This window comes from Alistipes sp. cv1, assembly GCF_900240235.1.
Taxonomy (GTDB): domain Bacteria; phylum Bacteroidota; class Bacteroidia; order Bacteroidales; family Rikenellaceae; genus Alistipes_A; species Alistipes_A hominis.
Genome location: NZ_OEPW01000003.1, coordinates 57,672 through 115,342 on the forward strand (window position 1 = coordinate 57,672; position 57,671 = coordinate 115,342).

The following is a 57,671-nucleotide window of genomic DNA, read 5'->3' on the forward strand; positions in this document are numbered from 1 at the left end:
CGGGGCCGGTTCCGTCCTTTGGGCGGGGTGCGGGTTTTATAGGCTGCTCGTTTTCCCCGGCCGGTTCAGGCTGAAAATGATTTTGCGGTTCGCCTCGTCGATGACGGAGTCCTCCAACGAGGCCAGGTAGATCTGGGTCGTCGCCTGCGAACGGTGCCCCAGTCCGGCGCTGATCACCGACAGCGGAATGTCGCAGTTGCGGGCCGTCGTCGCCCAGGTGTGGCGCGAAACGTAGGACGAAAGAGGAGTGTCCGCCTGCAGCAGTTTCGACAGTTTTTTCAGCAGCTTGTTGTAATAGCTCAGTGCATTCTGATACTGCGCATAAGCCTCGTTCTCGTCGGTGGCGGCGATGATCGGGAAAACGTAAGGGGAGTTTTTCGTTTTACGGGCGTAGCGGCGGATAATTTCGGTGATGCAGGGCTCCAGCCGGATGCATAGGGACTGGCCCGTTTTGCGGCGGATGTACTGCGCGGTTTGATCCCGGACATCCGACTTGCGGAGGTAGGCCATGTCCACGAAGGCCATTCCGCGCATGTAGAAACTGAAGACGAACAGATCCCGGGCGTAGGCCAGAGACCGGGAACCGCGCAAATCCAGTTTTCTCAGGCTTTCGATCGTGGCCATGTCGACGGCCCTCTTGCGGGTTTTGTCTACGCCCGTATAGACTTTTTCGAAAGGGGCGCGCTGCGAGGCGATTCCTTCGCCGACCGCCTTGTTGTATACGGAACGCAGGATCCGCATGTAAAACGAAACCGTATTCCGCGTAACGCCCCGTCTTTTGAGCCATTGTTCGTAGTCGGCGACCAGTTCGGCGGTGCAACCGGCGAACGACAGGTCTTCCCCGTGCAGAAACTGCGAGAAACTTTGCCGGGTTCTCCGGTAATTCCGGGCCGTTCCCAATCGGCCGTGGGCGAGCAGTTGTTCGATCTGCCGTTCCATGAATCCGAAAAAAGTTTCGCCCGAGTGCGATTCCCGGAAAGCCTGCGCTACGTCGTGCGCCGTATAGTGTCCGGCGGCGCGTTCCAGCGCGCCGATCGCATTTTTCAGGACGGACAGGTCGGAGTCGATCGCGCGTTGTACTTTTCGCAGGTAATAGTCGCCCCCGGTCAGCAGGACGGGTGCGACGCATTGCCTGACGCCGTCCCATTCTGCCGGGAGCAGTTTGTATCCGGTCGTGATCTGAACGGATTTCTGACGGTGGGTGATTTGGTAGTAAACCGAGCCGGCGCGGCCCGGAACCGACGAATTGCGGAGTTTGATTCTCACTGTTGCCATAATTTTCCTGGATTGATGTTTTTCCGGGAAAAAGATAATGACGGCGGTGAAAAATCGTCATTTTCGCGGTAAAAATATCAGACGGCGCGGTAAAATGCCCGGTATCGGTTTACGGCCTCCTCCAGGATGTCCCGGTCGACGGCGGTATTCGTTTCGAAAAACGAAGTTTCGACGCAAGAGTCGTCCGGCCGTGCCGGGCGTTTCCAGTTTCCGGCGATCCGGCCGCCGTACAGGATGACCGGATAGAAAATACCGTAATTCGTGAAGGCCCTGGCGCGGTGCTCCGGACGCAGGACGTCCGTACGGTCTTTGTAACCGATCAGGTACTCGTCGTAGGCGGGCAGCAGGTACAGCGGGACGCCGGAGGTCTCCGCCGCACGGCAGGATTCGTGCACGAATAGTTCCCGCTGTCCGAAACGTTCGGCGGTCAGCGATCTTCCGATGAGGCCGACCGAATGCCGGGCTTCGGTGACGGACAGTCCCGACCACCAGACGAAATCCTGCAGACTGGCCGGTGAGTGGCTTCTGAAATAAGCGGTAGCCAGCTTTGCCAGGGCTTCGTCCGGATGCAGCTCCGGGACGGGCGGGACGCGTTCCTCGAGCAGGGCGTAGGTTTGCTTGCCGCCGCTGAACGGTCCGCTGCATACGACCGCTTCGGTTTCGGCGCGCATCAGCAGGCGGGTCAGCCGCGGCGTGTCTGCGGCGATCCCCTGCCGGTTCAGTTCCTCCCCGATCTGTTGTTTGGTCAGGTTTCTGTTGCCCTCCAGCATTTTTTCGAGCAGCCGGTCGCACCGGTAGTGCAATTGTTCCGTAAGCTCCAGTTGCCGGCCTTTTGCCAGCGATTCGTTGGCCGACCGGATGCGCCGGGCGGAGAGTTTCAGCATCCAGCGGATGTCTTCCGCGGCGACCAGATGCCAGGTCGGCCGCATCACATGCGTACGCAAGATTTCTCCCCGAGAGAAGGCTTCCCCGACCGATCGTGCCGTCGCCGATTTCAGCCGTATGCCGACGGCCCAGCGGGCCATGGCGTAATCCTGAGCCTGAATGGCTCCCATCCATGAAACCAGTTTTTTCGGCGTGTCGAAACGCGGGGCGGCCAGTTGTTGTCCGGCCAGGCGGATGTCGGTTATCATAGTCGTCGTTTTTGCAAAAATAGGTTAAATCGGGCCTTCCGAAGTATTATTCGCCGGATATTTATCCGATCGGCGGGAAACCTTTCGATCCGGTGTCCGCAGATTCGGTTTTGGCGCATTCCTTGCGGGAGGGTTTCGTATTCGATCCGTTAAACCGAAAAAATGACACGAATCAAGATCAAACGCGCTTATGAAAAACCGGAACCGGACGACGGTTTCCGGGTGTTCGTCGACCGGCTGTGGCCCCGCGGAATGCGGAAAGAGGATTTCCGCTACGACTTGTGGGCGAAGCAGATAGCCCCTTCGGCCGCTCTGCGAAGGTGGTATCACGAAGATATGCCGGGGCGTTGGGAAGAGTTCGGCCGCCGTTACGCCGCGGAATTGCGGCAGTCGCCAGCCGTGGCGGAATTCGTCCGTCAGATCACCGGAAACGACACCGTTACGTTGGTGTACGCCTCCCGGAACGCTTTGCAGAATCATGCCCTGATCCTGCAAGATTATCTGGTAAAAGTTATGAGTGTTATGACTGTATAGTAGTTATTCAAGTCGTCTATTTACGCGTGAATTGTTGTCGAGATTCAATAATCGGGGTATATCCATTTGTAAAATATCAATACGGGATTACTGTTTTCTTCAATGCATGTTCCTATTTCGTTCAGTAATGTGCGCTCCTTTCCGTTTTTTTTGTAATCGTCGATCCATGAAATTATTCGTGTAGAAGTAACGGGATTGATTATGTATCCTGTATTATCGGAATCGATGTACGGGTGTATATAGGACAATTTTATGCCGTTTTTATCCGCTCCTGTGGGTGCTGAATATAATATATGCCCTTCGGAAGAGGTTATGATGATATACGGTTTGTGTTCATAACGGTAAATAATCAGGTTTCCATTGTTGAAATGGTAAAAATTATGAGGAGTCGTAGGATTTTCTTCATTTAAAGAGTTCACATAATCCATAACGGTTTTCGGAGAGTCGTCCACCGCTGGTCTGCGTGTATTGAAGTCGAATGCCAGATAAGGCGATACGGCTCCCGTAGCTTGTGATACTTTGTAAATAGTATCGTTCAGGATGGAAGACATGTAAATGGTGTCGTCGTACTGGCAAAAAAACGAACGGCACGATCCGTAAAAAAATTTGTTACCCGTTAAAACTTTGTTGAACGGCAATCCTTTGTGTATTACTTTGCCGCTGTCAGAAATGCATACGTAGTTGTATTCTTCACGCTTACCGTCTTCATCGCCCGATCCATTCGCCATATTGTATGCTATACAACCATTGTCCAGAAGTTTAAACGACCATGTTTTACGCGCGTTTTTCATCTGGTATTTGAAATTGCCGGATTCGTCGTAAACATATATTTTCCCTTGTATGGGATCGTTCAGAAATATTGAACCGTCGGATGTTACTTCGAAATCAGAAAGATATAAATATTCGCCTCCTGCACGCCCTTTTTTGTCGATCTTTGAAACAAAAGATCCGTCGGCATTGAATATAAAGACCGCCCCTTGTTTCCAATCAAGAATATAAATTTTGTTATGTATGATTTGTATTTTATTGATCTCCCCGATCAAAATATCATTGCCGGTTTGAAGCGGCACAAAATGGGAAAATTCAAGGAACTCATTGATTTTTGAAGAGCCGTCATCTCTTTTTAGTTCGACTTTTACGGTATTGACTTTGACGAGACGATCCGATTTGTCAGAACAACTGATAAGGAGCAACAAGCAAACATGCAGAGTTAAAAACTTTTTTATCATATTTCATATTTGGGGATGGTGAAAAATATCTACCGGATAAATAAAGTCTATCCGGGTAGATGAATCGAAGTATTATGGGCATTTGACGCTCCCTGTCCCTATACATACGACACAATCGTATTTTTGGCCTTTTTCATTCTCGCAGGTTCCCGTTACCTTTACCTCGGATCCGTTTTTGTTTTCATCTTGTGCCAATACTTCGACATTTACAAGAAATAATCCGGAGTCGATATTCGTCGAACATGACGAACGGGCTGTGAAAAATGCCGCAATGCCAATGGCTGCAACGAAACAAATGATTGAACTTTTAATTTTTTCAAATAGATTGTAAGTTTAAACAAAATAATTGATATGTAAAAGTTTATAGTAAAATAATTTGGGATTCGGATGTTGTAAGGAATTAAACGGTCGGGTAAAGGTTTATATCCTTGTTGTCGCTTTAATCATAGTTGTTTTTAGCAGGAAGTTCCAATTTGTTTCATAATGACTCGGTATGATACGGATTTTCTGGCACCGAATTGGCAGGTATTCCGGTAAAACCAGAGCCTATGTGTTATCATATCTCATTGGCGGCCGGCCCGTCGGAACTCGCCGCGCGCTACGGTCGTAAAGCCGACCTGATCGAACGGTTCAAGCCCCTGTACCATGTGTCGGCATTCAGCTATCCGGAGTATCCGGTGGTGACGTCCGATCTGGAGATCGAACTGTTCCGCTGGGGACTGATCCCGTTCTGGGCCGACGAGTTGGAAGACGCTTTCGAACTGCGCTATCGGACGTTCAATGCCCGCGCCGAAACCGTTTTTACGAAACCCGCTTTCCGCAAGCCGATCCGCCGAACGCGCTGCCTGGTGCCCGTAACCGGTTTTTTCGAGTGGCGGCACGAGGACGACCGGCGGATTCCCTATTACGTCGCTCCGGCCGGGGGCGGTATCTGCTCGCTGGCCGGGGTGTACGACATGTGGCGGAACCCGGATACCGGCGAACAGGTCGAGACTTTTGCGATCATCACGACCGAGGCCGACGCACTGATGCGTTCGATCGATAATGTGAACGGGCGGATGCCGGTGATTCTGACCGGACGGCAGCAGCAGCGGTGGCTCGATCCGTCGCTGGACGAGGAGGCCGTCCGGTCGCTGCTGGAGCCGTTGACCGACGGCCTGCTGCGCGCGGAAACGATCGATAACGGTTTTCTGAAAAAGTCGCCGGACGATCCGACGATCCTGCAACCTCGGACGGAATCCGCACAGGCCTGATATGGGAGGGTTCGGAGAACTTCAACGACGTCTGCGCGCCGGCAGCGGCTACAAATGGTGGGTGCTGGGCCTGGTTATGCTCGGTACCTTCATGGCGGTACTCGACGTGACGGTCGTCAACGTCGGCATTCCGACCATCATGTCCGCATTTCATATCGGCATTTCGTCGGCCGAGTGGATCGTGACCGCGTATATGATTACGATGACCATCATGCTGCCTTCGTCGGGGTGGATTGCCGACCGGTTCGGCAACAAGCGTTTCTATATCGTCGGACTGGCGCTGTTCACGCTCGGTTCGGGATTGTGCGCGCAGGCCGACAGCGACGCTTTCCTGATCGGGGCTCGTGCGTTGCAGGGAGTCGGCAGCGGGATCATCCAGTCGCTCGGACTGGCTATCGTGACCCGCGAGTTTCCGCCGCAACAACGGGGATTGGCGCTCGGCCTGTGGGCCGTGGCCGCGGCCGCGTCCATTTCGTTCGGGCCGCTGATCGGCGGCTACCTGGTGGACGATTTCAGTTGGCACTTGATCTTCGACGTCAACGTCCCGATCGGCATCCTGGCGATCGCGCTGTCGGCGGTCGTTCAGAAAGAGTGGAAAAGCCCGGTGCGGGGACGGTTCGACTGGGCGGGCTTCGTCAGCATCGCGTTGTTCATGCCGCTTTCGGTCTACGGGCTCGCCAAAGGGAATTCCCCATCCAACCCGGACGGATGGGCTTCGCCGCAGGTGATCGGCTGTTTCGTCGCTGCGGCCGTCGCGCTGGCCGTATTTATCGCGGTGGAATTGCGGCATCCGCACCCGCTTCTGAATATCCGGCTGCTCGGCGACCGGCATTTCGGGGTCGCGATGACGGTGCTTTTCATCTTCGGCATCGGTATGCTGGGCGGCACTTACCTGTTGCCGTTGTACATGCAGAAGGGGTTGGGATATACGGCGATCATGGCCGGCAGCGTTTTCCTGCCGGTCGGGCTGATCCAGGGAATCCTGTCGACCCTGTCGGGATTTCTGACCCGCTACTTGAAAATCCTGCCGTTGGTTTTCGCCGGCGTGCTGGTCATGTCGCTCAGTTTCTACCTGGCCAGCCGTTTCACGATCCATACGACCCACGGAAGCATCATGTGGGTGCTTTATCTGCGCGGGTTCGGCATGGGACTGACCTTCGCGCCGCTGAACCTTTTTTCGCTGAAAAATCTGTCGCTGAAAGATATGGCCGCCGCATCCGGAATCGCCAACAGCGTCAAACAGCTTTCCGGGAGTATCGGGATCGCGATGCTGACGGCGATCATGACCTCCCGGACATCCTATCATGCCGCGCGGGAGTCGTTGTCGTCTGCCGAAACTTTCGTCGGGGGGATTACCGACGATTTCGGCGTCGTATGCCTGATTACGCTCGCATCGCTGCTGCCGTTCCTGCTGATGCTCGTAAAGCGGAGAACGGGCCGAACGGGGACGGACGTTTCGAAGTAGAGGCCGGTGGACGACGCCGGAAAAGAAAACCCTGCGAAAGCAGGGTTTTCGATGACGGGAAGGTTTTTAAACCGATTGTTTCTTCAGTATCTTATAACTCAGCGCGCCCGACGGGCATTTCCGGATTTGCTCCTTGAGCTGTTCCGTCGTGGCGTTCTCGGGTCTTATCCACGGCTTTTCTTGCGGGTGATAGACTTCCGGAAGCGTTTTTACGCAGATTCCGGCGTGCCGGCAGCGTGCCGGTTGCCAGAAAACGGTGATTTCACCGTTCGAATACTCGATCGTGTCTTTCATAGTCTGGTGTTTTATGCGATGTTGACTCCTTCCATGACGAGGCGTTTCCATTCCGGATGCTTCTGGACGTATCCCGCGACGAAGGGGCACAGCGGTACCAGGCGCAACTGCTGTCGCTCGATGTCTTCCAGCGCCAGCCTGACCAGGCTGCTGCCGACGCCCTTGCCTTCCAGTGCGGACGGGACTTCGGTGTGCGTCAGGTAAATTTCTCCGTTTTTCGTTTTGATGTATTCGATTCTCGGGATCAGGTCGCCGATGCGAAATTCGTACTGGTGCAGGGCGGCGTTGTCGATCAGTTTGTAATTTTCCATAATTTCTGTTTTTTTAAATCGCTTGTTCTGAATTACGGTTGACTCTGTTTGTCAGCGCAATTTGTTTGCCAAAAATTTTCCGATCGGTTTCCGGTTTTTGCGAAGGGGAAGCGGCGCGCTCCGAGAAAACGAAAAATCCCCGCGGAAGATTCGCCGCGGGGATTTTTCGGATATGAACGAATCTCTATTTCTGTCTTGCCAGGCGCCACAGCACGTTGCCGTCGCGGGAAAGCACAAGCGAATCGGCGTTTAGCTTGTCGATCCGGAGGGTGTCGGTTCCCTCGATCGTCTGTCCGTTGCCGATGCTCTGGCTTTTGAGCAGCAGTTCGCCGTTTTCCAGGTTCCATTGCTGGAAAGCGAGGGTCGCCATGTTGATCGACGAGGCCGTGCCGTCCTGTTTCAGTTCGAAGCCCTGCACCTCGTCGGCGTTGATCGGGTTGAGTTCGACCCATTTGCCTTGGATGTAGTAGTACGGCGAGTGAGCGGTTACGACAAGTTCCGTCGCTTTCAGGATCCGGTTGCCGCCGACTTTTTCTCCGATGCAGGTTACCGTGACCGAATCGTCGACCAGTACGCCCGGCACTTTCGCCGGATCGGCATCCATCGTGCTGATGGCTACCGTGTCGCCCTGATCGGTGACTACCAGGATATCGTTCATTGAAGCGTCCGTTACGATGCCGTGTATGGATTGCGGCGTTTCCGGTGCGCAGGCCGTTAGTCCGGCGGCGATTGCCGTCAGAGTGCCGACAAGCAGATTCGATTTTTTCATGAATTGATTTTTAGAATATTGAAAAACATACGTTTCGGTTGACCCGATAAATGTAAAAAATAAATTCCGAAAAACCGCGCCGTTTCTTTTGTTCTTGGCGGTTACGGTTTCCGTGTCCGCAACGGATTATCCGTTGCGAACGGTTTTTGCAGGCGCCGTCTCCGGTTATCTTTTTCCCGGATGCCGTGCGGCGAGTTCCTTGCGGGCCTGTTCGAGCGCCAGGTCGATGTGGCTGCAGATATTTTCTTTCCCGATCAGGTCGTAGAACCGGGCCTGTTCGAGCGTGCGGTGAACGGTCGGGTTTACGCCGGAGAGGATGATCTGTACGCCTTCCCGTTTCGACATCCGGCACAGGTTGGTCAGGTTATGAATCCCCGTCGAGTCGATGAACGGGACTTTCCGCATCCGGATAATGCGGATCTGCGGGTGGTTGCCGAGCGCGACCATCTGTTCTTCGAATTTGTTGGCGATTCCGAAAAAGAAGGGCCCGTCGATCTCGTAAACCTCGACTCCTTCCGGGATGACGAGGTGTTCCGCGCCCAGCGAGATGCCGGCGTCGGCGTTCGGATCGATCTCGTCTTTCAGTACGGAGATGTTCGTCGTTTCGGCCACGCGGCGCATGAACAGCAGGCAGGCGATCACCAGTCCGACCTCGATGGCGACGGTCAGGTCGAACAGGACGGTCAGCAGGAACGTGACCAGCAGCACGGCTACGTCCGCTTTCGGGTTCGACATCAGCGCCCTGAACGTTCGCCATTCGCTCATGTTGTAGGCGACGATCACCAGGACTCCGGCCAGGCAGGCCATCGGGATGTGCCGGGTCAGCGGGCCGAGACACAGCAAGATCAGCAGCAATACCGCGGCGTGGATCAGTCCCGCGACCGGCGTTTTTCCGCCGTTGTTGATGTTGGTCATCGTGCGGGCGATGGCTCCGGTTGCCGGAATACCGCCGAAAAGCGGCGTGACGATGTTGGCGGCGCCCTGTGCGATCAGCTCTTGATTCGAATCGTGTTTGTCTCCGGTTACGCCGTCGGCGACGGTGGCCGACAGCAGCGACTCGATCGCGCCGAGTACGGCGATGGTGACGGCCGCCGGGAACAGGCCTTTGATTACGTCCCAGCTCATGTCGGGTACGGCGACTCCCGGAAGCGATGCGCTGATCTGGAAACGGTCGCCGATCGTTTCGATCGAGGTGACTCCGGCGTACCGTCTGAGCAGGTAAGTGAGAAGCGTCATTGCGAAGATGGCGACCAGCGAACCGGGAATTTTTTTCGAGATGCGAGGCCATAGGGCGATGATGGCGATGCTGCCTATTCCGACGACGACCGAAAGCGGGTCGGCCGTGCCGATATTTTCGAAATAGCACTGCCATTTGGGTAGGAAATCGGCCGGGACGGAGTCCGCGCTCAGTCCGAGCAGGTCTTTGATCTGCGTGGTGAAGATCGTAACCGCGATGCCGCTGGTGAATCCGACGACGATCGGGTAGGGGATGAATTTGATGACCGTGCCCAGCTTGAAGACGCCGAGCATGACCAGGATCGCGCCGGCCATGATCGTCGCTACGATCAGTCCGGTTTCGCCGTAACGGGCGATGATACCGTAGACGATCACGATAAAGGCTCCGGTGGGGCCGCCGATCTGTACTTTGCTGCCGCCCAGCAGCGAGATGACGAACCCGGCGATGATGGCCGTGATAATCCCTTTTTCGGGAGAGACGCCCGACGCGATGCCGAATGCGATAGCCAGCGGCAGCGCGACGATGCCGACGATGATGCCGGCCATTAGGTCGGCGGTAAAAGTCTCTTTCGAGTAACCTTTCAGCGAACTGAAAAGTTTCGGACGGAACGTAAATGTTTTCATCGACCCGAATCGATTGATTGATTTTGGTTTGAAAAATGTGCAAAAGTAACTAAAATTAACCATTATTCCCGCGAATCTTATTATTTTGTGAAGAAGAAGACCGGCGTTGTGTCTGGCTTTCGGATAGGGAGGATGATTGTAAAAGGTTTGTTATGAGGCTTATATGTGTGTCCGGACGGTGTCGTTTCTTGTTCGCGGTTCTTTTGTGCCTGGCATTCGTCGGCCCGGTGCGATTGAAGCCCGGATACGAAAACGCCCGCGAAAATTCTGAGATTTTCGCGGGCGTTTTATTTCAGGGAGTTGCGCGTATACTAATATTCGGTCGTGTATCCGCCGTACGAGATCTTGATTTTCGGGAAGCAGGTGTTCAACTGGTCTCCTCCCATCACTTCGGCGGTCGTGTAGTTGCTCATCATTTCGTCGTCGTTGGCGAGGCTGATCGTCATCAGTCCGTTGCCTACCGGGGCCGAAGCCGAGCAAGCCGGATTGAATTGGAACGGCTTCGGCGTCGAAACGTTCAACTGATCGGCCGGCAGGTACATCGTTTTACCGTTCAATACGCTGGTCGATACGGTGAAAATCGAGTTCCGGACGTCCGTTAACTTCTGGGTTCCTGTCTCTTGTTTGATCGTGTAAGAAGCGGTCCAGTCGGATTCGAATTCGATTTCGGAACCGTCCGAACCCTCTACGATACCCGCGTCGGGCAGTACCGAGACGAGTTGCTGGATGCTTACCTGCCATGTATTATCGCCCGAGTTCGTGACCGAATAGGTGCCCGAAGAGGTGTAGATCGCTTTGCTGTCGCTGAACATGGCGTAAGAGTCCGAAAGGTAGATGTCCCAGCGCGCACCCGCTTCTGCCAGCGAGCCGTAACCGTTTGTCGAGATGGTGATCGTTCCTTTTCGGGGATAGTCGCCGGAGATCGAACCGCTGTTGAAAACCAGCTTGTAGTTGGCGCGGGTTTCGTCGTAAGAGATGACGGTTCCCGTGCTGAACATTTTTTGCCGGATCTCGCCCGGCGCGGCGTTGAAGTCCCCGTCTCCTTCGGCGATCAGGATGTTCAGCCTGAAAGCGACGTTGAACGGGTCGAGCGCTACGAGGGTTTGTTTGGCCGCCGACGAGTAGATGATGTAACCGGTGCTGGTCATGTCGCGTTCGAATTTATCGTTTTTCAGGCAGGAAGAGAATGCCGCGACGCATCCCAGGAGTAAAAGAAGTCTTTTCATGTGCTTTTAACGTAGTTTTATGTTCATTTTCAAAATTACATAACGTATTCTAACAAGATGTTATTGTTTCTCTAAAAGTTGCACGACGCGTTTGCGAATTTTATCCGGGTGCTATGCTGCGGCGGGGGTTCCGCAGGCGGACGAACAGGCGGATGATCCATACCGTGCAGATCGCCAGTATGATACGGGGCACAAGCAGCCAGAAAAGCCCTACCCCGATCGAGTAGAAGATAGCGGTATCTTCCAGCAGGCTGTGCGAGATGGCGACGTGCGCGTTCAGCAGCCGCGAATCTTCCCTGCTGATCGCGCCGCGCCGGATTTCGTCGACGAGAGCCGCGCCGCCGTAGGTCAGTCCCACGACGTTGCTGATGATCCACAGGAACGAAGTCGAGCGGGGCAGTCCGAACACGGCCATCAGCGGTTGCAGCGGGACGGTCAGTAGGTCGAGCAGCCGGAACTCCTGCAGGATGCGTTGGAGGATGTTCAGCGAGACGATGATGATCCCGATTTTCAGCGACAGCGGCAGGATGGTTTTCAGCCACAACAGTCCCGCTTCTGCCCAGGTTTCGGGAGATACTCCGGCCGGGGGCAGAAACAACCTGCCCGTCATGTGTTTGGGCAGAATCAGGTTCATCAGGGCCGCGGCGATGAAAGCCATGCCGATCCGCAGCAGGGTCATCTTCAATCCGGAGGCTCCCGTTTTGTGCTGGATGGCCGATTCGATGATCAGGCAGTGGCAGACCAATGCCATGACCGCCAGGATGACTACGCTCCGGTAATCGAAGCCGAGCGTGGCGATGACGGCCACCGCGGCGTAGTTGTTCGACAGTGCGGCGGTCAGGAATACGAGTCCGCTGTCGCCGGGCAGTCCGACCAGTCCGAACAGCGGGGCGATCCATTCCGAGATCCGGCCGATTACGCCGAGGTGCTCCAGTATCGAGATGGCCAGCGTGATCGGGACGACCATTTTGATTACCCATACGGCTGTCCGCCAGGCGGGTCGCATGGCTTCGCTTACGGCGCGCAGCAGGCGGATTCGGAATGAGTTTTGTTCCATGACTTTGGGGGGCGGCCATTCGCCGGCCAGCAGACAAAGCTACGACATAATTTGTGAATAATAAAAAGGATTGCGTACTTTTGGAGCGGTTCCGTCCGTTCTGGTAAATGTCGGGCATTTGTCCGGTTCGAATGATAAAGCATACGAGATTGCATGGAAGGTAAATCCTATCGGAAATTGACGGAGGCCGAAATCTCCGTTTTGTCGGCCCAGGGGTGTACGTCGGAGAGTTGGGAGCTGGTCGAAGTGGCGGACGGGTTTCGGCCCGAATTCGTTCGTACAGTACATTTCAGCGGAAGCGTGCGGCTGGGAGGCAACGGTTCGGAGATCCCGTTGCCCGGCGGCGTGGTGCGCCGTTCCGGGGTTTACCGGGCCGCGTTGCACGACTGTACGGTCGGCGACGACGCGCTGATCTCCAATGTGGGCCGTTACGTCGCCAATTACGATATCGGCGACCGGGCGGTGATCGAGAATGTCGGCGAGATGATTTGCGACGGGGCAACGGCGTTCGGCAACGGCGTGGAAGTGGCGGCCGTCAACGAGGCGGGAGGGCGCGAAGTGCCGATATTCGACGGACTGACGGCGCAGATCGCCTATGTGATCGCGATGTACCGTCACCGTCCGCAGACGGTGCGGCGGATGAATGCGATGATCGCCGGTTATGCCGAACGGCGCGTTTCGCGGCGCGGGACGATCGGCGCGGACAGCCGGATCGTCAATACGCTGTCGCTGTTCAACGTAGCGGTCGGGGAGTCCGCCGTCGTGGACGGCGCGTCGTCCCTACGCAACGGGACGGTCAACAGCACGCCGCAGTCGCCGTCGACGGTGGGCGCTGGCGTGACGGCGTCCGATTTCATCCTGGCGTGTTCGGCGCGGGTCGATACGGGTTCGATGCTGCGCCGTTGTTTCGTCGGCGAAGGGGTTGTGATCGAGAACGGTTTTTCGGCCGAGAATTCGCTGTTTTTCGCCAACAGCCATTGTAATCACGGCGAAGCGTGCGCGGTGTTCGCCGGGCCTTATACGGTGTCGCATCACCGCGCGACGCTGCTGATCGCCGGGTATTTTTCGTTTTTCAACGCCGGCAGCGGGGCCAATCAGAGCAACCACATGTATAAGTCCGGGCCGGTGCATCAGGGCGTGCATCTGCGCGGGTGTAAGTTCGGCAGCGACGCCTATGTGCTGCTGCCGGCCAGCACCGGCGTTTTTACGATTGTGACCGGACGACACTACAATCATCACGATACCGAAAAAATGCCGTTTTCGTACCTGCTCGAAGAGGCGGACGACTCGATTCTGTTGCCGGGGGTCAATCTGCGCAGCTACGGTACTGCGCGGGATATCGGGAAATGGCCGTCGCGCGACCGGCGGCGGGGCGTGGCGCACGACATCATCCGTTACGAGCTGATGAATCCCTACACTGCGGGCCGGGTGCTCGACGCGATCGGCGAGTGCCGCGCGCTGATGGAGAGGTATCCGACCGCTGAAGTGGTGACGTGGAATCGGGTGAAGATCAAGATGCATTCGCTGAAGAAGGGACTGATGCTCTATACTCAAGCGTTGCGCGGCTATCTCGGCGAACTGTTTGCCGAAGGGGGCGACGTGCCGCCCGATCCGTCGATGCGGGAATGGATTGATTTGGCGGGGATGATTGCGCCGAAAAGCCGGATCGAAGCGCTGCTCGACCGGGTTGATGCCGGAGCGGTGGCCGATACGGACGCTTTCGTCGGGGAACTGGAAAGTATCGACCGGGATTACGGATCGAACGAGCGGCGGTGGGCGTTGTATGCGCTGGCCGTTTTCCTCGATAAGTCGGAAGACCGGATCACGCCGGACGACATCGCGTCGCTGGTCGAACAGGGCGCCAGGGACCGCGCTGCGCTCGCTGCGGCCATCGCACAGGATGCGGGTCGCGATTTCGCCCCGGCCATGTCGGTCGGCTACGGGATCGACGACGGGGAGCGCCGGGCCGAAGATTTCCGGGCCGTGCGCGGCGAACCGAAAGTATAGTTCCGAAAAAATACCTATCTTTGCCGGTAACGGGCTAAATCCGGAAATTTTTAACGAAGCATATGAGTATAGTAGCGATAGTAGGTCGTCCCAACGTCGGGAAGAGCACCCTTTTCAACCGTTTGGTCGGGATGCGCAAAGCGATCGTCAACGATTCGGCGGGCACCACGCGCGACCGGCATTACGGTACGACCGACTGGTGCGGCCGCGAGTTTTCCGTGATCGACACCGGCGGATACGCTATGGGGGGAGAGGATATTTTCGAGGCCGAGATCCGCAAGCAGGTGGTGTTGGCGATCGAGGAGGCTGACGTAATCCTGTTTCTCGTGGAGGTGTCTACCGGGATTACCGACCTGGATATGGTGATGGCCGACCTGCTTCGGCGCTCTTCGAAAAAAGTGATCCTCGTGGTCAACAAGATCGACAACAACGACCAGATATACTCCTCGCACGAGTTCTACGCGTTGGGACTCGGCGACCCGTACTGCATTTCGGCGATGAGCGGCAGCGGAACCGGCGAAGTGATGGATGCGGTGATCGCGGCGCTGCCCGAGGATGCCGGGGCGGAGCAGGCGGACGACCTGCCGAAGTTTGCCGTGATCGGGCGTCCGAACGTTGGCAAGTCGTCGCTGACGAATGCCCTGCTCGACACCGAGCGCAACATCGTGACGCCGGTCGCCGGGACGACCCGCGATTCGATCTTGTCGCGCTACAACAAGTTCGGTATGGATTTTTACCTGATCGACACGGCCGGGCTGCGCAAAAAGGCGAAGGTGACCGAAGATCTCGAATTCTACTCGGTGCTGCGTTCGATCCGTTCGATCGAATCGTCCGACGTCTGCATTTTGATGCTCGACGCGACGGCCGGTATCGAGGCGCAGGATCTGAATATTTTCAACCTGGTCGTCCGTAACAAGAAGGGGTGCGTGATCGTGGTCAACAAGTGGGACCTGATCGAGAAGGAGAGCAACACGATGAAGGAGTTCGCCGAAGCGATCCGCCGGCGGATCGCCCCGTTCAGCGACGTGCCGATCGTCTTCACGTCGGTGCCGAACAAACAGCGTATCCTCGACGTGCTGCAAACGGCCATGCGGGTTTACTATTCGCGGATACGCAAGATCCCGACCTCGGCGCTGAACGAATACCTGCTGCCGATTATCGAGGAGACGCCGCCGCCGTCTACCAAAGGGAAATATATCCGGATCAAATACGTTACGCAGTTGGCGTCGCCCACGCCGTCGTTTGCGTTTTTCGTCAACCTGCCTCAGTACATCAAAGAGGGGTACCGCCGTTTTCTGGAGAATAAGATCCGCGAACGATGGGACTTCGAGGGAGTGCCGATCCAGATCTTTTTCCGCCAGAAATAAAGCGGGCATTTTCACCAATGATACCGTTCGCATTCATGAAAAAATCAGTTTGCTTATTGGCAGTTTGCTGCGCGGCCTATTCGCTGGCCGCCCAGGTGCCTGTATGGAACAATCCGTCGGTCGGCGGCGAAGGCAAAGCCGATTCGCGCCCCGAGTTTATCAGCTATCCGACCCGTGAAGCGGGCGAGACCGGCGATCCGGCCAATGCGCCGCATTACGTGTCGCTCGCCGGCAAGTGGCGGGCGATTGTTTCGACTACGCGGCAGGGCGGCGAGCCCGGTTTCTACAAACCCGCCTTTACATCGACGGCCTGGCAGGAGGTCGACGTACCCAACACGTCGGTCGTGCAGGGGCTTTCCCCGCTGGAGGCGCTGACGCCGCCGCAACTGCCGGCCGAGATTCCGCTGGTGCAGTACCGGGCGGTAATCGACGTGCCGTACCTGTGGCTCGACCGGGATATGTTCATCCATGTGGAAGGGGTCGGCGGAGCCTATACGGTGTATGTCAACGACCGGCGCATCGGATACAGCGACGACAGCCGTACGCCGACCGAATTTCCGATCTCGGAAGCCGTTACCGACGGGGTGAACACGATCGGGATCGAAGTTTACGGTTATTCGACCGGCAACTGGATGGAGACGCTGCTGCCGCAGTTGCAACCCGGGAGTCTCGGCGGGGTGTACGTCTATTCGCAGCCCAAGCTGCGGATCGAGGATTTCGTGATCCGGACGCAGAGCGATACGACGAAAGTGCACGGCTGGGTCGATTTCGCCGTCGTGATGTCGAACTCGTACCGCAGCGCCGAGAAAATCACGTTCGGCTACGATATTTATTCGCCGACCGGCAAGCTGCTTACCTACAACCTGATCGATACGGAGATTCCCGGCAACAGCACCGATACGCTGGCCTGCCGCGAAGTGCTCGAAAATATCTGGAAAAGCACGGCCTGGTCGCCCGAACGGCCGAGCCTGTACAAGCTGATGCTCTACACCCGGCGGGACGGCCGGATCACCGAATACATTCCGTTGAAATTCGGGTTCAATCACGCGGAACTGCGCGACGGCGAACTGTGGATCAACGATAAGAAGGCCGAACTGTCGGCGGTCGATTACGATGCTGCGGCCGATGCCGCCGCGACCGAACGGCAGTTGAAGATACTGAAAAACCAGCGGGTAAATACGCTTTGCGTCAGCTACCCGCAGCCGCACTGGTTTTACGAATTGTGCGACCGGATCGGATTTTACGTGATCGACCAGGCCAACATCAACGCCGGGTTCAGGAAAGACGACCGGAACGTGGGCGGTTCGGTGGCTAACGATCCCGCTTTCCTGCCGCAGTTCATCGACCGGGTGGCGGGTATGCAGGGACGCAGTAAAAACTACACGTCGGTGATCGCCCTGTCGATGGGCGGAATGTCCGGCAACGGTTATAACATGTACAAGGCTTACCAGTGGCTCAAAGGGGCCGATTCGTTGCATCATGTCACCTACCGCGACGTGCAGGGCGAGTGGAACAGCGATTTTCCGTTCCCGCAAGTGCGGGATGCAAAAACCCTGCTGGATGCCGCACCGGCGCCGGCGGCCCGTTCCAAAACGGCCGTTAAACCCAAAAGCGCCGCTCGCCGATGAACATCGATTTGCTGGTGGTCGGCAAGACGGATTCCGCCGAAATACAGAGCCTTGTCGCGACGTACCTGAAACGGCTGAATTTTTATACCCGGGTGACGCTCGTCACGCTGCCCGACCTGAAAAATACGCGCAACATCTCGGCCGAAAGCCAGAAACGGCAGGAAGGCGAGCTGCTGATGCGGCAGTTCGCCGACGGCGATTACGTGGTGTTGCTGGACGAAAAGGGAGCCGAAATGCGATCGGTCGAGTTTTCGATGTGGTTGCAAAAGCGGATGAACAGCGGCGTCCGTCGGCTTTGTTTCGTGATCGGCGGCCCTTACGGTTTTTCGAAAACGGTCTACGACCGGGCCGACGAAAGCATATCGTTGTCGCGGATGACCTTTTCGCACCAGATCATCCGCGCGATTTTCGCCGAACAGCTTTACCGCGCTTTCACGATCATCCGCAACGAGCCTTATCATCACGAGTAGACGGGGATTCCGGAAGTGTCCGGACGGCGTGCCGGTTTCGACCGGGCTTATTTCTCCGCGGCTACGTACATTTGGCTGAAATTGATCGTCACTTTGCGGAATTGCCGGATAAAATCCATGCCGAGTACGCCGTCCCCGCTTTGTCCCGTACGGGAAGGGCCGTTTTCGGCTGTTTCCACAATCATGTTGTCGATTCCGATCTCCGAACCGCACGTCCGTAACGGAAATCCGGGCAGGCGGTAAACCGTTGCGGTGTACAGATCCATGCCGCCGACCAGCACGGTGTCCGGCGCGCCTTCTGTCTCTATCCTCTCTTTGTGTTTCCTATAATACGAAGGATACATGCCGCCCGTGGAGTTTCCCGTGTCGAAGAGCATCAGCAGCCGCTCGTCGCCCGACCAGGCTTCGAGGTAAGGGTCTCCTCCGTTCATCAATACGAGGTTCTTTTCCGGCAGAGGGGAGGGCGTGGGCGTGGCCGGGAAAACGGTTTTCTTCTTTTTCGGGTAGATCTGCACCTCTCCGACCGCTATCAGAAGGTCGCGTCCCAGGATCGCGTCTATGTATAGCAGCGTGTCTACTGCGGGATTCGGCGGAAGTACGGCGACCACGGGGTTTTTGTATACGATGTTCCCGACACAAAGGCTGTCGGCGATTGCGAGGCTCCCCAGGCGGGAGCCTATTCCGTCGATTCGGATCGAATCGCAGATCGTTCGCAGTCCGAGTTCGTCGGCCAGGCGTTGCGAAATTGCCGTCGTCCCGGTTCCTGTGTCGAGCGTGAACGGGTAAGTTTTGCCGTTGATTGCGACCGGAACGGACAAGTGGGCTCCTTCAGTACGGCCTTTGACGACGACGGGCCGAATCGCCAGCGGCAGCCGTACGTCGCGTTCGGGACGAACGATCTCCGGAGCCGGGGCGTCGCGCAGCCCGTTCAGGATTCTGGACATTTGCAGGTGCTCGGGGAATCGGGAGATATCCATCGTAGCCGACAGGTAGCGCAAAAAGCTGTCGAGATAGTCCGCCGCCGCCGCGTATTTCTTATTGAGCCGCATCGCTTCGCAGCGGAAAAGCACCATGTTCGGAATATTCGAGAAACTCATGTTTACCAGCAGGGGGCCCATCAGCGTGTCGAGTGCGCCCAGCGCCTGTCGGGGGCGGTTGAAAGAGCAGTCCAGTAAGGACTGCGTCATATACCGCAGACACGGATCCCGGATGCTGTCTTTTATTTCGGGAAATATTTTTTCGAGCGTAAGCCAATCCTGACGGTTGAACAGGTCGGCGACGTTCTCGTCCGGCGGTTGCGCCGAAACGAAAACGGACGAGGAAGCGATCGTCATCGCCAGGAGAAATTTCGGAAATTTCATGGTATTCGGCAGTTATTTACGGCAATTTAATGAATAAAACGGGAATAATCGTCCGGATGCCGAAATAAAAATCGCCGTCCGCTGGGACGGCGATTTTTGGGAAAACGGAATTTTTCGGTCGGATTACGCGGCAGCGCGGCCGATCGTCCGGAGACGGAAACGCGCTGCCGGCACGATCAAAAACGGTCGGTTATCGCAGCGTTTCGAGCGCTTTGTCGATACGGCGCAGGGTCTCTTCCTTGCCGATGATCTCGCAGATGTCGAGGATGCTCGGGCCGGAGCTCGTACCTACGATGGCCAGTCGGAACGAGTTCATCACCTGTCCCATCGGATATTCGTTTTGCGCGATCCATTCGAATACGATTTTTTCGGTGTTCTCTTTCGAGAAGTCGTCGATCCCTGCCAGCAGCGTCCGCAGCGCTGCGATCCGCGTCGGATTTTCGCCTTTCCAGAATTTGGCGGTCGATTTGGGGTCGTATTGCTCCGGCGCGACGAACATGAACGAGGTTAGATTCCAGAAATCGCTGACGAATGTCGCGCGCTGTTTGATCAGCGCGATCACCCGGGCCGTTTTGGCGGCCGGGGCGTCCACCCCTTTCGCCTTCAGGATCGGGGCGTACAGCGCGGCCAGTTCCGCATCGGATTTGGCGTGCAGGTACTGGGCGTTGAACCAGTGCGCTTTTTCCGGGTTGAACCGGGCGCCGCTCTTGCTGACGCGTTCGAGCGAGAAGGCGCCGATCAGTTCGTCCATCGAGAAGATCTCCTGGTCGGTTCCCGGATTCCAGCCCAGCAGTGCCAGCATGTTGACGAATGCTTCCGGAAAATACCCGTCTTCGCGGTAGCCGTGCGAGGTCTCGCCTTCGGGCGACGTCCATTGCAGCGGGAATACCGGGAATCCCATCTTGTCGCCGTCGCGCTTGCTCAGCTTGCCGCCGCCGGTAGGTTTCAGCAGCAGCGGCAGGTGGGCGAATTCGGGCTGCGTGTCGCTCCAGCCGAGCGCGCGGTACAGCAAGTAGTGCAACGGCAGCGACGGCAGCCACTCTTCGCCGCGAATCACATGCGAAATCTCCATCAGGTGATCGTCGACGATGTTGGCCAGGTGGTAGGTCGGCAGCGCATCGGCCGATTTGTAGAGCACCTTGTCGTCCAGCGTCGAAGTGTGTACCGTCACGTCGCCGCGAATCAGGTCGTGCATCCGCACCTCCTCGTTTTCGGGCATTTTGAAACGGATCACCCACTGGTCGCCCGCGGCGATGCGGCGTTTGACCTCTTCGTCCGACAGGGCCAGCGACGTGGCCAGCCGGGTGCGCACTTCGTAATTGTACGCGAACGTTTTGCCGGCTGTTTCGGCTTCCGCGCGGATCGCGTTCAGTTCGTCGGGCGTGTCGAAAGCGTAATAAGCGTCGCCCGATCCGACCAGTTGCAAGGCGTATTTCAGGTAGATCTCTTTGCGCTCGCTCTGGCGGTACGGGGCGTGAGGGCCTCCCTCGTTGATGCCTTCGTCGATCGTGATGCCGCACCATTTGAGCGACTCCATGATATAGCTCTCCGCTCCCGGTACGAATCGGTGCGAATCGGTGTCTTCGATGCGAAGGATAAAGTCGCCGCCGTGCTGGCGCGCGAAAAGGTAGTTGTACAGCGCCGTGCGGACGCCTCCCATATGCAGGGGGCCGGTAGGACTCGGCGCAAAACGGACTCTGACTTTTTTATTGCAAGACATATTTTTAGAAATTGTTTTTGCGGGATGACGATGTGGACGGCACATGCTGCGGTCTGTCGCGACGCGTGTCGCCGGCCGATTCCGGTTCGGCGTGGTTTACACGGTTTTACTCCGGATCGACCGCCTGCAAAGATAGGAAATCTATTCGAAAGAGTTTTGGATCGGGAGGGTTTTATTTGCTATGTCGTTGCAGGGAGGCCGGTTCGCCGGGGGGGCGTTTCCGGGAAACGTACTTTTATCCCGGATGGCATAACTTTTATTTTTGTAAACTCTGAAAGTTTATTTTATACAACACATGTTTTCGTAGCGGATGCCGGGTATCGAGCAGCGGATGGTCGAATATTCCGATCCGTTGCATACCTGTCTTCTGCATGACTCGCTCCGACCGGCGGTTCTGGAGGGTCGTGAAAGCGTATATTTCCCGGAGACCGAGTCGTTTGTCCGCATATTCCAGGCAGGCGGCGGCCGCTTCGGTCGCATATCCGTTGCCCCATGCTTCGCGGATCAGCCTCCAGGCGATCTCGATTCCCGGAGTGAAGTCCGCTTCGAACGGAATCCGGTGGAGGCCGGTAAAGCCAAGGAACTTTCCGTCCGTTTTCCGTTCGACGGCATATGCTCCGTAACCGAAATCGGCGAGTTCGTTCCGGATGCGGAGGAAAAAAGCGGAAGATTCCTCGGCGGTCAGCGGTTTTACGAAATATTCCATGACTTTCGGGTCGGCGTTCATTTCGGTGAACGGGAGCAGATCGCTGTCCTGCCAGTCGCGCAGGATCAGCCGGGGCGTTTCGAGGTATCGGGTTGTCATCGGGCGATGGACTTGCGGCCGGTTATCGGTCCCAGCTATGCTTTTTCGCGCCGCCGGTACGGACGGCGACTTTTTTTGCCGGTTTTTTGTCGATAACGGGCAGAACGATCGCTTCCATGATTTTGTAGCACTCCGGATTGGGGTGTACGCCGTCGCCGCTGTATTTCTCCGGCAGGCCGTTCCGTCCGTCCTTCAGGGCGGAGTGGTAGTCTACATAAGAGATGCCGTTTTCCCGGGCGTACCGCTCGATCATTCCGTTCAACTCGATGATCCGGTCGGCCGCCGGAACTTCCTGTCGCCAGCCGAACCGGTAAGCGGGCAGTACGGAACAGAGGATCGGCCGGATTTTGTGGAGCTTGGCCAGTTCGCACATCGAGGCGATGTTGCCCAAGATATTTTCCAATGCGATGTAACCGTTGTTCTGGGCCAGGTCGTTCGTGCCCGCCATGATGACGACGGCTTCGGGCGACAGTCCGATGACGTCCTGCCGGAAGCGCACCAGCATTTCGGCGGAAGTCTGTCCGCTGATGCCGCGGCCGACGAAACGGTGTTCGGCGAAAAATACGGAATCCATCAGCGCCCAGTTGTCGGTAATCGAATTGCCCATGAAGACGGCTTTGACCGGATAGTCGATCCGCCGGTTCGCCGCTTCGTATTTTGCGAATTGCGCCCAGTCCCGTTGGGCGGAGACTCCCGACAGACATAGGCCCGTCAGAAGACAAAGGAAGATTTTTTTCACGGATGAAAAGGTTTTATTTTCGAATAAAGATAATGGTTTTATCGGTTCCGTACAAAAAAAAGCGGCGGCGCCTTTTTATTATTACATGGCGCCGCCGCTTTCGATTCGGTTTCGGAATTTATTTCTTTTTCTAAACGATATAAATAATTTTTTGTAAGAAATAAATCGGTTAAAGGACTCCCTGTGCGTAGGTCTTTACGTCTTCGAGCGTTATGTTGTTGTCGCACAGGATGATCAGTCGCTCGATCACGTTTCGGAGCTCCCGGATATTTCCGCTCCATTCCATCTGGGACAGTGCGGCGAGCGCATCTTTCTCGATGACTTTGGGTTTCTGGCCGTATTCGGCGCATATTTTCTCGACGAAGTGATGGGCCAGCGAAGGAATGTCCTCGCGGCGTTCGCGCAACGGCGGAACCGGAATGATGATCACGCTCAGCCGGTGGTAGAGGTCTTCCCGGAAATTGCCCATTTCGATTTCGTGCAACAGGTTTTTGTTGGTGGCCGCGACGACCCGCACGTTGACGGTGATATCCTTGTCGCTTCCGACCCGGCTGATCCGGTTTTCCTGCAGGGCCCGCAATACTTTGGCCTGCGCCGAAAGGCTCATGTCGCCGATTTCGTCGAGGAAAAGCGTTCCTCCGTCGGCCTGTTCGAATTTGCCTTTGTGCTGTTTGTTGGCCGACGTGAACGACCCCTTCTCGTGCCCGAAAAGTTCGCTTTCGATCAACTCCGACGGAATGGCGGCGCAGTTGACTTCGATGAACGGTTGTCCGGCCCGCAGGCTCTGTTCGTGCAGCCGGTGGGCGACCAGCTCCTTGCCGGTTCCGTTGGCTCCGCTGATCAGTACCCGCGCATCGGACGGAGCTACTTTTTCGATCAGCCGTTTGACGGAAACCATTGCGCGCGAGGAACCGATCAGTTCCGTGGCGCCGCGGTTCGCACGCAATGCCGGAGCTGCTGACGATTTCCGGGCTACGGTCTCCGTAGAAGCCGCCGCGACGGTTGTGGCATGATTTTGGTTTTTAGGTTCGGTAGCCGATCGGATCGATTCGAGTAATTTATTCAGATTGATCGGTTTGAGTATGTAATCGTATGCTCCGTGACGCATCGAATTGACGACGGGTTCCGTCCCTTTTTGCGACGACAGCATGATAAAAGGCAGGCTTTTTCCGTTTGCCCGCAGGCTGTCGAGCAGGTCGAACGCTCCCGTGTCGGGAACATTGATGTCGCAAAGTACGATGTCATAGGTTGATTTTTCGGTTTTGTCGGCCGCCTCGCTGCCCGTTTCGGCGGTTTCGACGCGGAAGCCTTCATATTCGAGCCGTTCTTTCAACGTGTTGCGAATGCTCCGCTCGCTGTCTACTACCAATACGTTTGTCATAACTTTTTTATAAAATATTAAATACTAGGATGGGAGTGTTACTATATTTTCTGCTGCGTGGTTTTGGTTTTCTGGGAAAAACCATGTAGCTTTGTCCGAAAGTTAGTAAATACTCCCGTTTAAAAAAAACACGGCATTCCGGATCGACCGAAGCAGGATTCTGAGAATATCGACCGTAAAACACCATTTTTTCAGACTTTTTCTTAGATTTTTCGTTTTACAGCGTAGATCCTTGCGGGAACGGCTCGTCGTGGAGACCACAAAATTCTTTATGGATAAAAATTATAATTTCGAAAGGAAGAAACTCATGCTGCCCGAGTATGGTAGGCATGTGCATCAAATGGTTGATTATCTGATGTCTATACATGACCGAGATCTGCGTAACCAGCAGGCGCACGCGGTGATCGAGGTGATGGGAAACCTGAATCCGACTCTGCGCGATACGGCTGATTTCAAACATAAGTTGTGGGATCACCTGTTCATCATGTCCGATTTTAAGCTGGATGTCGATTCGCCCTATCCGATCCCGTCGGCTAAGATATTGAACCCCAGGCCGGATCATATGGCTTACCCGGGCGGGAAGATTGCCCGCAAGCACTACGGCAAAAATATAGAACGGACGCTCGCCGCTCTGAAAGCGATCGACGACGAGGAGGCGAAGACTTTGATAGTAAATAATATAGCGAAGTATATGCGGGCTAAGTCGTTCGAATACAACCAGGAACACCCGAGCAATGAGATCATCATGAAAGATATACGCTCGATGTCCGATAATGGGGTAACGATCGATGAAGTTGCATTAAATAATCTCCGAAACGACTATAAACAGCCCCGAATGAACAATCGTTCACGCAAGAATTTTCAGACGGGAAATCATTCCGCTGGGAAAACGAACGGTCATGCGGGCAACAATAAACAGGGAGGCAAACGCCGTACCGGAAAATCGCAATACGGAAAATAACCGGCCATGAACGACGGGAAAAACATATCCATTAAAAATAAGCGGGCGACTTACGATTACGAGATGCTCGACACCTATGTTGCGGGTATCGTTTTGTCGGGTACGGAGATCAAGTCGCTGCGGCTGGGAAAAGCTTCGCTGACCGACTGCTATTGTTATTTCAACGACCATGAATTGTTCGTCCGGGGGATGAACATTTCGGAATACCATTGGGGCAGCTACAACAATCACATGCCCAAACGCGACCGCAAATTGTTGCTGCAACGCCGAGAACTGGCCAAGTTGGAGCGCGCGTTGCAGGACAAGGGGCTGACGATCGTAGGATTGAAGCTTTTTATCAACGACAAGGGGCTGGCAAAATTGCAGATCGGCTTGGGACGCGGTCGTAAGAGCTACGACAAGCGGGAGTACATCAAGGAGAAAGACGCTCGTCGGGAGTTGGAGCGCGTATTCCGGAAGTAATTCGTAAACGGATAGAAAAAACAGCGGTTCGCTTGAGATAGCGAACCGCTGTTTTTTATTCGTTCAGCGTAAATAGATCGGAGCCATTCCGCTGAACGTTTTTTTACAACTCCTTGACCCGGATGTTTTTGAATTTGACCAGGGAGCCGTGACCGAGGAATCCGATATGGCCCTTTTCGTTTTTCAGGCCCGGGTGATCCTTGTGGTCGATCGTTCCGTTCTTGCTGGCTTCGGCGATGTTGCCTTCGAGGATCACTTCGCCGTTCAGCGTAACGCGGATGTCGTTGCCCTTGATTCGGATCTCTTCGCTGTTCCATTCGCCGACCGGTTTCAGGAAACCGCGTTTGGCCGGAATAACGCCGTACACCGAACCGTGATACTGGTATTTCTCGAGCTGGCTGTAAATCGGGGATTCGTTGTCGAGCACCTGAATCTCCATGCCGACATAAGCGGCATCGCCTTCGAGCGGGGCCCGGATTCCGATCCCGTTGTTCGCGCCTTCGGTCAGCATGAAGTCGAAGCGGAAGACGAAGTCTTTGTACTCGTCGACCGTATATAGGTTGCCGCCGCCGCCGTTGCCCGGATAGAGCACGATCGCTCCGTCTTCGGAGACATAATCGCGCGTATTACCCGTCCAACCGTGCATGTTCGTGCCGTCGTACAGCAGTTTGAAACCTTCGGCTTTCTCTTCGGCGGACAGTTCGGTCGGTTTCACCTGCGGCAGTTCGTTGATGTAGAGGTTGCGGAAAGCGGTTTTGGTGCCGTGCGCCTGCAGTTCGATCTGTTCGATCGGGAAGATCGCCTGGCTGCGGTCCCAGAAGTTTTCGAGGATCACGTTGTCGACTACCTTCTCGCCGTTCAGCAGTACGGTGACGCGGTCGCCTACCATCTTGATGTAGAATGTATTCCAAGTTCCCAACTTATTGTCGGCCACTTTGGACGGCTTGCTCGGATTGACCTGGTTGTTGTAGAGTCCGCCGGAACCGACTTCGGCGCCCACGTTACGGCGCGCCGTATCCCAGATCTGCACCTGCGGCGTACCGCGCAGGTAAATGCCCGCATCGGCCTCGCTACCTTCGGCATAGAGTTTCCAATCGACGTACATTTCGAAATCGCCGTATTGTTTTTCGGTGCAGATGTTGTCGAATCCGTGTCCGACGTATTCCATCAGTCCGTTGTTCACTACCCAGTCCTTGCGCATCGTTTCGTCTGCGGCGGCCTGTTTCTTGGCCAGTTCCGCCGGTTTCATCTTGGCGCGGGCGATCGGGTTTTCGACAAGCCCTTTCCACCCGGTCAGGTCTTTGCCGTTGAACATCGAGACGAAACCGCCCGTCGCCGGCAGCGAAGCCAGGTGTTTTTGCACCTCTTCGCGCTGGTAATTGCTGTCCTTGTCTTTGTTCAGTTCCACAGCCTTTTTCAGTAGTTCGGTAACGGCCGGGCCGTAGAATTCTTTGTGGGCCAGAGCCGTCCGGATTACGGCCATCACAGCGGCCTGAGAAACGTCCGCGTCGGCGTTGCCGAGGTATTTTCCGGCAAGCATCATCCCCTGGAACGTCTTGTTGTTTTCGAGTCCCTGAAGCGCTTTGGTTTCGATCTTACGCGCATCGGCGGCGGATAGGGCTTTGTTCGATCCGGCTATATCCAGCACGTCGGACAGCAGCAGCGTCTTGTTTTCGGGCGTTTTGTCCGATGCGGCGATCCGCTGTACGTACACGTCGAGCGCTTTGGCCGCATAGGCGGCATCGTCGGCGGCCGCGATTTCGGCCAGTTTGTCGGCAGCGGCCATTCCCTTGATATTCAGTAGCGCATAGAACGCGTTGTCCTTGTCGACGGCCGAACCGCTGTCGAAGCCTTTCGAGATAGTTTCCATTGCGTCCGGCAGCCCTGCTTTCGCCAGAACGGCGTAGTACAGCGATTTCTTGGCTCCGCTTTTGGCGATGCGGTCGCCGATCGCTCCGGCCTGTTCGTCGGGAGTCAGTTCGCGCAACGCTGCGACGATGGCGTTCTGAATCGCTTCGGTATTTTGGTCGTTGACCGACTGCTGTTTTTCGAGCATCGTGTACAGGGCGGGGAGGTCTTTGGCCGACGCTACGGCGGGCAGCGCCGCATAAGCGGCCTGTGCGACGGCGGCATTGGCATTCCGGGTCGCATCGAAAACGACGCCGGACTGATCCTGCGCGCGGCGGGCGGCGAGTACCGTGATTCCGCGGACGTCTCCTTTCTTTTGAACGATCTCGGCCGCTACCGGATTGACGTTCCCTTTATAGGCGAGTAGGCATTGGGCAGCCGTATTGGCTCGGGCCTGGTCGTGCTCGCTGTCGGTCGCCGTCAGGATCACTTCGCTCAGAGCGGCGGGAACTTCCGATCCGCCGATCTGCGTCGCTGCCCACATAGCGGCTTCGCTAAGTTCCGCATCCGCATCTTTCAGATAGGGCAGGATAGCCGGCAACGCCGTTTTCGCTCCCTGGTTGCCGAGGTAGTTGACAATGTCGGTTTTGGCTTCGTTGTCTTTCAGTTTGCCGAGCGTAGCGCCCAGTTCGGTGTAGAACGCGTCGTCCGCATACGGAGCGGCGAATCGCAACACGTTGTTGCGGTAAGCCCGTGCGGGATCTTTCATCGCTTTCATCGCATAGGCGACCGGACTCTTCTGTAGCGACAGCAGGATTCCGGTGGCTGCGATACGGGCGTGTTCCGATCCGGCGGCTGCCGCTTTTTTCAACAGTTTACCGGCTTCCGCAGCGGCCAGTTTGTCCTGTCCGTCTGCTTTCAGCTTTTCGATCAGGCAGATATAAGCGTCCGTCGCGTCGCCGTCGTAGTTAGCGTTTGCGGCTGCGGCGCTCAGCACGGGAAGCGATGCGGCCGTACCGATTTTCGACAGGGCGTAATAAATCGACTTGTCGGCGCTTTTATCGTTGCCTACCCAGGCGATCAGAGCCGTTTCGACGCCTTCGTTGTCGATGCCCGCGTCGCCTGCGGCCTGAGCCAGCGCGTTTTTATCGCCTGTCCCGGCAACGATCGCCTGGGCGATCGCCGTTTCGGCTTCCGGCGTTCCGTTCGAAACGAGCGCAGTCAGCGCGGGGCCGCCCAGCCGTTGATCGCCGATCAGACCGGCCAGGACGTCGACGCTCTCCTTTTTGCCGCATTGTTGCAGCAGGCGGATGTAGAACGCCTTGATTTCGGCATCGTTGCTTTTTTTCAGTCCGCGGATAATCCCGTCGACGAACTCTTTGCGCGCTTGTTCACGGTCGGGGCCCGAAACGAAGGCCGACCAGCCGGACAGCGCGTAGCTGACCGGAACGTTGTTCGTATCGTCGAACATGGATACCAGCATGTCCACGCCCTCAGCTCCGGTCGAAACCAGATCGTTCATCAACCGGTCGTATTCGGCTTCGTTCGGGGCCGGCATCAGACCCAGCGCATCCGATACTTTGGTTTTCCACGTGCGGTTCGGATTGGTCTGTGCAGACAGGTTGCTGCCGGCCAACGCGAACAACGCAAAAAGAACTAAAACTATCTTTTTCATCATAATTATCGTTAATCGGGTTAGACGTTAAATGGCCCAGGGGGCGCGCATCGGTTGGTCGATCAGCCGGTTGGCCGCATCGTCATCGACGAACAGCAGCTTTTCGGGATCGAATTTCAGCGAACGTCCCAGACGCAGCGCCACGCCGCCCATATTGACGATAGTCGCCGAGCGGAACCCGTTCTGTTCGTTCAGGGCGAATTTCTGACGGTTCTTGACGCAATGCAGGAAATCGGTCTGCTGCGGCATCGGGTCGGGAAATTCGGCCAGTTTGCGTTCCCAGTCCGGAATGTCGCACTGGAAATTGGGGTATACTTTTCCGTTCGGGCCCTCGATGTAAGGATCGCTCGGACTGCCGTTGTCTTCGCCGTACAGGATGATTTTGCAGCCGTCGTCGTAAGTATATTCGATTTTACGCCACGTACCCACCGCGTCGGGATGCTGCTGCGGCGCGTCGATCTCGACCGAGATCGGGCTGGTTTCGTCCTTACCGAGCAGGTATTGCACCGGGTCGATGTAGTGCTGTCCCATATCGCCCAGTCCGCCGGCGTCGTAGTCCCAGTATCCGCGGAAGGTTTCGTGTACGCGGTGCGCGTTGTAGGGTTTATAAGGAGCCGGGCCGAGCCACATGTCGTAGTCGAGTTCGGCGGGGACTTTCTGTTCTTCGAGTTTTTCGTTGCCGACCCAGAAAAATTTCCAGTTGAAGCCGGTATGCTTGCTGATCGTCACTTTCAACGGCCATCCGAGCATACCGCTGTCGACCAGTTTTTTGATCTTGTCGACGGTCGTGTTCATGCCGTAGAACGTGTCGGTGAAGCGGAACCATGTGTTGAGGCGGAAAATATTGCCGTGCTGTTTGACCGCTTCCATCACCCGTTTGCCTTCGCCGATCGTCCGCGTCATCGGTTTCTCGCACCAGATGTCCTTGCCGGCGCGGGCGGCGTCGACCGACATGATCCCGTGCCAGTGCGGCGGGGTGGCGATGTGTACGATATCGACGTTCGGATCTTCGATCAGTTTCCTGTAGTCGGAATAGGTGGCCAGTTTATCGCTGGCCAGTTGCTCGCCGGCCGCCAGATGATTTTTGTCCACGTCGCAAATGGCTACCAGGCGAGTGCCGGCGTAGCCGTAATGACCGCGTCCCATCCCGCCGACGCCGATGATGCCCTTGGTGAGCTGATCGCTCGGAGCCGTGTATCGCGTTCCGCCGAGTACGTGACGGGGAACGATGGTCAGGGCGGCCATTCCTGCGAACGTTTTCAGGAAATCCCTTCTTTTCATAAGTTTGGTATTTTTTGAAGATTAAGTTAAGTATTGCGTAAACGATGCGGAGGGATTTTTCCTCCGCATCCCGTTATTAGTCTTTCAGGTAATAATCGACGGACGTTACGACGCGCACCGTCTTTATATAGGGCGTATTGGCGTCCCGGTCGGAGATCGAGAACTGTCCCTGGTTGGCAAATTTGATCTTTCCCAGTTTGCTTTTCGAATCGTGCGCGAATTTTTCGCCGGCGATGCGGGCGTTCTCGGTCGCTTCTTCGATCATTTTCGGTTTGATCTCGTTCAACGCAGTGGAAGTGTACAGGAACTGCGTTGTGAAACGGTAATCCCCGCCGGTGATGGCTACGCCCTGTTTCAGTAGGTCGCTCTGGCGCGACATCAGTTTGACCACCAGATCCACCTTATCGGTCGTAACGGTCAACACGCTGGTTACGTTGTAACGGTATTTGACGCTTTGCGGGCCGTAGCGTTCGGCGTCCATGTCGATGATTTCCGCCGGGGCGATCGTAATTTCGTCGTCCGTGATGCCGTTCGACTTCAGGAAATCGACGATTTTCGCATTGCTCGTTTCGAGCGTATTGTAAAGTGTCATCAGATTGTCTCCGACTTCTTTGTAGGCCAGCGGCCAGATCACCCGGTCGGCTTTGACCTCTTTTTCCGAAAGTCCTTTGACGGAAACGACGCGTTCGCTGTCCTTGAAATGTACGATGCCGCTCCGCAGCATCCATCCCGCTACGATCAGGCCGATCGCCAGCAGGGCGCATTCGACCAGGTAACTTTTTGTCTTTTCCATAATAGCAGCTTTTAGTATTGTTGTTTATTCAGGATGCAAATCCTTTTTTGTTGCGGATTTTCAGTTAAACGGGAAGCCTAATACGACAGTTTAAAATTAATAAAAAGATTTCAAAAAACAGCAAGGCTTTCCGGGATAAAGTTCCGACTTCTGTGTAGTCGGTTGTTTATCAGTATGTAATGATGCAATATAAAAAAGACCCCTCGAAAGGGGCCTTTTTTATGAATGACGGAGGAAGCCTACAACTGGGCGATTCCAATGATTCCTTTATCCGATTTCTCGATGAAGTCGATGATGTACTGTATCTCGGGACTCATCGGGATGGTCTCCTTGATTTGGATCAGCGCGTTTTCGAGGCTGGTTCCGGATTGGTAGATCTGGCGGTAAGCCTTTGCGATGTCGTCGATGATATTTTCCTGAATTTCGCCGACTTTAGACAACAGTACGGCGTTCACTCCATAATAAACGATCGGGTTGTGCGCGGCTACGATGAAGGGCGGTACGTCCTTGTTGGCCCGGCATCCGTCCCGGAGTAGCGTCCAACTGCCGATGTGGCAGCCGTGCTTGAGGATAACGCCGCTGCCGAGGATCGCCTTGTCGTCGATGACGCATTCGCCGGCGGTCTTGGCTCCGTTCCCGAGAATGCATTTGTTGCCGATCTTCGTATCGTGCGCTACGTGAACGCCTTCGAGCAGGAAGTTCCCGTCGCCGATCGAAGTGACGCCGTCCGGATAGGTAGCCCGGTTGACGATCGCTTTTTCACGGATCGTGTTGTCGTTGCCGATTACCAGGATGGTATCCTCCCCCTTGAACTTGAAGTCCTGCGGGGCGGCGCCCAGGATGGCGCTTTGGTAAACGGTGTTGCCGGTTCCCATCCGGGTGCCGTCCAGCACGCTGGCGTAAGGCATGATCGTACAGTTGTCGCCGATTTCGACATTCTTATCGATGTATGCGAACGGGTAGACGGTCACGTTCTTCCCGATTTTCGCACTGGGGTCTACATGAGCTAATGGACTGATCATATCGCTGTGTTTTTATCGTTATTCGTTGCGTCCTCCGCCCAATGCGTTGTACAGGTTGACGATGGCCTGTATGCGATCGAACTGGTCGGATACGTTCGACAGCTGAGCGCTGAGGAGCGATTGCTGCGCCGTAAGCACTTCCAGGTAGGTGGAAGTTCCTAAAGTTAATAATTCCTGCGTATATTCGACCGATTTTTCCAGGGAATTGATCTGTTTTTTCCGCTGAACGATTTTGTCTTCGGCCGACTGGTACTGGCACAGCGCGTTGCTGACCTCGCTGCCGGCATTCAGGATTGCCTGCTGGAAACTCAGCAGCGCTTCCTGCTGCTGGGCCTTTGCGATCCGCAGCCGGGCCGTATTGGCGCCTTTGTTGAAGAGAGGCTGCGTCAGCGAGCCGAGGGCCGATGCGATCATTTTGCCCGGGTTCGCCACCATGCTACCCAGTTGGTTCGTCCATCCGAAGTTTCCCGAGATCGACAGCGACGGGTAGAAAGCCGACCGGGCGGCGTTCGTGTTGTAGAACGTGCCGGCGAACGCCATCTCGGCCGCCTTGACGTCCGGACGGTTCGACAACAATTGTACCGGAACGCCGGCGTTCATCATCGCGGGGAACGATTGCGATTTCAGGCTGCCCCGTTCGATCTGCTGCGGAGCCTCTTTGAGGATCAGCGACAGCGCGTTCTCGATCTCGCGGATCTGCTGTTTGAGTTCCGGGATCGACGCTTCGATCATGTAGCTGTTCGCTTCGCTCTGCACGATGGCCGCTTCGTTCACCATGCCGGCCTCTTTCATCGCCCGCATCGTCTCGACGGTCTTCTTCCACAGTACCGAAGTATTTTCGGTGATGGCGAGCTGTTCGTCGAGCATCAGCAGCGTGTAGTAGTAGTTCGCTACGGCGGCGATCACTTGGGTTTGGACGGCTTGCTTGTAGGCTTGGCTCTGCAGGACGGCGGCTTTCGCTCCCCGTTTGGCGTTCAGCAGTTTGCCGAAAATGTCGATTTCCCAGCTGGCGGCGATCGGGGCGCTCCATGTCCACGTCCGCCTGTGATTTTCATACCAGCTCAGGCCGCCCTGGGGGGCCAGGTTCAGCGAAGGCGTGTAGGCCAGGCGCGCCGACATCAGGCCCGCTTCGGCCTCCTGAACTTTCAGGATGGCCGTCTGCAGGTCGGTGTTCTGTTCCAGCCCCAATTGGATCAGGGACTGGAGCTGCGGATCGGTGAATACTTCGCGCCACGGCAGGTCGCCCATGTTGGTCGTATCCGAAACCAGCGTGTCGGTTGCCGAGACGGGATCGCGGTACAACCCTTTCGTGTCCATTTCGGGCCGGCTGTAAGGCTTGTATATGTTGCAGCCGCTTACCAGCGCTGCAAGGCATACGATATATATGAACTGTTGTTTTTTCATCTCCGTTATTTCGTGTATTGTTCGATTTCTGCTTCGATTTCGGTGTTGTCGGTATCGTCCCAGTGCAGCGGCTTGAACCGTTCCTGCAGATGCTGGAAGGCGACGAACAGCGCCGGTACGACGAAGATCTGGCAGATCATACCGATCAACATACCGCCGATGGCGCCGGTTCCCAGCGTGCTGTTGCCGTTGGCTCCTACGCCGCTGGCGAACATCAGCGGCAACAGGCCGATCACCATGGCCAGCGAGGTCATCAGGATCGGGCGCAAACGGGCCGACGCTCCGAGTACGGCTGCCGAGACGATGCTCATACCGGATTGGCGTCGTTCGAGGGCGAACTCGGTAATCAGGATGGCGTTCTTGGCCAACAGACCGATCAGCATGATCAGGGCGATCTGCATGTAGATGTTGTTCTCGACGCCCATGAATTGCGCGAAGATGAAGCTACCCATCAGACCGGCCGGGATCGAAAGGATTACGACCAGCGGAAGGATGTAACTTTCGTACTGGGCGCTCAGCAGCAGGTAGACGAAGACCAGACACAGGATAAAGATAATGGCCGTGGTGCTTCCGCTGCTCTGCTGTTCCTCGCGCGTCATACCGGAATACTCGAATCCGTAACCGGAAGGCAGCGTTTCGTTGGCGACTTCCTGGATGGCCTGAATAGCCTGTCCCGAACTGTATCCGGGTTTCGGGTTTCCGTTCACCTTGATCGAGGTAAACATGTTGAAACGCGAGATGTTGTCCGGGCCGTACACCCGTTTGAGCGTAATGAACTGGGTGATCGGCGCCATTTCGTTGCCGTTGCGCACCTTGATGCTGTTCAGCGTTTCCGGATTGACGCGCAGTTCGGCGTCGGACTGGATCATTACGCGGTACAGGCGGCCGAAACGGTTGAAGTTCGACGCGTAGATACTACCGTAATAGCCTTGCAGGGCGGCGAGCAGCGTTTGCGGACTCAGGCCGGCCTGTTTACATTTGGCTACGTCGATATCGACCATATACTGCGGGTAGAACGGGTTGAACGCGCTGTAGGCCATTGCGATCTCCGGACGTTGGTTCAGCTTGCCGATGAACTGCTGCGAGATGTTGAAGAACGTGTTGATGTCGCCGCCCGTTTTGTCCTGCAGGTTCACTTCGAAACCGTTCGAGGCGCTGTAACCCGAGATCATCGGCGGAGCGAAGATAAATACCTGGGCGTCTTTGATCAGGTTGCGCGTCTGCATGGTCAGCATACCCATGATCGCATCGACGTTCTGTTCCTTGGTACGTTCTTCCCACGGCTTGAGTTTACAGATAAACGTACCGTAGGCGCTACCCTGTCCGGCCATGAAACTGTATCCGGCGATTTCGGTACGGCTTTTCAGACCCGGGGTGGCTGCGAGCAGACTGTCTATCCGAGCCATGGCGGCTTGTGTCTTTTCCAGCGAAGTTGCCGGCGGCATACTCACGGCGACGAAGAAAGTACCGGTATCTTCGTTCGGCACCATACCCGTCGGAGTGATTTTCATCAGGCCGAGCAGAACGACCACCGAAGCGATGACCAGGCCGAAGGCGAGCCATTTCCGTTTGATGAACAGGTTGACGCCTTTTTTGTACTTGGTCAGCGTGACGTCGTAAGCGACGTTGAAGGCTTTATGGAACCGTTTGATCGGGCTCAGTTTTTTCTGTCCCTCTTCCTCTTTCTGGTGCGGTTTCAGGAACATGGCGCACAGCGCAGGACTCAGCGTCAGCGCGTTGATGGCGGACAGGCCGATGGCGATGGCCATCGTCAGACCGAACTGGCGGTAGAACGTACCCGACGTACCGGTGATGAAGCTTACCGGAATGAACACGGCCATCATCACGAGGGTGATCGACACGATAGCTCCCGAAATTTCGCTCATCGCGTCGATAGACGCTTTCAACGGCGATTTATAACCCTGATCCAGTTTGGCATGTACCGCCTCGACGACCACGATGGCATCATCGACCACGATGGCGATCGCCAGCACGAGGGCGCAAAGCGTCAACAGGTTCACGCTGAATCCGATCAGGTACAGGACGAAGAACGTACCGATCAAAGCTACCGGGATCGCGATCGCCGGGATCAGCGTCGAGCGGAAGTCCTGCAGGAAGATGAACACCACGAGGAACACCAGAATAAATGCTTCGATCAGCGTTTTGAGCACTTCATTGATGGAGGCGAACAGGAAATCGTTCGTATCCATCATGATTTCGTAGTCCACTCCCGGAGGGAAATCCTTGGCGGACTGCTCGAGGATTTTTTTAACGTCGTTGATAATCTGCGTAGCATTCGAGCCTGCGGTCTGGTAAATGATGAACGAGGTACCCGGATGGGCATTCGAACGGGTCGAGAATGCATACGAAAGTCCGCCCAGTTCGACACGGGCGATTTCGCCGAGTCTCAGTACCTTGCCGTCCGGGGTCGCCCGGATTACGATATCTTCGAACTCTTCGGGCGTAGCCAGGCGTCCCTTGTACCGCATGATATATTGGAAAGACTGGTCGCCGCTTTCGCCGAACTGTCCGGGCGCGGCCTCGATGTTCTGTTCGGCGAGTGCGCTGATAACGTCCGTCGGCATCAGCATGTACTGCGCCATCACATCCGGTTTCAGCCAGATACGCATTGAATAATCGGCGCCCATCATCATCACGTCGCCCACGCCGGGTACGCGCTGAATCTGGGGAACCAGGTTGATCTGAGCATAGTTTTTCAGAAAGTTCTGGTCGTATTCGTCGTTCGGACTGAAAACCGTGCCGACCAGCAGCATACTGGTCTGCCGCTTGCTGGTGATCACGCCGACCTGCGTAACTTCGGACGGCAGCAGACCCTGGGCTTTGGCGACGCGGTTCTGCACGTTCACCGCGGCCATGTCGGGGTCGGTTCCCTGTTTGAAATATACGTCGATGCTCGCATCGCCGGTATTGGTAGCGGTGGAGGTCATGTACATCATGTTCTCCACGCCGTTGATCTGCTCCTCGAGCGGTGCGATCACACTGTTCAGTACGGTTTGGGCGTTGGCGCCGGTGTACGACGTGCTGACGTGCACGGTCGGCGGCGCGATATCCGGATATTGAGTTACCGGCAGCGAAACCAATCCCAGCACACCCAATATCACGATAAGAATCGAGATCACCGTGGATAGTACCGGGCGTTTTATAAATCTGTCTAATTTCATAATTCTGCTTTTTTATGCGAAATTCATTCCCCCCGGGCGTTTATTTTGCTGCACCTTTGGCTGCTGCGGCAGCGGCTGCCTGTTGAGTCGCCTGTTGCATTTTGGCGGCTGCCTCTTCCGGGGTGATCGGTTTGATCGGCATACCGTTCTTGATAAAGCCTACGCCCTCTACGACGATCCGGTCGCCGGGGTTCAGACCTCCGGTTACGACATACTGCTGGCCGTTATTGATCGGCAATACCTGAATCATCGTCTGGTTTACCGTCGAACTGTCCGTTACGACGAATGCGAAGATCTTATCCTGGGCTTCGACCGTTGCGCTCTGCGGAATCACGATCGTCGAATCGAGTTTTTCCGGAATCAGGATGTTGCCCGATCCGCCGCTGCGCAATACCTGGTTCGGATTTTTGAATGTGGCGCGTACGCGGGCTCCGCCGGCGGTCTGGTCGATCACGCCGCTCAGCGTTTCGACGGTGCCCTTTTCCGGGTAGATCGAGCCGTCGACGAGCTGCAGTTGCACTTCCGGCATCTTCTTCAGCGATCCGTCGGTCGTCATCTTCAGCAGTTCTTTTTCGTTCAGCGAGAAGTAGACGTACATTTCCGAATTGTCCGCTACGGTGGTCAGCGGGGTGGCCATGCTCGGACTTACGAGACTTCCGACACGGTACGGAATTTCGCCGACCACTCCGTTTGACGGGCTGGTCACCTGCGTATAAGAGAGGTTATTCTTCGCGTTGGTCAATTGCGCTTCGGCTTGTGCGAGGGCCGCTTTCTGCGATGCGAGGGTATTTTCGGCCATTTGCAGGTCGTACTCGCTGATGATATTTTTGCGGGCCAGTTCGCGTTTGTTGTCGGCGGTCAACTGGGCCGTCGCTACGGCTGCCTTGGCTACGTTTACGTTTGCTTCGGCCACTTTGACGGCCTCCTCGAATTGTACCGGGTCGATGATGAACAGCGTTTGGCCTTTTTTAACGGTCGCGCCTTCGTCTACGCACAGTTTGGTGATGAATCCGCTGACGTTCGGGCGGATTTCGATATCCTGGCGTCCGCGGATAGCGGCTGCCGGGTAGGTATTGTTCAGTTCGATCGAAGTCGGCTCGAGCGTTATGGTGGCGTATTCCGGTACGCCGCCCATCATTCCGGCCTGCTGTTTCGTGCCGCACGAAAAGAAAGTCGCGCCCAATGCGGTTAATAAGAAAAACCGTTGAGACTGAATAAGCATTGATTTTCGAATTTTCATATTCTTTAACTATTTGTTTGTTATTTTTCGAATGTCGTAGTGTGCGGGGGAACCGCATTCCCCATTGTCGTGCGCCTGCATGAGGTGCGACCCGTTCCGTGTTCTGCTCATGTTTTTTCGTTTTTTCCGCTATCCATATTTTTCACCATGTTTTCTTGCCTGCGTCGAACGAACGGATGAATTGCCGACGAAAATCCGACAGACAAAAGTACAAATATTCGTTCGATAATCTAATCCGTGCATTCGGTAAAGTCTTTTTACTCCGGATAATACGTTATTTCGTTTTTCTTAACGTGTTTTCACCGGATAAATTGCCCGTATGATGCCGGTTTTATGTGGATTCGACCATTTTTACGGCATTTTTTCACAATCCGATTTTACCGCATTGTACAGGTCGCAAATGTAAATAAGAAAACTGGAAAAACAAAAATAGTTTTCCAGTTTTTGAAAGTTTTTTACCCGATCGGTCAATTTAGTCGGGTTTTTAACCGGGTCTCGATATCCGAAAACGGGTCGAAACGGCGGTAAGGAAGCTGTTTTTACTCGAATTTCAGCTCTTTTAACTGCCCCAGTTGTTCGTAATTGGTCAGATCCACCTGGATCGGAACGACCGATACGTACCCGTTTTTGAGCGCCCATTCGTCCGTGTCGGTCGCTTCGGGCTCGGTATTTTCGAAATAACCGCAGAGCCAGTAATAGTCGTGTCCGCGCGGATCCTGGCGGCGTTCGAACACTTCCCGCCAATAGCCCCGGTTCTGGCGGCAGGGCATGATCCCGCGGATTTGTTCGGCCGGCAGGTTCGGTACGTTGACGTTCAGGCACAACGGGCGTCCGAGGTTTTCGGTCATGGCTTTTCGCACGATCGGCAGGATGTACTGCTGCACGGTGCCGAAGTCGGCGTCCTCGTCGTGGTCGAGCAGCGAGAAGCCGATCGACGGAATGTTGTAGAAACTGCCTTCGATGGCGGCTCCCATCGTTCCGGAATAGAGGACGTTAACGGCCGAGTTGGCGCCGTGGTTGATGCCTGACAGCACCAGATCCGGAGTTTCGCCGTTTTGCAGCAGGTAGTCGAAAGCGATCTTCACGCAATCGACCGGAGTGCCGTTGCAACCGTATATGGTCAAGCCTTCCTGCTCGGTCACCTTTTTCAGGTACAGCGGGCGCGTCATCGTGATGGCGTGCGACATGCCGCTTTGCCCCTCTTCCGGGGCCACCGCTACGATCCGGCCCAGCGGTCGGACCGTTTCGATCAGCTTTTGGAGTCCTTTGGCGCGGACTCCGTCGTCGTTGGTGATAAATATCAATGGTTTATGATTCATAGGCTTTGTCTGTTCGTTTGTTCGTAAACTGCAAAGGTACGAAAAAACGGGCCGAATACCAACTTGGCCGAAAGCGACGATCCCGAAAGTCCGCAACATTTTCGGATTTCCGGGATCGTGGTTGTCGGGGTGTTTTGCCGGCGGGTCAGCTTTGCGATTCGCGGTAGGCGTCGATCGCTTTGCGGGCCGATCCGTGCAGCAGCAGCAGGCGTTTGGCCTGTTCGTAACCGAGCCCCAGTTCGTCGGCGACCATCCGCGTTCCGCGGTCTACCAGTTTGTCGTTGGTCAGTTGCATGTTGACCATCCGGTTGCCTTTGACGCGGCCCAGCTTGATCATCGTGGCGGTCGTAATCATGTTGCAGATCAGCTTCTGCCCGGTTCCCGATTTCATCCGCGAACTGCCGGTGACCAGTTCCGGCCCGACGATCATTTCGATCGGAATATCGGCTTCGGCGGCCAGCGGGGAGTCCGGGTTGCTACAGATACAGGCGGTCAGGATGCCGTGTTCGCGGGCGCGGTGCAGTGCCCCGATCACGTACGGGGTCGTGCCCGATGCCGCGATGCCGATCACCGTGTCGAGCGGCGAGATATTCCGTTCCAACAGTTCTTGCCAGCCCCGCTGCGGATCGTCTTCGGCGTGTTCCACCGGATTCCGCAACGCCGTGTCGCCGCCGGCGATCAGGCCGACGACCAGCGTCGGCGGCATCCCGAAGGTCGGCGGGATCTCCGAGGCGTCCAGCACGCCGAGCCGGCCGCTTGTGCCGGCTCCCAGGTAAAAGATGCGGCCTCCTTTCTGCATCCGCTCGACGATGGCGGTTACCAGTTTTTCGATCTGCGGGATCGCCTTGCCGACCGCTTCCGGGACTTTCCGGTCTTCTTCGTTGATCTCTTCCAGCAGCTCGCGGACGGATTTTTGTTCCAGGTTGTCGTGCAGCGACGCCTGTTCGGTAATTTTTACGAAAGTCATATGTTATCGTTATTGATTCGCATGGTAACGGACGAGTCCTTTCATCGGCGTGCGGACGATCGACCCGATCCGCAGACCGGATTCGACGGCGGTCTCTTCCAAGATCTCCTTATAATAATAGGCGACCGATCCGGTGAAATGCACGGGAAGCTCGCGGCAGTCGGGGTATTGCAGTACGTTCCGGCGCAGGAAGCTCGCGAAACCGTTTTTGACCAGCGTCCGGATTTCCGGTACGTCGAGGTTTTCCGCGAGAAACGGCGACAGGCCGGCGAGGAAACGGTTCGGGAACGGTTTTTTGTAAATCCGTTCGAGAATATCGGCCGGCGTCAAGCCGAAACGCGAGAGAAATTTCTCTCTGAGTCCTGTCGGGAGCTGGTTTTTCAGGCAATCGCCGACCAGCGTCCGGCCGAGAACGGCCCCGCTGCCTTCGTCGCCGAGGATGAATCCGAGCGGCGAGACGTTGGCCGTAATTTCGGTTCCGTCGTACAGGCAGGAGTTCGAGCCGGTTCCGAGGATACAGGCGATGCCGGCGTTGCGGCCGCACAGCGCGCGGGCGGCTGCCAGCATGTCGCTGCCCACTTCGATGTCCGCCGCCGTGAAACGGGCGGCCAGGACGTCGCGGATCACGGCGATCTTATCGGGGAAAGCGCAGCCGGCTCCGTAAAAGCGGATCTGTTCGATCGGACGATTTCCAAGCTGCGGGAGCAGGCCGCCGTCCACTTCCCGGGCGATTTCGTCGGCGCTCTGGAAAAACGGGTTGGTTCCGTGGGTGGCGATCCGGCATATTTCCGCGGCGCCGTCGGCCACGCACCAGTCCGTTTTGGTCGAGCCGCTGTCTGCAAGCAGTATCATATTTTGATGTAAATTTTCCGTTTATACAACGTATAACCGATTCCCCAGTTCAGCGCGACGAACAGCAGCGCGTAGACCAGCGAACCGAAGTAGTCGCCCAGCGCGGGTTTCAGGCACAGCGAGTAGGCGAACCCGTGCAGGCTCAGCAGGCCGTTTCCGTGCGGCAGGCGAATGTTGTTCAGCAGGATCGAGAGCACGGCCGCCGAGACGTACAGAAACAGCGGATTGATGCCGAACGATTCGAAAAAACGGCTCCAGCGCCTGTAACCTTTGACATCGATCGTCCAGATCAACAGCGCCAGCAGCGACGAGGCCATGCCGCAGGTGACCAGTACGAACGTGGGCGACCAGATTTTCTTGTTGATCGGACAGCCGTAGCTCAGCAGCCAGCCGCACAGCATCAGCGCCGATCCGACGAGGAACAGGTTTTGGATTTTATCCGTCAGGTTCCGTGCGCCGACGAGCAGTCCTCCGCAGCAGAATCCGATCAGCACGTGGGCGATCGACGGGATCGTACTCAGCAATCCTTCCGGGTCGAAGGCGAGATCGCCCTGACGGTACATGTGCGCCGGGCCGAGTATTGCTCGGTCGACGATGCCGACGACGTTTTGTTCGGAAATTTCGAATCCGTGTCCCGATAGCAGGATCGCGAAATAACCGGCGAGCAGTCCCGCGGCGATCCACGGGATGCGCCGGTGGCGAACCGTTACGGCGATCAGCGCCGCCGCGCCGTAACTCAGCGCCAGGCGTTGCATCACGCCGAGGATCCGCATCCGGTCGAACGTCCAGCACGAACGTCCGATCCGTTCCCAAAACGGAACTCCTTCGTCCGACAGCGCGTTGAACGTGCCGCAGAATCTTGAGAACCACCCGATCCCGACGCCTATCAGGAAGATCACCAGTACTCGCCGCAAGATTTTCCGGACCGTGGCGCGGCTGCACCGGAAATCGAATTTTTTCAGCGACAAGTAGGTCGATGCCCCCATGATGAACATGAAAAACGGAAAGACCAGGTCGGTCGGCGTCAGTCCGTTCCACGAGGCGTGTTCCAGCGGGGCGTAGATCGCGCTCCAACTGCCCGGGTTGTTGACCAGGATCATCCCTGCGATCGTGATCCCGCGCAGGATATCGAGGGCCAGCAGGCGTTTGTTTTCAGCGGCGTTCATTCGTCCGAAGGGTTATGGTTGTTCGAAAAATTCCAGAATCCCGCGCATCAGGCTGTCGCGCCGTTCGTCCGTAAGGACGGTCTCGAACGGGAATCCGAGCGTGCAGACCTTGTAGGCGCCTTTATAAGCCACTCCCGCGCTGAGGTTGTTTTCCGTATAACGGAATACCGTGAAGGCGCCGTCGGCAGCCGGTTCGATAGCGTCGGGCGATTCGACGACGTAACAATCGCCGTTGAGTTCGTGGTTGTAGTCGTAATCTCCTTTCAGCGTTTTGTACGGCGAGGCGACGCTCCGGACACTGCCGCGAACGGCCGCCCGTCCGGTACGCAATTTGAATTTCAACGTGTTGGCGGCGAATTCCTTCGATGCCCCGGTCGTGTCGCTTTCCCACAGGTCGGAACCCACGTAAGCGCCGCTGACCAGCAGGTTGCCCCCGCCGTTGCAGTAGTCCGCGAGGGCCAGTTGCAGTTCGGGCGGGAAAGCCCGGAATTCCGGCGGACAGGCTCCGCGCGCCAGGACGGTTTCGCGCTGCTTGCCGAGGATCAGATCGACCGCTCGGTAGTCCCCGAGGTTCACCTCGTCGTCAATGACCGATTCGTTGCTGCACGACACGAACGAATATCCGGCGCTGACGATCGAGCGGCCGTGCAGGGCCGGATAATCGAACGTATTGCCGGCGATGACCTCTTTCTCGTAATCCGCGCGACTGGCCCCGAAACCGGCGGCATCGTCGTCGGCATACGGCGCCGGACGACGGAATTCGTACTGGCTGCCGATAAAGCTGATGTCCTGCCCATCCGGCACGCCGTGGTCGATTTCATCGTAAAAACCGGCCAGCGAGTCGCATACGAAACTGTACGGCGCGCTGATCCGGTCGAATCCGTTGATGACCAGCACCGTCCCTTTCTCGTCGGGAACTCGGCAGGCCGAAAGGATCTCGGATGGGAAACTTTCGCCGCCCCGGTTCAGCGCCGTCACTTTGTAACTGTATATTTTGCCGGGCTGCTGGTACAGCCTGATACGGTTTTCCGCGACCGGCACCCCGTTGTCGAAGCCGCCGTCGCCGATCCGGGTGTAGAGCACGTATCGTCCTGCCTGGGCGGTCGGTTCCAGCGGGTCGGCGACCGGCTGCCAGTTCAGTTCGACGCTGTCCCGCCCCGCGAATGCGATCCGGAAATGGTCGACCGGCAGCGGTTGTATGACGCAATCCTGCTTGTACTGGAATGCCAGGAACCGCAGGATGCCTTTATAAATCGCCCGGCTGACCGTAAAGCGGAAACGCGGGTCGAGGCCGTAACGCATGTCGGCGAAATTCTGGTGCGACAGCAGTTCGAGCAGCATGGCCGGCACTTCCGGGACGTGCGCTTCGAAATAGGCTTTGTCCCACATGCCGCGACGCGACCATTCGGGTTCGTACAACGCCTGTATATCCGATACGATCTGCGATTGCACCAGGTCGGTCAGGTCGCGCGACAGGTCGCGGGAGGCGCCGTTCGGGTAGAGTCCGTCGTCTTTGTGCGTATAATAGATGCCCAACGTGCCGATGATCGAGTCGTTCATCGTCGTTCCGGCGTCGGAATGGAATGCCAGCGATAGGTCGACCGGAATGTGCAGCCCTTCGCGGTCGGGGGCGTTCTTCGTCCCGCCAATCAGGTAGTTCACCCACAGGCCGCGGCACAGGTAGTCGTCGCGGTAGTCGTTCGTATGCCCCGTGGCCGAATAGACCGAATCCGGAAATCCCGCCCATTGCAGCCAGTAGCGCGCACCTTCGGTGAAACGGGGATAGCCGCTGGTCTCGTATGCGTAGTCGATTTCCGGATTGCGTTGTTCGGCCGGCATGATCCGGGCGATGTTGCCCTGTCCGCCGCCGATTTTGACGGCGTCGGCCGTGACGATCCGACCTGTCTTATGCGACAAATTGCTCAGCGTAACGCAGCCCGATTCGGAACATCCCGCATCGAAATCGAAGTGCCCGAGGTAGATCCATGTGCCGCCGCCCATCGTTTGGTTAACGCGGAAACGGGTCGTTCCACCTTTGTGGCGAACCGTGTAGACCGCATCGTCCGTGCTGTTCGGCAATGTTTTATAGGAGACGTAAACGGCATACCGGCCGCCTTTCGGAATGTCGGGCGTCCAACGTGCCGTGCTGACGTCGTCCGGATGACCTACGGTCACGGCCTGCCGGAACGTTCCGTCGCGGAACGGGTTCTCGGCGTCCTTGTAGCTGGATTGTTTGTAGGCGAAGCCGGGCTCCTCGCCGGTCGTCCAGGGTTTCGTCCCGTTTCGCTCTTCGTAACGCGACGCGCCCGCTATCGCCGGGTCGTTGTCTGCGATCGCCTCTTCGGTCTGTACGTCGCGTTCGCGCGGCATCAGGACGTAGGCCCCGGCGTTTTCCAGCATCGGAACCAGGTAGGGCAGCACGTAGCTCTGCGTGTAGAGGTCTTCGACGATCTCGAAAATACGTGCCCGCTGCCACTCCCAGCGGTTCAGTTTCGGTTCGAAATAGTATCCGTGACTTTGCCACAGGGCGATGTGGCGTCCGTCGAGTCCGGCGGTCGGCCGGTAGGGCCGATTCGCCCGCGTGACCAGCGGCTCGGGCGATTTCGTGACGAAGCGTTTTCGGCTGCGGTCGGCTTTGCTGCGCAACGGGGCGGGGATCAGTTCCTCAATCCGTTTTCCGTCGGAGAACAGGACGATCTCCTTGCGTTTGAACCCGGCCGGCAGCAATTCTCGGATACCGTCGTAAATTCTCCGGACGTTGTCTTCGCGGAACGGGATGTAGGCGCAGTTCTCGCCGGCATAGAGTTCCAGCGTTTTTTTGTCTGCGGCCACCGAGTCGATCGTAATCCGGCCCGAGCGGATCGTCGTGCGGGCCGTTTCGGTGAGCAGGTCCCCGATCCGGTCGCGGACATCCTGCGGGAGCGGCTGGGCTTGCAGCGGCAGAGTTGCCGCGAAGAACCCCGACAACAGGAACGCAAGACGGACTGCGTGCGTTTTTTTTATGATTTTCATTTTTTTCTGATTAGCAGGCAAAGGCCTGCAAATGTAAATAATGCGTTGAATATCAAAAGTTCGTAACTGAACGAATAACCGTTGAACCAGGTTTCCGAGTGACTGTCCAGTACGAAACAGAGCACCGGAGACAGCAGCGCGACGAGCGGAACCCAACGGTCCCGAACCGGGCGTTTGGTGAAAATGCCGAACGCGAACATGCCGAGGATCGGACCGTAAGTGTAGCTGGCCAGCACGTAGACGGCGTCGATGACGCTCGTGTTGTTCAGCACGTTGAAGATCAGGATTACGACGCCCATCGTGACGGCCATGCCGACGTGCACCCGCTTGCGGATGCGGGCCGTCCGGGTTTCGTCGTGTTTTTTCGTGCTTCCGAGAATATCGACCGTGAACGAGGTCGTCAGCGAGGTTAGCGCCGACCCCGCCGCCGAATAGGCTGCCGAAATCAGTCCGAGCACGAACAGAATACCGACGATCACCGGGAAGTAACCCTGCGTCGCGATCATCGGGAACAATTCGTCGCTTTTCTGCGGAACCTGCAGGCCGTTGCGTTCGGCGAACGTGTAGAGCAACACTCCGAGCATCAGGAACAGCAGGATCACGAACAGCTGCAGGATGCCGCTGGTTACGATGTTTTTCTGCGAATCCCGGAAATTCTTGCAGCTCAGGTTGCGCTGCATCATGTCCTGGTCGAGGCCGCTCATCGCGATCACCGTGAAAACGCCCGCAAGGAACTGCTTGAAAAAGTAGCGTTTGTCGTTTATATCGTCGAAAAAGAAGACCTGCGAATAGTCGTGGACGGCGATCGTCCGCACCATCTGCCCGAAGCCGAGCTGCAGGTCGGACGCGATGTAACAGATACACAGTACGACGCTTACTACGAGGCAGAACGTTTTGAGCGAATCGGTCCAAATCAGCGATTTGACGCCGCCGCGGAACGTGTAGAGCCATACGAGCGCCATCGTGGCGGCGACGTTCCAGACGAATCCGATGCCGAGCGGTTCGAAAACCAGTAGTTGCATGACGATACAGACCAGGAAAATCCGCACGGCCGCCCCGAGCATTTTCGAGATGAAGAAGAACCATGCCCCGGTTTTGTAGGAGGAGGCTCCGAAGCGGTTTTCGAGGTATTCGTAGATCGATACGAGCCGCATCCGGTAAAACAGCGGGATCAGCACGAACGCGATGATCAACTGCCCGGTCAGAAACCCGAGCACCATCTGCATATACGAAAAGTGGCTGGTCGCCACCCAACCCGGCACCGAGATGAACGTAACCCCCGAAATGCTCGATCCGATCATCGCGAAAGCGACCACGAACCACGGCGATTTCCGGTTGCCGACGAAAAATCCCTGGTTATCGGCCTTCCGTCCGGTCACGTAGGCGACTGCGAACAGCACGGTAAAATAAGCCGCGACGGTAACGAGGACTAAAGCAGGGGTCATATTCCGGATCGGTTTGGTATCCCAAAGGTACGAACTATTTTAGAAAAAACGGCAGATTACGAGACGGTTTCCGTCGGATTCCGTTCGGTGGGGGACGAAAGGATTTCGCGGGTTTTCCGTTTTACGCCGGAGTCGGGTAAAATTGCCTGTGCGGAATCGTCGGTTCCGGCGTTGAATATCGGATAGAAGCGAAAGGCCGTCCCCGAACCGGGAACGGCCTTTCGAACATCGGTTTCCGAAACCGGAGGCGGTTATAGGGTCCGTAACGCTTCGTCCAGGTCGGTTTTGAGGTCTTCGACCGCCTCGATGCCGAGCGATAGCCGCAGCAGGTTCGGGAAGACGCCGGCTTTGCGCTGTTCGGCTTCGCTGAGCTGGGCATGCGTCGTCGATGTCGGGTGGATGATCAGCGACTTCGTGTCGCCGACGTTGGCCAGGTGGCTGATCAATTCCAGGTGGTTGATGACCTGAGCCGTCTGTTCGGCGTTGCCTTTGACGCGGAACGACAGTACGCCGCCGAAGCCGTGGCGCAGGTATTTTTTTGCCAGCGCGTGGTGCGGACTGTTTTTGAGGCCGGGATAATTGACGCTTTCGACCTTCGGGTGTTTTTCGAGCCATTGCGCGATTTCCAGCGTGTTGTCGACGCTGCGTTGTACTCGCAGCGACAGCGTTTCGAGGCCTTGCAGCAGTTGAAAGGCATTGAACGGGCTCAGGCACGGTCCCAGATCGCGCAGTCCTTCGGCACGCGTGCGGATTGCGAACGCGATGTTGCCGAAGGGACCGTCGCTGCCGAATACCTCCCATATTTTCAGCCCGTTGTAGCTTTCGGTCGGTTCGCTGAAGGCCGGGTATTTGCCGTTGCCCCAGTCGAAGTTGCCGCCGTCGACCACTACGCCGCCGAGGCTGGTGCCGTGTCCGCCGATCCATTTGGTCGCCGAATGCGTCACGACGTTGACGCCCCATTCGATCGGGCGGAACAAGTAACCGCCGGCCCCGAACGTGTTGTCGGTGATTACGGCGATGTCGTGCTTACGCGCCAGTTCGACGATCGGTTCGAAGTCGGGCACGTTGAACTCCGGGTTGCCGATGGTTTCCAGATAGATCGCCTTCGTTCTCGGATCGATCAGCGAAGCGATGCTCCGTACGTCGTCGCCGTCGGCGAACCGTACCTCGATACCGAAACGGCGCAGGGCGACTTTGAACTGATTGTGCGTGCCGCCGTAGATGTACGAGGTGCTGACGATGTTGTCGCCGGCTTCGGCGAGGTTGCTGATGGCCAAAAATTGCGCCGACAGGCCCGATGCGGTCGCTACGGCCGCCGTGCCGCCTTCGAGCGCCGCAATGCGGTCTTCGAATACGGCCGTCGTCGGATTGGTCAGTCGCGTGTAGATGTTGCCGAACTTCTTCAGAGCGAACCGGTCGGCGCCTTCCTGCGCGTCCGAAAAGACATACGACGTGGTCTGGTAAATGGGAACGGCGCGCGAACCGGTCGTGGGGTCGGGCGCCTGTCCTGCGTGAACCTGCAGGGTGTCGAAGTGATAATTTCTTTTGCTCATGGTTTTATTTTTTTGATTGGTTTGTGAATTCGGGATACAAAAAAATCCGGCTCGAAGGCCGGATCGTTATGATTGTGTCGTTTTGAATCGGTGCGGGGCAGACAAACAGAATCACATCCGGCGTAAGCAGGAAGACATGCACATACCCATCGTCATCCGGCAGGAAGCCCGGAGTGCTGCGAAACGTTCGTATGCGCTGTTGTTTGTCATTTCATTCATGTTCCTGCGGCAAATATATGCATTTCCCGTAAAGTTGGTGCGTTTTCCGCAAATTTTTTTTAATTTTTTTTAGTTTCTGCAAACGAAAGGCTGCGCGTCTGTCAGGATTCGGACCAGATACGGGCCAGGTTTATAATGGTTTGCACGGCTCGTTGCATCGTGTCGACCGAACAGTACTCGAATTTGCCGTGGAAATTCATGCCGCCGGTAAACAGGTTCGGGCACGGCAGGCCCATGTACGATAGCCTCGCCCCGTCCGTGCCGCCGCGGATCGGACGCACGATCGGCGCGACGCCTGCCTGCCGCATCGCTTCCATCGCCTTTTCGATCACTTCGGGATACGGTTCGATTTTTTCGCGCATGTTGTAGTACTGGTCCTTCAGCGTCAGGCGGATGACGCCTTCCCCGTATTTCTCGCCGAGCAGCGCCACGGCGTCGGCGAGATAGCGTTTTTTCGCTTTGAACTTTTTGTGCGAATGGTCGCGGATGATGTATTCCAGCGAAGCCCGTTCGACCGTTCCCTCCAATCCGACCAGATGATAAAAACCTTCGTAGCCCTCGGTGTGTTCCGGACGCTGGGCGGCGGGCAGCAGCGCGTTGATTTCGCAGGCTACCTGCAAAGCGTTGATCATTTTGTCTTTGGCGTATCCGGGATGGATGTTGCGTCCCTGCACGGCGATTTCGGCGGCGGCCGCGTTGAAGTTTTCGTATTCGATCTCGCCTTCGAAGCCGCCGTCCATCGTGTAGGCGAATTTCGCCCCGAACCGCTCTACGTCGAAGAAATCCACTCCGCGGCCGATCTCTTCGTCCGGCGTGAACCCGATCCGGATCGTGCCGTGTTTCGCTTCGGGGTGGGTCGTCAGGTATTCGGCTGCGGTCATGATTTCGGCGATGCCGGCTTTGTCGTCGGCGCCGAGCAGTGTCGTGCCGTCGGTCACAATCAGCCGGTGCCCTTTGTAGAACGCCAGTTCCGGGAAATCGGCGGCGCGCATCGTGAGTTTGTCGTTCAGCGCGATATCGCCGCCGTCGTAGCGTTCGATAATGCCGGGGCGGATGTCCGACCCTTTCATATCGGGACTGGTATCGACGTGCGAAATGAAGCCGACGACCGGGGCCGACTCGCAGCCCGGCGTCGCCGGGATCGTACCGGTGACATAGCCGTTCGGATCGATCTCGACATCGTGCAGTCCGAGGGTCGTCATCTCTTCGAGCAAGTGGTTCAGCAGGGCCAGTTGTTTGGCCGTCGACGGATAGGTTTCGCTTTTCGGGTCGCTCTGCGTGTCGAAAGCGACGTATTTTAAGAATCGTTGTTCGAGGGTCATATTTTTATCTCTTTCGTATTAACTTCCGTTGTTCTTACGGGCCGAATCTCTTAAACTGTCGCGGACGAAATAGGCGATCAGCAGGATGTACATTGCAAGCGACAACACTTCGGCTCCCGTCGTGCCGTTCCATTCCGTAGCGAACCAGTCGGCTCCGAAATATTTCAGCAGGGCGCTCACGACGCCCATCAGCGCGCCTCCGGCGATGAATCCCGATGCAATAAGCGTTCCGCGTTCGCGGCGGGTCTTGTTCGTTTCGGCGTTTCGGCTGCGGCTGCCGACATACCAACTGACGAGACCTCCGACCAGCAGCGGGGCGTTCAGTTCCAGCGGAATAAACATGCCGAGCGCGAAAGCCAGCGCCGGAACGCCGATCATCGTCAGCACCAGCGCCAGCGCCGCGCCGGCGAAATAGAGCAGCCACGGCGTTGCGCCGCCTTCCATCAGCGGTTTGATGACCGCGGCCATCGCGTTGGCCTGCGGTGCGACCAGCGCGCCGTCGCCGGTGAAGCCGTAGGTTTTGTTCAGCACCATCATCACGCCGGCGACCGTTGCGGCCGAGACCGCCGTTCCGAGAAACTTCCAGCCCTCCTGTTTAGCGGGCGTCGAGCCGAGCCAGTAGCCGATTTTCAGGTCGGAGATGAAAGCGCCGGCCATGGCGAGCGCCGTGCAGACCACGCCGCCGATGATCAGTGCGGCGGTCATGCCGGCCGTGCCGCTGAGTCCGGCGCTGACCAGTATCAGCGAGCTGAGGATTAGTGTCATCAGCGTCATGCCCGATACCGGGTTCGTGCCGACGATTGCGATGGCGTTGGCCGCGACGGTCGTGAACAGGAACGAGATGACAAAAACAATGGCGATCGCGATGCCCGCGTGGAGCCAGTTGTCCAGCAGTCCGAAGCGGAAAAAGATGAACGTCGTGGCCAGTACGGCGATCAGCACCGAGAGGATCAGTTTCATCGGAATGTCTCGCTGGGTGCGTTCGGCGGTTTCGGCTCCGGCGCGTCGGCCGCGCAGTTCGGTGACGGCCAGCCCGAGCGCCTGCCGGATAATGTTCGACGAGCGGACGATGCCGATGACCCCTGCCATTGCAATCCCACCGATCCCAATATGCCGGGCATAATTTTTAAAAATCATTTCGGGCGTCATGTCGCGCAGCAGCGTGGTGATCCCTTCGCCCACGGCGAGGGTCTGCCCGTCGGCGAAATGGCTGAGAAACGGGATCAGTACGAACCATACGGTGAACGATCCTGCGCAAATATAGGCCGCATACCGCAGGCCCACGATGTAGCCGAGACCGAGGACGGCGGCGCCGGTGTTGATCTTGAGAACGACTTTCATCTTGTCGGCCAGCGCTTCGCCCCAGCCGGTCATGCGGGTCGATATTTCTTCGGTCCACCAGCCGAAAGTACTGATGATAAAGTCGTAGACTCCTCCGACGAGTCCGCTGACGGCGAGCAGTTTGGCTTGGTTTCCCTTTTTTTCGCCGGAGACGAGCACTTCGGTCGTGGCGGTGGCTTCGGGGAACGGGAGTTTACCGTGCATGTCGCGCACGAAATATTTGCGGAACGGGATCAGCAGCAGGATGCCGAGCATACCGCCGAACAGCGAAGACAGGAAGATCTGGTAGAACTGCGCTTCGAGCCCCAGAATGTAGAGAGCGGGCAGCGTGAAGATGGCTCCGGCGACGACGACCCCGGAACTTGCGCCGATCGACTGGATAATGACGTTCTGTCCGAGCATGTTGCGGCGGCCGGTGAGGTTGCCGACGCCGACGGCGATGATGGCGATCGGGATGGCGGCTTCGAAGACCTGACCGACGCGCAGACCGAGGTACGCGGCGGCGGCGGAGAAGACGACGGCCATCAGGATGCCGAATGTGACCGAGTAAGGGGTTACTTCGCGCGGTGCGGGCGTGTCGGGCATGACGGGGCGGTAGGTTTCGCCGGGGGCGAGTTCGCCGTATGCGTTTTCGGGCAGCGAGGTAGTATCGGTTTTGTGCGGTTGTGCCATGGTTTTCGGGTATCTGTCATTCAAAGGTAGTTATTTTACGACAAATTCGGAAAACGGATCGGAATCGCTTGGTTTGCCATCCGCGTTGTTTTGCCGTAAGCTGTCCGCCGCCCGTCGGCCGAAAAGAGAGAGACCGGATCCTTGCGGAACCCGGTCTCTCTGCCTTGTTTATGAAAAAGTCGCCTTATTTTTTCAGCATCGCTTTCACCTGGTTGTAAACGTTCTCGCCCGAGAAGCCGAACTCCTTGTCCAGGACGCTCGCAGGAGCGGAATATCCGAAGTGATCGAGACCGTACACTTCGCCGTCGCAGGCGACCAGGCCGGCCAGCGTCACGGGCAGACCCGAGGTCAGACCGAACTTCGGCACGCCGCACGGCAGCACGCTCTTCTGGTACTCCTTGCTCTGGTCGCGGAATAGTCCTTCGGACGGAACCGATACTACGCGTACTTTCACGCCGTCGGCTTTCAGCTTTTCGGCGCCGTCTATCAGCGTAGCCACTTCCGAACCGCTCGCCAGCAAGATTACGTCCGGGGTTCCGGCGCAGTCTTCGACGATATAAGCGCCCTTGACGGCCTGCATGGCTTCCTTGGCGCGGTCGCCGCTCGCTGCGGGCAGATTCTTGATATTCTGACGCGACAGGATCAGCGCGGTCGGACGTTCGTTTTCCATCGCGATTTTCCAGGCGGCGACGGTTTCGTAGCTGTCGGCCGGACGGAGTACGACGACCGAACGTTCGCCTTTGTGGTTGCGCAGTTGTTCCATCAGGCGCAACTGTGCTTCGTGTTCGATCGGTTGGTGCGTCGGACCGTCCTCGCCCACGCGGAACGAGTCGTGCGTCCAGACGTATTTGACCGGCAGGCGTTGCAGCGCGGCGATACGCAGCGCGGGTTTCATATAATCCGAGAATACGAAGAACGTTCCGCAGGCCGGAATTACGCCGCCGTGCAGCGCCATGCCGTTCATGATGCAGGCCATCGTGAACTCGGCTACGCCCGGTTGCAGGAAACGGCCGGTAAAGTCGCCTTTGACCATCGCATGCGTCTTTTTCAAAAATCCGTCGGTTTTGTCCGAGTTGCTCAGGTCGGCCGATGCGACGATCATGTTTTCCACATGCTCGGCCAGGTACGACAGTACGGCGGCCGATGCGGCGCGAGTAGCCACGTTGTCGCCGCAGTTGATCTTCGCATAGTCGATATCCGGAGCCTTGCCCGACAGGAACTGGTCGAGTTTCGCGGCCAGTTCTTTGTTGGTGGCGCGCCAGATCGATTCTTCTTCTTTACGCAGCGCGTACCATTTTTTCAGCTCTTCGCGACGGCGGGCGTACAGCTCTTCGACGTCTTTGAAGATCTGGAACGGTTTTTCCGGGTCCCCGCCGAGGTTGGCGATCGTTTTGGCCGTGTCGCCGCCGGCTGCCGACAACGGCTGTCCGTGCGTCGAAACCTTGTTCGAGAAGTCTTCGCCTTCTTTGCCGACGGCGCCTTTGCCCATCAGCGTATGGCCTACGATCAGCGTCGGTTTTTCGGTTTCGGCGATCGCGCGGTTCAGCGCCTGGCGGATTTCGGCGGCGTCGTTGCCGTCGATGCTGATGACGTTCCAGCCCCACGCTTCGTATTTGGCCACGATGTCTTCGGTCGAAACTTCGTCCACTTTCGTCGAAAGCTGGATGTTGTTCGAGTCGTAGAACATGATCATGTTGCTCAGACCCAGATGGCCGGCGATACGGCCCACGCCCTGCGACACCTCTTCCTGAATACCGCCGTCGGAGATGAACACGTAGGTTTTATGCGCCATCCATTCGCCGAAGCGGGCTACCAGAAAGCGTTCGGCGATCGCTGCGCCCAGCGCCATCGCATGTCCCTGGCCCAGCGGACCCGACGTGTTTTCGATACCGCGGGCGACGTCCACCTCGGGGTGTCCCGGCGTCGGGCTGCCCCATTGACGGAAAGCGGCCAGTTCGTCCATTTTGAAATAACCTGCCAGCGACAGCACCGAATACAGCATCGCGGACATGTGGCCCGGATCGAGGAAAAAACGGTCGCGGAACGGGTAACGCGGGTCTTCGGGATTGTAGTTCAGGTATTCCGAATAGAGAATGTTTACGAAATCGGCACCGCCCATTGCGCCGCCGGGATGTCCCGACTTCGCTTTCTCCACCATGGAGGCTGCGAGGATACGGATGTTATCCGCAGCTCTTGTCGTCAAGTCTTTCATTTTGTTAATTCAGTTAGTATTTTTGGTTTCAAGTGAATTCGTTTCCGGAAAAATTAAACGAAACAAATTTAGGTAAAAAAACCGATTCTTCAAAATCCTGCAAACGAATAATTCCCCGGCGGCGGGCCTTTCCGCGCCGTTCCCGGATCGTCTCCGCGCCGTCCGGGAACCGTTCCGAAAACAAAGGGCCGTCCCGATTGCGGGACGGCCCTTCGCCTTTGTCGTTATACGGTAGGCGCTACTCTTTCTTTTCGTTCGAGTAGTCCATCGCTACGTAACGTTTGTAGGTGTCGTAACGCCATTTGGCGTCGGACTCGGAGGCTGCGAACAACTCTTCGGCCTCTTTCGGGAACGTTTTCAGCAACGAAGTGTAGCGCACTTCCTTGTGGATGAATTCCTGGAATTTCGACCAGTCCGGTTCCTTCGAGTCGAGGATGAACGGATTCTTGCCTTGTTCCGGAAGGGTCGGGTTGTAGCGCCATAGGTGCCAGTAGCCCGATTCGACGGCTTGCTTCTCGGTCATCTGAGACAGCCCCATGCCGCCTTTGATACCGTGGTTGATACAGGGCGCATAGGCGATGATCAACGACGGGCCGTTGTAAGCTTCGGCTTCTTTAATGGCCTGGAAGTATTGGTTGTGATTGGCTCCCATGGCGACCTGAGCGACATAGACGTAGCTATAGGTCATTGCCATCGCTCCGAGGTCTTTCTTGCGGACGCGCTTGCCGGCCGACGCGAATTTGGCGACGGCGCCGATCGGGGTGCTCTTCGACGACTGTCCGCCGGTGTTCGAATAGACTTCGGTGTCGAGAACCAGGATGTTTACGTTCTTGCCCGATGCGATGACGTGGTCCAGACCGCCGAATCCGATGTCGTAGGCCCAGCCGTCGCCGCCGATGATCCAGATCGACTTTTTGATCAGGTAGTGTTTCAGTTCGAGGATCTGCTGGCAGATCGGGCAGTTGCAGGCTTCCATCATCGGGATCAGGCGTTCGGCGATCTCTTCGCTTTTGGTCGCGTCCTTGCGGTTGTCGATCCATTCGGTCATTACGCTTTTCAGTTCGGCCGAGCAGGTCGATCCGTTTTCGATCGCTTCGCGCATCAGGATGCAAAGGCGCTCGCGCTGTTTGGCGACGCCCGACAGGATCCCGAGTCCGAATTCGGCGTTGTCCTCGAACAGCGAGTTAGCCCAGGCCGGCCCGAAACCTTTGTCGTTGGAGCAGTAAGGGGACGACGGTGCGGAGCCTCCGTAGATCGACGAGCAGCCGGTCGCGTTGGCGATAATCATCCGGTGACCGAACAACTGGGTGATCGCTTTGATATAAGGCGTTTCGCCGCAGCCTGCGCAGGCGCCCGAGAATTCGAATAGCGGACGCGAGAACTGGCTGTTCTTCACGGTCTTGGTCTTGTCTACGACGGTATCTTTGTAGCCGACTTTGCGGTGCATGTATTCCCAGCGGGCTTCCTCGCCGTTCTGGAGCTGTTCTTCGAGCGGCTTCATCACGAGGGCCTTGTTCGGAGCCGGGCAGACGTTCGCGCAGTTGCTGCAACCGGTACAGTCGAGCGGAGAGATCTGGATCTTAAATTTGTAGGCTTTCGTCGCGCCGGCGCCCTGGATCGTTTTCGTTCCTTCGGGAGCGGCTTCGGCTTCCTCTTCGGTCAGCAGGAACGGACGGATCGCTGCGTGCGGGCAAACATAAGCGCACTGGTTACACTGGATACAGTTGTCGGGCTGCCATTCCGGAATTTTTACGGCGATGCCGCGTTTCTCGTACTGCGACGTGCCCGGATCCCACGAACCGTCTTCACGGCCGACGAACGCGCTGACCGGCAGGTTGTCTCCTTCGAGGCTTTCGATCGGGCGGACGATTTTCCGGATGAATTCGGGTGCGTTTTCCGGTTCGGTCGGAACGACTTCGATCGAAGCCCATTCGGCCGGGATCTTCACTTTGGTCACGTTGCCCCCGCGTTCTACGGCGGCGTAGTTCATGTTGACCACGTCCTCGCCTTTCTTGCCGTAGGATTTGTAGATGGCTTTCTTCATCTCCTCCTTGGCCTTGTCGTACGGAATGACGCCCGACACCTTGAAGAATGCGCTCTGCATGATCGTGTTGGTGCGGCTTCCGAGGCCGATTTCCGATGCGATTTTCGTCGCGTTGATGATGTAGAAGTTGATTTTGTGCTCGGCCATGTACTTTTTCATAGCGTCCGGCAGGTGCTTCTTGGTGGTTTCCGCGTCCCAAACGCTGTTCAGCAGGAATGTGCCGCCGTCCTTCAGCCCTTTCAGCAGGTCGTACTTGCCGAGGTACGAAGGAACGTGGCAGGCTACGAAATCCGGCGTATTGACCAGGTAGGGCGAACGGATCGGCTTGTCGCCGAAACGCAGGTGCGATGCCGTATAGCCGCCCGACTTTTTCGAGTCGTAGGCGAAGTAGGCCTGGCAGTATTTGTCGGTCGTGTTGCCGATGATTTTAATCGAGTTCTTGTTGGCTCCAACGGTACCGTCGGCGCCCAGGCCGATGAAACGGGCCTCGAACGTATCTTTGTTTTCGAGGTGCAGTTCCGGGCCTACCGGCAACGAGGTGAACGTTACGTCGTCCACGATGCCTACCGTGAAGTGATCCTTCGGCTCGTTGGCCTTCAGGTTTTCGTAAACGGCCAGCATCTGCGCCGGGGTGGTGTCTTTCGACGACAGCCCGTAGCGGCCGCCTACGACGATCGGCGCGTTTGCGGTGCCGTACAGCACGTCTTTGATGTCGAGGTAGAGCGGTTCGCCGTTGGCGCCCGGTTCCTTGGTACGGTCGAGCACGCAGATTCGTTTTACCGATTTCGGCAGTACGTTCATCAGGTATTTCGGCGAGAACGGACGGTAGAGATGTACCGAGATCAAGCCGGCCTTTTCGCCTTTCGCCTGCATGTAGTCGATCGTCTCCTTGATCGTTTCGGTGATCGAACCCATCGCGATTACGACGTTTTCGGCGTCCGGATCGCCGTAATAAGTGAACGGTTTGTATTCCCGGCCGGTGATTTTGCTGATGTTCTCCATGGCCTCGGCCACCAGATCGGGGATGGCGTCGTAGAAGCGGTTCGACGCTTCGCGGGTTTGGAAATAGATGTCGGAGTTCTGGGCCGTGCCGCGCGTTACCGGGTTCTCCGGATTCAACGCCCGTTTGCGGAACTCGGCCAACGCTTTGGTGTCGAGTAGTTTGATGAGCGCTTCCTCGTCGATCAGCTCGATTTTCTGGATTTCGTGCGAGGTGCGGAATCCGTCGAAAAAGTGCATGAACGGAACCCGCGATTTAATGGCGATCAGGTGGGCGATGCCGGCCAGATCCATCACTTCCTGCACGCTGCCCGAAGCCAGCATGGCAAAGCCGGTCTGACGGGCGGCCATTACGTCCTGGTGGTCGCCGAAAATGGACAGGGCCTGTGCTGCGAGCGCCCGCGCCGATACGTGGAATACGCAGGGAAGCAGCTCCCCGGCTATTTTGTACATGTTCGGAATCATCAGCAGCAACCCCTGAGAAGCGGTGAACGTAGTGGTCAAAGCACCTCCCTGGAGCGAACCGTGCACTGCGCCGGCGGCTCCTGCCTCGGACTGCATCTCAACGACTTTGACTGTCTCCCCAAAAATGTTTTTACGTCCGCTTGCCGCCCATTCGTCGACATATTCTGCCATCGTGGACGACGGAGTGATCGGATAGATCGCCGCTACCTCGCTGAACATATAAGCGATGTGGGCGGCTGCGTAGTTTCCGTCACAGGTGATAAATTTTTTTTGTGCCATTTTTAAAAACGATTTGTTGGAATAATTTTCCTAAAAGTTTTTCCCTTCTCTG

The 57,671-nt window shown here is 56.7% G+C and carries 41 protein-coding genes; 9 read left to right on the forward strand and 32 right to left on the reverse strand.

Annotation, left to right across the window (positions count from 1 at the left end):
- Positions 1 to 36: 36 nt before the first annotated feature.
- Together C1A08_RS06200 and C1A08_RS06205 are read right to left on the reverse strand one after the other, a co-directional pair.
- A complete protein-coding gene (locus tag C1A08_RS06200; protein ID WP_101572135.1) occupies positions 37 to 1,275 on the reverse strand; it encodes a tyrosine-type recombinase/integrase in 1,239 nt (412 codons plus the stop codon).
- 77 nt (positions 1,276 to 1,352) lie between these two features.
- Complete coding sequence (locus C1A08_RS06205; RefSeq protein ID WP_101572137.1) at positions 1,353 to 2,408, reverse strand: winged helix DNA-binding domain-containing protein; 1,056 nt, start codon at positions 2,406 to 2,408, stop codon at positions 1,353 to 1,355.
- Between the two features lie 162 nt (positions 2,409 to 2,570).
- Between C1A08_RS06205 and C1A08_RS06210 the strand changes: the two genes are divergently transcribed.
- Positions 2,571 to 2,942 (forward strand): DUF488 domain-containing protein, encoded by a 372-nt coding sequence (locus tag C1A08_RS06210; protein ID WP_101572139.1) that lies wholly within the window; start codon positions 2,571 to 2,573, stop codon positions 2,940 to 2,942.
- Positions 2,943 to 2,986: 44 nt separating this feature from the next.
- On the opposite strand, the gene C1A08_RS06215 is transcribed toward C1A08_RS06210, so the two are convergent.
- A complete protein-coding gene (locus C1A08_RS06215) occupies positions 2,987 to 4,171 on the reverse strand; it encodes a 6-bladed beta-propeller (protein WP_101572141.1) in 1,185 nt (394 codons plus the stop codon).
- Between the two features lie 548 nt (positions 4,172 to 4,719).
- Here C1A08_RS06215 and C1A08_RS06220 point away from each other — a divergent pair.
- A complete protein-coding gene (locus tag C1A08_RS06220) occupies positions 4,720 to 5,424 on the forward strand; it encodes an SOS response-associated peptidase (protein ID WP_101572143.1) in 705 nt (234 codons plus the stop codon).
- Between the two features lies 1 nt (position 5,425).
- A complete protein-coding gene (locus C1A08_RS06225; protein ID WP_101572145.1) occupies positions 5,426 to 6,889 on the forward strand; it encodes a DHA2 family efflux MFS transporter permease subunit in 1,464 nt (487 codons plus the stop codon).
- Between the two features lie 66 nt (positions 6,890 to 6,955).
- Here C1A08_RS06225 and C1A08_RS06230 read toward each other — a convergent pair whose 3' ends face one another.
- The 6 genes from C1A08_RS06230 to C1A08_RS06255 all read right to left on the reverse strand — a co-directional run bounded on the left by C1A08_RS06230 (position 6,956) and on the right by C1A08_RS06255 (position 12,406).
- Positions 6,956 to 7,183 carry a (4Fe-4S)-binding protein gene (locus C1A08_RS06230; RefSeq protein WP_055205708.1) on the reverse strand — a complete coding sequence of 76 codons (228 nt, stop codon included), beginning with the start codon at positions 7,181 to 7,183 and terminating at the stop codon, positions 6,956 to 6,958.
- An 11-nt stretch (positions 7,184 to 7,194) separates the two neighbouring features.
- Positions 7,195 to 7,497 (reverse strand): GNAT family N-acetyltransferase, encoded by a 303-nt coding sequence (locus C1A08_RS06235; protein ID WP_180951538.1) that lies wholly within the window; start codon positions 7,495 to 7,497, stop codon positions 7,195 to 7,197.
- A 181-nt stretch (positions 7,498 to 7,678) separates the two neighbouring features.
- Positions 7,679 to 8,152 (reverse strand): lipocalin family protein, encoded by a 474-nt coding sequence (locus tag C1A08_RS06240; RefSeq protein WP_373419257.1) that lies wholly within the window; start codon positions 8,150 to 8,152, stop codon positions 7,679 to 7,681.
- A 276-nt stretch (positions 8,153 to 8,428) separates the two neighbouring features.
- Entirely contained in the window at positions 8,429 to 10,123 is a 1,695-nt protein-coding gene (locus tag C1A08_RS06245) for a SulP family inorganic anion transporter (RefSeq protein ID WP_101572150.1), read from the reverse strand.
- 311 nt (positions 10,124 to 10,434) lie between these two features.
- Positions 10,435 to 11,349, reverse strand: coding sequence for a hypothetical protein (locus C1A08_RS06250; protein WP_101572152.1), 915 nt, complete (start codon positions 11,347 to 11,349; stop codon positions 10,435 to 10,437).
- Between the two features lie 100 nt (positions 11,350 to 11,449).
- Positions 11,450 to 12,406, reverse strand: coding sequence for a nucleoside recognition domain-containing protein (locus tag C1A08_RS06255; RefSeq protein ID WP_101572154.1), 957 nt, complete (start codon positions 12,404 to 12,406; stop codon positions 11,450 to 11,452).
- A gap of 153 nt (positions 12,407 to 12,559) precedes the next feature.
- On the opposite strand from C1A08_RS06255, the gene C1A08_RS06260 reads away from it, so the two are divergent.
- From C1A08_RS06260 to rlmH, 4 genes are all read left to right on the forward strand, one after another.
- The gene (locus C1A08_RS06260; RefSeq protein ID WP_101572156.1) at positions 12,560 to 14,413 is read left to right on the forward strand and encodes a DUF4954 family protein; all 1,854 of its coding nucleotides are present in this window, start codon (positions 12,560 to 12,562) and stop codon (positions 14,411 to 14,413) included.
- Positions 14,414 to 14,475: 62 nt separating this feature from the next.
- Positions 14,476 to 15,780 (forward strand): ribosome biogenesis GTPase Der, encoded by a 1,305-nt coding sequence (gene der, locus C1A08_RS06265; protein ID WP_101572158.1) that lies wholly within the window; start codon positions 14,476 to 14,478, stop codon positions 15,778 to 15,780.
- 35 nt (positions 15,781 to 15,815) lie between these two features.
- Complete coding sequence (locus C1A08_RS06270; protein ID WP_101572406.1) at positions 15,816 to 17,408, forward strand: glycoside hydrolase family 2 TIM barrel-domain containing protein; 1,593 nt, start codon at positions 15,816 to 15,818, stop codon at positions 17,406 to 17,408.
- Positions 17,405 to 17,878 carry a 23S rRNA (pseudouridine(1915)-N(3))-methyltransferase RlmH gene (gene rlmH, locus C1A08_RS06275; RefSeq protein ID WP_101572160.1) on the forward strand — a complete coding sequence of 158 codons (474 nt, stop codon included), beginning with the start codon at positions 17,405 to 17,407 and terminating at the stop codon, positions 17,876 to 17,878. Before C1A08_RS06270 ends, rlmH begins: the two co-directional genes overlap by 4 nt.
- Before the next feature lie 47 nt (positions 17,879 to 17,925).
- On the opposite strand, the gene C1A08_RS06280 is transcribed toward rlmH, so the two are convergent.
- The 5 genes from C1A08_RS06280 to C1A08_RS06300 form a co-directional block, all read right to left on the reverse strand.
- Positions 17,926 to 19,239 carry a retropepsin-like aspartic protease gene (locus tag C1A08_RS06280; protein WP_101572162.1) on the reverse strand — a complete coding sequence of 438 codons (1,314 nt, stop codon included), beginning with the start codon at positions 19,237 to 19,239 and terminating at the stop codon, positions 17,926 to 17,928.
- Positions 19,240 to 19,429: 190 nt separating this feature from the next.
- The gene (gene gltX, locus C1A08_RS06285; RefSeq protein WP_101572164.1) at positions 19,430 to 20,959 is read right to left on the reverse strand and encodes a glutamate--tRNA ligase; all 1,530 of its coding nucleotides are present in this window, start codon (positions 20,957 to 20,959) and stop codon (positions 19,430 to 19,432) included.
- A 256-nt stretch (positions 20,960 to 21,215) separates the two neighbouring features.
- Positions 21,216 to 21,764, reverse strand: a complete 549-nt coding sequence (locus C1A08_RS06290; protein ID WP_101572166.1) for a GNAT family N-acetyltransferase — start codon at positions 21,762 to 21,764, stop codon at positions 21,216 to 21,218.
- 22 nt (positions 21,765 to 21,786) lie between these two features.
- Positions 21,787 to 22,503, reverse strand: coding sequence for a GDSL-type esterase/lipase family protein (locus C1A08_RS06295; RefSeq protein ID WP_257937056.1), 717 nt, complete (start codon positions 22,501 to 22,503; stop codon positions 21,787 to 21,789).
- Between the two features lie 169 nt (positions 22,504 to 22,672).
- On the reverse strand, positions 22,673 to 23,884 hold the full coding sequence (locus C1A08_RS06300; RefSeq protein ID WP_101572168.1) for a sigma-54-dependent transcriptional regulator: 1,212 nt from the start codon (positions 23,882 to 23,884) through the stop codon (positions 22,673 to 22,675).
- A 271-nt stretch (positions 23,885 to 24,155) separates the two neighbouring features.
- Between C1A08_RS06300 and C1A08_RS06305 the strand changes: the two genes are divergently transcribed.
- Both C1A08_RS06305 and smpB read left to right on the forward strand, forming a co-directional pair.
- The gene (locus C1A08_RS06305; protein ID WP_101572170.1) at positions 24,156 to 24,845 is read left to right on the forward strand and encodes a DUF4290 domain-containing protein; all 690 of its coding nucleotides are present in this window, start codon (positions 24,156 to 24,158) and stop codon (positions 24,843 to 24,845) included.
- Between the two features lie 6 nt (positions 24,846 to 24,851).
- Positions 24,852 to 25,307 (forward strand): SsrA-binding protein SmpB, encoded by a 456-nt coding sequence (gene smpB / locus C1A08_RS06310; RefSeq protein WP_055205722.1) that lies wholly within the window; start codon positions 24,852 to 24,854, stop codon positions 25,305 to 25,307.
- A gap of 103 nt (positions 25,308 to 25,410) precedes the next feature.
- On the opposite strand, the gene C1A08_RS06315 is transcribed toward smpB, so the two are convergent.
- The 18 genes from C1A08_RS06315 to nifJ form a co-directional block, all read right to left on the reverse strand.
- Positions 25,411 to 28,830, reverse strand: a complete 3,420-nt coding sequence (locus C1A08_RS06315) for a DUF1080 domain-containing protein (protein WP_101572410.1) — start codon at positions 28,828 to 28,830, stop codon at positions 25,411 to 25,413.
- 27 nt (positions 28,831 to 28,857) lie between these two features.
- Entirely contained in the window at positions 28,858 to 30,111 is a 1,254-nt protein-coding gene (locus C1A08_RS06320; RefSeq protein WP_055205723.1) for a Gfo/Idh/MocA family oxidoreductase, read from the reverse strand.
- Between the two features lie 76 nt (positions 30,112 to 30,187).
- Entirely contained in the window at positions 30,188 to 30,904 is a 717-nt protein-coding gene (locus C1A08_RS06325) for an SIMPL domain-containing protein (RefSeq protein ID WP_055205724.1), read from the reverse strand.
- Between the two features lie 239 nt (positions 30,905 to 31,143).
- Positions 31,144 to 31,926, reverse strand: a complete 783-nt coding sequence (lpxA, locus tag C1A08_RS06330; RefSeq protein ID WP_101572172.1) for an acyl-ACP--UDP-N-acetylglucosamine O-acyltransferase — start codon at positions 31,924 to 31,926, stop codon at positions 31,144 to 31,146.
- A gap of 18 nt (positions 31,927 to 31,944) precedes the next feature.
- Positions 31,945 to 33,330: a TolC family protein gene (locus tag C1A08_RS06335; protein WP_101572174.1), complete on the reverse strand. Its 1,386-nt coding sequence runs from the start codon at positions 33,328 to 33,330 to the stop codon at positions 31,945 to 31,947.
- Between the two features lie 5 nt (positions 33,331 to 33,335).
- Entirely contained in the window at positions 33,336 to 36,512 is a 3,177-nt protein-coding gene (locus tag C1A08_RS06340) for an efflux RND transporter permease subunit (RefSeq protein WP_101572176.1), read from the reverse strand.
- 40 nt (positions 36,513 to 36,552) lie between these two features.
- Complete coding sequence (locus C1A08_RS06345; protein ID WP_081032653.1) at positions 36,553 to 37,752, reverse strand: efflux RND transporter periplasmic adaptor subunit; 1,200 nt, start codon at positions 37,750 to 37,752, stop codon at positions 36,553 to 36,555.
- Between the two features lie 539 nt (positions 37,753 to 38,291).
- Positions 38,292 to 39,071, reverse strand: a complete 780-nt coding sequence (gene surE / locus C1A08_RS06350; protein ID WP_055205814.1) for a 5'/3'-nucleotidase SurE — start codon at positions 39,069 to 39,071, stop codon at positions 38,292 to 38,294.
- A 145-nt stretch (positions 39,072 to 39,216) separates the two neighbouring features.
- Positions 39,217 to 40,038: an N-acetylmuramic acid 6-phosphate etherase gene (gene murQ / locus C1A08_RS06355; RefSeq protein WP_055205729.1), complete on the reverse strand. Its 822-nt coding sequence runs from the start codon at positions 40,036 to 40,038 to the stop codon at positions 39,217 to 39,219.
- Positions 40,039 to 40,047: 9 nt separating this feature from the next.
- A complete protein-coding gene (locus tag C1A08_RS06360; protein ID WP_101572178.1) occupies positions 40,048 to 40,890 on the reverse strand; it encodes an ATPase in 843 nt (280 codons plus the stop codon).
- On the reverse strand, positions 40,887 to 42,056 hold the full coding sequence (locus C1A08_RS06365; protein ID WP_101572180.1) for an acyltransferase family protein: 1,170 nt from the start codon (positions 42,054 to 42,056) through the stop codon (positions 40,887 to 40,889). The genes C1A08_RS06360 and C1A08_RS06365 overlap by 4 nt, the downstream gene beginning before the upstream one ends.
- A gap of 12 nt (positions 42,057 to 42,068) precedes the next feature.
- Entirely contained in the window at positions 42,069 to 45,068 is a 3,000-nt protein-coding gene (locus C1A08_RS06370) for a golvesin C-terminal-like domain-containing protein (RefSeq protein ID WP_101572182.1), read from the reverse strand.
- Positions 45,065 to 46,513, reverse strand: coding sequence for a sodium:solute symporter (locus C1A08_RS06375; RefSeq protein WP_101572184.1), 1,449 nt, complete (start codon positions 46,511 to 46,513; stop codon positions 45,065 to 45,067). The genes C1A08_RS06370 and C1A08_RS06375 overlap by 4 nt, the downstream gene beginning before the upstream one ends.
- Before the next feature lie 251 nt (positions 46,514 to 46,764).
- Positions 46,765 to 48,066, reverse strand: a complete 1,302-nt coding sequence (locus tag C1A08_RS06380) for an O-acetylhomoserine aminocarboxypropyltransferase/cysteine synthase family protein (RefSeq protein ID WP_101572187.1) — start codon at positions 48,064 to 48,066, stop codon at positions 46,765 to 46,767.
- A gap of 320 nt (positions 48,067 to 48,386) precedes the next feature.
- Positions 48,387 to 49,607 (reverse strand): peptidase T, encoded by a 1,221-nt coding sequence (gene pepT, locus C1A08_RS06390; RefSeq protein ID WP_055205734.1) that lies wholly within the window; start codon positions 49,605 to 49,607, stop codon positions 48,387 to 48,389.
- 18 nt (positions 49,608 to 49,625) lie between these two features.
- Positions 49,626 to 51,620, reverse strand: coding sequence for an OPT family oligopeptide transporter (locus C1A08_RS06395; protein ID WP_101572191.1), 1,995 nt, complete (start codon positions 51,618 to 51,620; stop codon positions 49,626 to 49,628).
- Between the two features lie 184 nt (positions 51,621 to 51,804).
- The gene (locus tag C1A08_RS06400; protein WP_101572193.1) at positions 51,805 to 53,832 is read right to left on the reverse strand and encodes a transketolase family protein; all 2,028 of its coding nucleotides are present in this window, start codon (positions 53,830 to 53,832) and stop codon (positions 51,805 to 51,807) included.
- 238 nt (positions 53,833 to 54,070) lie between these two features.
- Positions 54,071 to 57,619, reverse strand: coding sequence for a pyruvate:ferredoxin (flavodoxin) oxidoreductase (gene nifJ, locus C1A08_RS06405; RefSeq protein ID WP_055205740.1), 3,549 nt, complete (start codon positions 57,617 to 57,619; stop codon positions 54,071 to 54,073).
- Between the last annotated feature and the right edge of the window lie 52 nt (positions 57,620 to 57,671).

Coding starts and splice junctions, on each gene's coding strand:
- C1A08_RS06200 (WP_101572135.1), bottom strand. CDS start 1,275: ATGGCAACAGTGAGAATCAAACTCCGCAATTCGTCGGTTCCGGGCCGC.
- C1A08_RS06205 (WP_101572137.1), bottom strand. CDS start 2,408: ATGATAACCGACATCCGCCTGGCCGGACAACAACTGGCCGCCCCGCGT.
- C1A08_RS06210 (WP_101572139.1), top strand. CDS start 2,571: ATGACACGAATCAAGATCAAACGCGCTTATGAAAAACCGGAACCGGAC.
- C1A08_RS06215 (WP_101572141.1), bottom strand. CDS start 4,171: ATGATAAAAAAGTTTTTAACTCTGCATGTTTGCTTGTTGCTCCTTATC.
- C1A08_RS06220 (WP_101572143.1), top strand. CDS start 4,720: ATGTGTTATCATATCTCATTGGCGGCCGGCCCGTCGGAACTCGCCGCG.
- C1A08_RS06225 (WP_101572145.1), top strand. CDS start 5,426: ATGGGAGGGTTCGGAGAACTTCAACGACGTCTGCGCGCCGGCAGCGGC.
- C1A08_RS06230 (WP_055205708.1), bottom strand. CDS start 7,183: ATGAAAGACACGATCGAGTATTCGAACGGTGAAATCACCGTTTTCTGG.
- C1A08_RS06240 (WP_373419257.1), bottom strand. CDS start 8,152: ATGAACGATATCCTGGTAGTCACCGATCAGGGCGACACGGTAGCCATC.
- C1A08_RS06245 (WP_101572150.1), bottom strand. CDS start 10,123: ATGAAAACATTTACGTTCCGTCCGAAACTTTTCAGTTCGCTGAAAGGT.
- C1A08_RS06250 (WP_101572152.1), bottom strand. CDS start 11,349: ATGAAAAGACTTCTTTTACTCCTGGGATGCGTCGCGGCATTCTCTTCC.
- C1A08_RS06255 (WP_101572154.1), bottom strand. CDS start 12,406: ATGGAACAAAACTCATTCCGAATCCGCCTGCTGCGCGCCGTAAGCGAA.
- C1A08_RS06260 (WP_101572156.1), top strand. CDS start 12,560: ATGGAAGGTAAATCCTATCGGAAATTGACGGAGGCCGAAATCTCCGTT.
- der (WP_101572158.1), top strand. CDS start 14,476: ATGAGTATAGTAGCGATAGTAGGTCGTCCCAACGTCGGGAAGAGCACC.
- C1A08_RS06270 (WP_101572406.1), top strand. CDS start 15,816: ATGAAAAAATCAGTTTGCTTATTGGCAGTTTGCTGCGCGGCCTATTCG.
- rlmH (WP_101572160.1), top strand. CDS start 17,405: ATGAACATCGATTTGCTGGTGGTCGGCAAGACGGATTCCGCCGAAATA.
- C1A08_RS06280 (WP_101572162.1), bottom strand. CDS start 19,239: ATGAAATTTCCGAAATTTCTCCTGGCGATGACGATCGCTTCCTCGTCC.
- gltX (WP_101572164.1), bottom strand. CDS start 20,959: ATGTCTTGCAATAAAAAAGTCAGAGTCCGTTTTGCGCCGAGTCCTACC.
- C1A08_RS06290 (WP_101572166.1), bottom strand. CDS start 21,764: ATGACAACCCGATACCTCGAAACGCCCCGGCTGATCCTGCGCGACTGG.
- C1A08_RS06300 (WP_101572168.1), bottom strand. CDS start 23,884: ATGACAAACGTATTGGTAGTAGACAGCGAGCGGAGCATTCGCAACACG.
- C1A08_RS06305 (WP_101572170.1), top strand. CDS start 24,156: ATGGATAAAAATTATAATTTCGAAAGGAAGAAACTCATGCTGCCCGAG.
- smpB (WP_055205722.1), top strand. CDS start 24,852: ATGAACGACGGGAAAAACATATCCATTAAAAATAAGCGGGCGACTTAC.
- C1A08_RS06315 (WP_101572410.1), bottom strand. CDS start 28,830: ATGAAAAAGATAGTTTTAGTTCTTTTTGCGTTGTTCGCGTTGGCCGGC.
- C1A08_RS06320 (WP_055205723.1), bottom strand. CDS start 30,111: ATGAAAAGAAGGGATTTCCTGAAAACGTTCGCAGGAATGGCCGCCCTG.
- C1A08_RS06325 (WP_055205724.1), bottom strand. CDS start 30,904: ATGGAAAAGACAAAAAGTTACCTGGTCGAATGCGCCCTGCTGGCGATC.
- lpxA (WP_101572172.1), bottom strand. CDS start 31,926: ATGATCAGTCCATTAGCTCATGTAGACCCCAGTGCGAAAATCGGGAAG.
- C1A08_RS06335 (WP_101572174.1), bottom strand. CDS start 33,330: ATGAAAAAACAACAGTTCATATATATCGTATGCCTTGCAGCGCTGGTA.
- C1A08_RS06340 (WP_101572176.1), bottom strand. CDS start 36,512: ATGAAATTAGACAGATTTATAAAACGCCCGGTACTATCCACGGTGATC.
- C1A08_RS06345 (WP_081032653.1), bottom strand. CDS start 37,752: ATGAAAATTCGAAAATCAATGCTTATTCAGTCTCAACGGTTTTTCTTA.
- surE (WP_055205814.1), bottom strand. CDS start 39,071: ATGAATCATAAACCATTGATATTTATCACCAACGACGACGGAGTCCGC.
- murQ (WP_055205729.1), bottom strand. CDS start 40,038: ATGACTTTCGTAAAAATTACCGAACAGGCGTCGCTGCACGACAACCTG.
- C1A08_RS06360 (WP_101572178.1), bottom strand. CDS start 40,890: ATGATACTGCTTGCAGACAGCGGCTCGACCAAAACGGACTGGTGCGTG.
- C1A08_RS06365 (WP_101572180.1), bottom strand. CDS start 42,056: ATGAACGCCGCTGAAAACAAACGCCTGCTGGCCCTCGATATCCTGCGC.
- C1A08_RS06370 (WP_101572182.1), bottom strand. CDS start 45,068: ATGAAAATCATAAAAAAAACGCACGCAGTCCGTCTTGCGTTCCTGTTG.
- C1A08_RS06375 (WP_101572184.1), bottom strand. CDS start 46,513: ATGACCCCTGCTTTAGTCCTCGTTACCGTCGCGGCTTATTTTACCGTG.
- C1A08_RS06380 (WP_101572187.1), bottom strand. CDS start 48,066: ATGAGCAAAAGAAATTATCACTTCGACACCCTGCAGGTTCACGCAGGA.
- pepT (WP_055205734.1), bottom strand. CDS start 49,607: ATGACCCTCGAACAACGATTCTTAAAATACGTCGCTTTCGACACGCAG.
- C1A08_RS06395 (WP_101572191.1), bottom strand. CDS start 51,620: ATGGCACAACCGCACAAAACCGATACTACCTCGCTGCCCGAAAACGCA.
- C1A08_RS06400 (WP_101572193.1), bottom strand. CDS start 53,832: ATGAAAGACTTGACGACAAGAGCTGCGGATAACATCCGTATCCTCGCA.
- nifJ (WP_055205740.1), bottom strand. CDS start 57,619: ATGGCACAAAAAAAATTTATCACCTGTGACGGAAACTACGCAGCCGCC.